This window comes from Kitasatospora sp. NPDC001683, assembly GCF_053596495.1.
This window is the reverse complement of sequence record NZ_JBSFGK010000030.1, coordinates 1-51,940: the sequence shown is the minus strand read 5'-3', so window position 1 is coordinate 51,940 and position 51,940 is coordinate 1. Positions and strand designations below refer to the sequence as shown.

Here is a 51,940-nt window from a genome sequence, read left to right as displayed (position 1 = left end):
ACTTCCAGCTCCGCGAGAAGCTCACCCACTTCGACCACGAGCGCATCCCCGAGCGGGTGGTGCACGCCCGCGGCGCCGGGGCCTACGGATTCTTCGAACCGTACGAGTCGCTGGCCGAGTTCACCTGCGCCGACTTCCTCCAGCAGGCCGGCCGGCGCACCCCCGTCTTCGTCCGCTTCTCGACCGTGCAGGGCCCGCGCGGCTCCGCCGACACCGTGCGCGACGTGCGCGGCTTTGCCACCAAGTTCTACACCCGGCACGGCAATTACGACCTGGTCGGGAACAACATGCCGGTGTTCTTCATCCAGGACGCGGTCAAGTTCCCCGACTTCGTGCACGCGGTGAAGCCCGAGCCGCAGAATGAGATCCCCACCGGCGCCTCCGCCCACGACACCTTCTGGGACTTCTGCTCGCTCCAGCCGGAGAGCACCCACATGCTGATGTGGCTGATGTCCGACCGGGCCATCCCGCGCAGCTTCCGGATGATGCAGGGCTTCGGCGTGCACACCTTCCGCCTGGTGGACCGGACCGGCCGCGGCACCTTCGTGAAGTTCCACTGGAAGCCGGTGCTCGGCGTCTGCTCCCAGGTGTGGGACGAGGCCCAGCTCACCGCCGGGCGCGATCCCGACTTCCACCGCCGGGACCTGTGGGAGGCGATCGCCGCGGGCGACTTCCCGGAGTACGAGCTGGGCGTCCAACTGATCCCCGAGGAGGACGAGTTCGCCTTCCCCTTCGACCTGCTCGACCCGACCAAGCTGGTCCCGGAGGAGCTCGTGCCGGTGCGCCCGGTCGGGCGGATGGTCCTGGACCGCAACCCGCAGAACTTCTTCGCCGAGACCGAGCAGGCGGCCTTCCACACCGCCAACGTCGTGCCCGGGATCGACTTCACCAACGACCCGCTGCTCCAGGGCCGCAACTTCTCCTACCTGGACACCCAGCTGATCCGCCTGGGCGGTCCCAACTTCGCCCAGCTGCCGGTCAACCGCCCGCTGGCCGAGGTCCGGGTCAACCACCGGGACGGCTACGGCCAGCAGGTGGTGAACCCCGGGACGAGCTACGCGCCGAACTCCCTCGGCGGCGGCTGCCCCGCCACGATGGGTGGCGGCCAGCTGGCCGAGGGGGTGTTCCAGCACTACCAGCAGCGGATCGACGGCGCGGCGATCCGCCGGCGCAGCCCCAGCTTCGACGACCACTACAGCCAGGCCGCGCTGTTCTGGCGCAGCATGGCGGACTGGGAGCAGCGGCACATCACCGCCGGCTTCGCCTTCGAACTCGGCAAGGTCGAGGACCAGGAGGTCCGACGGCGCATGGTGGGCAACCTGGTGCACGTCGACCCGGGCCTGGCCGCGGAGGTGGCCCGCCGGATCGGTGTGCCGGAGCCCGAGGCGGCTCCGGCGGACCGGGCGACGGCCTCGGCCGGCAACGACGTGGCCGGGCCGCGGGTCTCCCCGGCGCTGAGCCTGGAGAACCTGCGCGGGCCGGGCATCCGCACCCGCAAGGTGGCCGTGCTGGCCGCGCCGGGTGTGGACGGCGGCCAGGTGCGGGCCGTCCGCGAGCGGCTCGGCCAGGCCGGCGCCGGCGCCGAGACGCTCGCCGCGCACGGCGGTCACGTGCTGGCGCAGGACGGCGGGCACCTGCCGGTGGACCGCCCGCTGTCCACCACCGCCTCGGTGCTGTACGACGCCCTGGTGGTGCCGGACGGCAGCGATCGCACGCTGCCCGCCGATCCGGACGCCGTCGCCTTCTTCGCCGAGGCGCTGCGGCACGGCAAGCCGGTCGCGGTGCTGGGCTCGGGCGTCGAGCTGTCCCGGGCGGCCGGGTTCGGCGCGCCGGACGGGCTGGCCGGGGTCGCGGTCTGCGCGGACGGTCAGCGGCCCGGTCCGGCGTTCTGGGACGAGTTCACCCGGTTGGTGGAGCACCACCGCTTCCCCTCGCGGTGACCAGCGCGGCGAAGGCCCGTACGACGCGGCGGTGTCCGTACGGGCCTTCGTCGTCACCTGCACCGCTCAGGCGGCGGCCCCGGCGCGGGCGCTCAGGGCGGAGTCGATGCCCCGCAGGAAGTGGTCGAGGTCGCCCGGGTTGCGGGAGGTGACCAGCCGCCAGTCGTTGGCGTCATCGGTGACCAGCGGCTCGTCGGCCCAGGTCGCGCCGGCGTTGGCGAGGTCGGTGCGCAGGGACGGGTAGGAGGTGAGTCGTTTGCCGTAGGCGACGCCCGCCTCGGCCAGCAGCCACGGGCCGTGGCAGATCGCGGCGACGGGACGGCCGGAGGTGGTGAAGGCGAGCACCAGGGCCACCGCCTCCTGGCGCAGCCGCAGGCGGTCCGCGTTGACCGTGCCGCCGGGGATGAGCAGCAGGTCGTAGCCGGAGGGTTCGATCTCGTCGAGGGTGTGGGTCGGCCGCACGGTCTCGCCCGGCTCCTTGTCGTGGACCAGGGTGCGGATGTCGTCCCGGTGCGGGGCCGCGATGTCGGCCTGGACGCCGTTCTCGCGCAGGTGCCGGACGGGGACGAGGAGTTCGTCCTGTTCGACGCCGTAGTTCGTCACGATCGCCAGGACCTTGGTGGGGTGGGTCATCGCTCCTCCTCGGCAGCGTTGGCGGACGTCGGGCGCGGCGGGCCGCGCCCCCGGATGTCGGCGGGTACCCGGCATCCGCGCGGCCATGCCGGATTGGTGGTGCCCGATCCGGGTAGCCGCGCGGCAGCGGCGGGCCGAAGGCACCCGCACCGAACCGGGGGAGGCAGTGGTGAGCATCAGACGACGCTCCTGGGCGGTGGCGATGCGCGGTCGCGCCCGCCACCGCCGGAACGGGCCCGAGGAACCCGACCGGTCCCCGATGGACGGCGGCCTTCCCCCGCGCCTGCGCCCCGCGGGCCCCGACGCACCGGCGGCGGGCCTGGAGGAGCCCGACGAACAGCCCGACCATCCGGAGCCCCCGACGGCCGACCTGGTCGACCCGGCGGCGCCGTGACGCGCGGTACCCAGCCGTGACGCGCGGTACCCAGCCGTCACCGGCTGGTCCCGGGCGCGACCTCGGGATCAGCCGGCGGCTCATCGCAGCGGCGGTCAGTCCAGCGGCTCCGCGCGGACCGGACGACCCAGCGGGAGCGCGGTGGTGATGGACCGCACCTCGCCGTCGGCGTCGATCTCGGCGCGGACGGCTCCGGAGGGGTCCACGTACACCTCGGTGTCCGTGCTGCCGGTCGCGCCGGTGGCGGTGAGCACGAACTCCTGGTAGGGGTCGGCGGCGACCAGGCGGTAGCGCTTCGCGGTCCTCATGGTTCGTCATCCTCCGTGGCTGGTCGGGTCGTTGTGGCTGGTCGGGTCGTTGCGCGGGCGGGCGGGGGTCATGGCTCCTCGTCGTCTCGGTCGGCGCCCGCCAGGTCGCCGTAGCGGGCCTGCCACTCGCGGGCCCGGGCGTTGTGCCACTCCACGCCCCGCGCCGCCTGTTGCAGCGACAGGCCGCTCAGTTGGGCGACCAGGCTGAGCGGGACGGGCTCGTCCTGGCCGGCGAGCGTCCGGCAGACCTTGCCGGCCCACTGCTCCTCGGGGACGAACGGGCGGTCGCGGTAGTGCTCGACCAGTTCGGCCAGGTGCTCCACCGTGCAGGCGGTGAGCACCCGTCTGCCGTCCAGCCCCGGATCGCTCGGGTGCAGCGCGGAGGAGTCCGGCACCAGCGCGCTGAGCAGCTCCGGGCCGGCGACGACCTGGCCGCACTGGTCGCACAGGTCGAACGCTTCCGTGTCGTCGGCGGCCCAGTCGTCCGCCGGGTGTCCGAAGTCCTCCATGCCGCGCGCCTACCCCGCACCGGCCCGGCAAACCCGCCGGTACGGGCGGTGGCGGCCGGGTAGGCGCGTCAGCGGTCCCGGTCGACCGGGCCGCACAGGGCACAGGGAGGAATCTCAATGAACGGATCATCACCCGAACGGCCGCTGCACGACATGGGCGGCGCGATCGGCCCGGCGGACACCGCCGGGACGCAGCCCGCCGAGGAGCGGGGCGACGGCCCGGAGCGCCGTCCGTCGCCGATCGGCAAGAGCGGGACGCCGAACGTGGCCGGGAGCGACGAGCAGCAGCCCGAGGTCGCCGAGGGCCCGGTGCCGGGCGTCCAGCCCGGTGAGGACCACGCGGGACCGGCGCGCCGGCCGCCGACCTCGGTCGATCCGCCGCCCTCGGCGGGTCCGCCCACCGGAACGAGCCGGGCCGACCCGGGGGACGCCGGGGAGCCGGTGCCCGAGACGGAGGAACCGCTCCCGGAGCCCGAGCGGGGCCACCACGATCCGGGCGCCGAGCCGGAGGACGAGGGCATCCCCGACCTCCAGGACGGCTCCCCCGCCCGCGAGTGGTCGCAGGACCCGCAGATCCAGGCCGTCCCCGGGGACACCCCGGTGGCCGCCGAGTCCCACGGCACCACCGGGGCCGAGCAGGCCGAGGGGGAATCGCTGGAGGACCGGCTCGCCCAGGAGGAGCCGGAGACCGACGAGCGGACGGCCGTGGCCGGCCCGCCGGAGGACGCCGCCGGCCGGCTCGACCTCCCGGACCGGCACACCGACCTGCAGGGCGAGGCCCCCGGTGACACGGCGGGCCTGTCGGCCGAGGAGGAGGCGGTGCGGATCCGCTCCGACCGGGGCTGACGGCGCGGCACGGGTGCGGCCCCGCTCGCGAGGAGCGGGGCCGCACCGGTGTGTGGGGATCAGCCCGGGCTGATCCGGCCGCGCCAGCCGCCCTCCGCCCGGCCGCGTTCCTCGATGAACTCCTTGAAGCGCTTCAGGTCACCCTTCACCCGCCGGTCGACCACGCCCAGCACGTCGGCGGTCTTCTCGGCCATGCCCTCCGGCCGGAAGTCGATGGCCATGTTGATTCGGGTGTGCAGGTCGTCCAGCCGCTGGAAGGTCACCACGCCCTTCTGCTCCACGTCGCCGTCCGTGGTCCGCCAGGCGATCCGCTCGTCGGGCTGCTGGTCGACGATCTCGGTGTCGAACTCCCGACTGACCCCACCGATGCTGGTGCGCCAGTGGTTGTGGCGGTCGTCGATCTGGGTCACCGCGTCGACGCCCTCCATGAAGCGGGGGAACTCCTCGAACAGCGTCCACTGGTTGTAGGCGGCGTGCAGCGGGACCTCGACGTCAACGGACTCCTTCACCATGCTCATCTGGGGCCTCCTCGGGTCTCCCGGCCGGGTCCGTCCCGGCCGACCGCGCGTGTGCCCGTCTCCCAACGGCGTAACCATCCCACCGGACTCGGCCCGGTGGCCGAGCGGGGTGTCCCGGGGTTGCATGGGGGGACCGAGCCCCGAGACCCCGGAGGTCGCCGTGTACGAGATGTGGGCCGAGCACGACCCGGCGGTGTCGCCGCCCGCCGTGGTGTGGCACGTGGTGGCGAAGGACGACGCGACGGCGTCGCTGTGCGGGCGGTTCCTCGAACCGTCCCAACGGGTGGTACCGGCCGCCGACGGCACCGGCGCGGCGGTACCGGACCGGTACTGCGACCCCTGCCTGGTGACCGTCCGCGAGGCCCTCGCGGCCAGCGGTCGCTGACCCCCCGGCCGACGGGCCGCAGGGCGCGTCAGGCCAGTACGACGATCATGCCGACCAGCATGGCGGAGACCGCCAGCGCCAGTAGCACGATCACGACGGCGGGCCAGGGCCCCCAGGCCCGCCGTACTTCCACGGGCTCCGGGTGCGAGATGCCGGAGATTCCACCCTCGGCCGGTGGGGTGTCCCCGCCGGGCAGTGCGCCGTGTTCGTCCAGCGCCGGGGTGCGGTCGGGATCGGGATCGGGTGTGGTCATGATGTCGTCCCAAGTCGAAGTGGCTCCGACACCCGGCGGCTGCCCCGGGCCGCCGCTCGGAAACACCACCGTTCCCGCGAACCCGGTCCCCGGTCCGTCGACCGCTACCGGCCGTCCGCCGCGAGCCGGTGGACCACGGTGTCGAGGTCCGTGCCCAGCCGCTGGGCTGCCCGGGCGAGCAGGATCAGCGCGGTGTGCGGGGGCACCCCGAGCCGCTCCATGGTGACGCCGATGGCCGGACCGATGGCGTGCCGGCGGTCGAGCAGGTCGGCGACCGTCCGGGCCAGGGCCGCGCGGTCCAGCGCGACCGAGGCCTGCAGGGCGAGGACGGAGACCAGCGCGCTCGCCGGGGTGCCGGGTTCCACCGGCGTCCGCAGGTAGACGCTGAAGGCGGTGCACCCGTGCGGCAGGGTACGCAGGTGCTCGGTGGCCACGGCGCGCACCCCGCAGCGACGGGCCCGGTCCGCGAACCGCCCGGGGCGGCCCGGGTCGAGCCGGACCAGCAGCTGCCCCTCGCCCTGGCGGCGGATCCGGGCGAGCGGCCCGGCGCCCGCCTCGCCCTGGGCCCGTTCCAGCGCCAGCAACTGCGGGGAGCCGGCGGCCAGCGTCTCGACGGTGCCGTCGTCGTGCCAGGTGCTCACCGCGGCGCCGACGCTGCCGGGCACGGCGACCCTGGTCAGCTGGAGGACGTCCGGCAGGGTCGACAACGTCCGGTGCCGTTCCCGCTCCCGCTCGGCGAGTTCGCCGAGTTCGGCCAGCAGCGCCCCGTGGTCCCGGTCGGCGACCGGCCCGGTCGCCACGGCGGCGCCGTCGACGGGCCCCCGACGGCCCGGGGCCAGCAGGGCGCGGGCCACCGCGACGGCGCGGGCGGCGTCCGTCTCGCCGGTGTAGACGGCGATGGTGTAGCAGACGTCGCGCAGGCGCTGCTGGGCTTCGGGCGAGCGCAGCTCCGACAGGGCGTCGTACTCCGCGACCAGTCGGCCGAGCGCCGTGACATCCACCATGGGCATGAGAACCTCCGGACGTGTCCGGACAGTATGCAACCGATCACGCCGGGGAACCGCACCCCGGCCGGGGGCCGTTCGGGTCAGCCGGCCAGGGCTTGTCCGGCGATTCGCACCCGGCGGGAATCGTTACTCTCGGCCACTGCAGCCGAATCGGGGTGAGGAATCCCCGCAAGCCCGCACGAATCGGAATTCGCGACGAACCCGCAGGTCGGAGCCATGTTCCGGGGGCAAGAACTCCGGTGCGCGGGACGTCCCGTGGCCGCTACGATCCTCACTCGTCGTACACCCGTTCACCATGCACAGACCGCGCGCCGCCCTGTCGTCGCGCCCAGGGGGAGGACCATCGCATGGGCGCGCCCCAGCGTTCCACCGCCATGAGCACATCCGGCCGCGCCGTCACGGCCGTGGCCCTGCTCGCCGGCTTCTACCTGCTCGCCCTCGGCATCCTCGCGGGCCTGCTGGCCCTCGACGTCGCCCTGTACCAGGAGCTGGGCCACTTCGGCCCGGGGCTGCTCAAGATCTGGGCCCTGAGCGTCGCGATCGGCTACCCGGTGGTCCGGGTGGTGTTCCTGACCCGCCGCCGCGAGCACGACGGCGAGCTGCCCGGCGTGGTGCTCACCCGCGAGCGGCAGCCCGCCGTGTGGGCCATGGTCGACCGGATCGCCGAGCGGACCGGCGTCCGCGGACCGGCCGAGATCCGGCTGGTGCCCCAGGTCAACGCAGGCGTGTTCGAGGAGACCAGGCTGCTCGGCCTGATTCCCGGCAAGCGTCACCTGGTCATCGGTGCCCCGCTGCTGCTCGGCCTCACCGAGGGCGAGCTGGAGTCCGTACTGGCCCACGAGTTCGGCCACTACAGCAACCGGGACGTCAAGCTGGCCGCCGTCACCGTCGCCGGCCGCCGCGCCCTCCTGCACACCATCGGCGGGCTGCACCAGCGCGCCGACCAGCACCAGGCCGAGGAGGCCGCCAAGCTCGCCGCCAAGGCCGAGAAGCGGCTCGCCAAGGGCCGCAAGCCGTCCCGGGAGCAGGCGACCGGCGGCGTCGACCGGGTCCTCGCCAAGCTCTTCGCGCTCTACGCCAAGCTGTACTTCCGGATCTCCGAGGCGGTCGGCCGCCGCCAGGAGTACGCGGCCGACCAGGTCGCCGCCCGGCTCGCCGGCCGCGACGCCACCGCCTCGGCGCTGCGCAAGATGCCGACGCTGGTCGCCGCCCAGGACTTCTACCTCAGCCGCTACGCCACCATCGGCTGGGACGCCGGCCTGCTCCCGCCGCCCGGCCAGGTCTACGGCGGCCTGCTCCACCTGCTGAGCGACCCCAAGCGCCGGGCGGAGCTCGCCGAGCACGCGCTGGACCTGCCCGAGGAGGCTCCCGACCCCTACGACTCGCACCCTCCGATCCGGCTGCGGGTCGCCGCGATCGAGGAGCTGCCCGACGACGGGCGCGGCCCCGGCGCCGCCGGCCCCGCCCTCGCGCTGCTGCACGACGCGGAGCGGGTGCTCACCGAGCTGGAGGTCGTCACGCTGGTCCCCGAGGCGGCCGGCAAGCAGCGGGTCGAATGGGCCGAACTGGTCCGCACGGCGATGCTGACCCACGCCCGCGAGGCCTCCGCCCCGGCCCACCGGGCCCTGACCGGGCTGGGCCTGCCCGCCACCGTCCACGGACTGCTCGACGCCGTCGACGCCGGCCGGGCCTGGGAGTTCACCGACCGGCTGCCCAAGAGCGAGCAGGCCGCCGCCGCGACCGGCCGGGCCGCCCGCGAGTTCGCCCGCCCGATGCTGCGCGAGGAGCTGGCGCACGCCGTCGTCACCGCGCTGGCCGAGGCCGGCCTGGCCGGCTGGGAGCTGTCCTGGGCCGGGCCCGCCGAGCTCCGGCTGCCGGACGGGATCGAGGAGGGCTTCGACGCGGCCCTGGACGCCGCCTGCGCCGACACCCCGGACACCGCGCCGCTGCGCGCGCTGCTCACCGGGGCCGGCCTCCCCGCGCCCGTCGCCCGCGCCGTCTGACCGGCCCGGCGGACCGACCACCACGCCACGGAAGGAACACCCTTGATCGGCATCATCGTGCTGGCCGTCGTCGGCCTCGTCCTGCTGTTCCCGGTCGTCATGACCCGGCTGGCCAAGCGGAAGCTGGCCCAGCTGGAGCGGGCCAAGGCCACCATCGCGAAGCACGAGGCGCGGCTCGCCGAGGAGGACCGGGCGAAGCACACCATCGTCCCGTCCGAGCACGGACTGCTGCCCGCCAGCGAGATGGTCCTGGACGGCGAGCCCGGCCCCGAGGAGGCCGCCGCGCTCGCCGCCGCCAAGGCCGGCGACTGGCAGCCGGCCGCCGCCCACCTCGGCGCGGACGTCTCGGCCGACGTGCGCTGGAAGCGGCAGCGCGAGCTGGCCCAGCTGGCGGCCGAGGACGACACCTGGCTGCGCGCCTGGCGCGCGGAGCGGCCGCAGGATCCGGTCGCCGCCCTGGTCCACGCGGACGCCCTGGTCTACCTGGCCTGGAACATCCGCACCGGCGCCCGGGCCAGCCAGGTCACCCGCGAGCAGTTCGAGAGCTTCCGCCGGGTCCTGCTGGAGGCCGAGCAGGCCGCCGTGGCGGCCGCCGCCCTCGCCCCCGACGACGACCCCAACCCGTGGGTCGCCCAGATCCCCGTCGCGATGGGCCTCAACTGGTCCAACGACCGCTTCCGGGAGCTCTGGGGCGAGCTCACCAAGCGCGAGCCGCACCACTGGGCGGCGCACAACCGGGCGCTGCAGTACTGGTGCGACAAGTGGCACGGCAGCCACGAGCTGATGCACGGCTTCATCGACGAGGCGATCGCCGCCGCACCGGCCGGCAGCCTGCTCACCCCGATCAAGCTGGAGGCCTACTTCGAGCAGTTCGCCCAGGACCGGGAGAAGCCCACCGCCTGGAAGCGGCCGGAGGTCGGCGCCGCCCTGGACGCCGCCCTCGCCGACCTCGCGGCCGCCGACCCGGACCACCCCCGGATGGAGTACACCCGCGGCTGGCTCGCCTACGCCCTGACCAAGGCCGGGCGCCCGACCGAGGCGCTGGAGCAGTACCGTGCGCTCGGCCGGGTCATCCCCCAGCCGTTCACCAACTTCAACGACCCCCGGCAGGCCTTCATCGGTCTGCGGGTCGACGCCGTCCAGGGCGCCGTCGCGCAGGCCGGGAAGAAGGCCTGACCCGGCGCCCGGCGGAAACCCGTGGCCCCCACTCCCGATCGAGCGGAGTGGGGGCCACGGGGCGTTTCCGGTCAGCCCGCCACCGGGCCGACACCGGGGCCGGCAGCGGGTTTGGCCGCGCCGACTCGGGCTAGCCGCCCGGTATGAACGCCTCAGCTCTGCACACCCACCGCTGGTCCCGTCGGCTGCGCCGCGCCCTGGAGGCGCCCGCGCACTGGGAGGTGCTGGACGCCCCGGCCGGGCCGCTCGCCGACGCGGTCGAGGCCCTTCCGCTGGGCCTGTCCCGGGACGCCCTGCGCGGGGTGTGGCTGGGCCACCCGCTGCACCCCGCGCTGGTCCAGCTGCCGATCGGCTGCTGGACGTCGGCGGGACTGCTGGACCTCGCACCGGGCCGGAGCCGTTCGGCCGACGCCCTGGTGGCGGCGGGCCTGCTGTCCGCCGGGCCGGCCGCGCTGGCGGGCTGGGTGGACTGGGCCCGGCTCGACCCGCCGCGGCGGCGCACCGGCCTGGTGCACGCGCTCGCCAACACCGGCGGCGTGCTGCTGTACGCCGGATCCCTACTGGCCCGGTGCCGGGGGCGCCGCAGCCGCGGCCGGCTGCTCGGCCTGGCCGGGATGGCCGCCGTGACCACCGGCGGGGTGCTCGGCGGACACCTGGCCTACCGGCAGGCCGCCGGGCCCGACCGGGCCGCCGCGGTCCCCCGGCTGGCGCCGGCGGACTGGGCCGCGCTCGGCGCGGTCGAGGACTTCCCCGTCGGACAGCCGGTCCGCCGCAGGGCCGGCGAACTCGCCGTGGTCGTCGTGCGCGAGGGGGACCGCTGCCACGTGCTCGCGGAGCGCTGCGCCCACCTCTCCGGCCCGCTCTCGGAGGGCACCGTCGTCGACGGCTGCCTGCGCTGCCCCTGGCACGGCAGCGAGTTCCGGCTGAGGGACGGCGAGGTGGTCAGCGGCCCCGCCACCGCACCGCAGCCGGTACTGGAGACCCGGGTGCTCTCGGGGCACCTGGAGGTACGGCTGCCAGGGGCCGGTTGACCGGCCGTCACCGGTCGCGTTTCGCCCGGGCCTGACGGACACCCACCCATTGGAGGTGCCGACACCATGACGGTCGACACGATCACCTCCCGGCTGCTCGCCGAGCACGGCCGGACGTACGCCGAAGAGGCCGGCATCACCCTGCGGGACAAGCCCTCGCCGCTGTACCGGCTGCTGGTCCTGACCGTCCTGTGCTCGATCCGGATCAGCGCCGAGACCGCCACCAAGGCCGCCCGGGAGCTGTCCGCCGCCGGGTACCGCACGCCCCGCGCGATGGCCGACTCCAGCTGGCAGGACCGGGTGGACGCGCTCGGCCGGGCCCACTACGTCCGGTACGACGAGAGCACCGCGACCGCGCTCGGCGAAGGGGCGGAGCTCCTGCTCGACCGCTGGCACGGCGACCTGCGCAGGCTGCGCGACGAGGCCGACGGCGACCCGGGCTCGCTGCGGGAGCTGCTGCAGGAGGTCCCGCGGATCGGGCCGGTCGGCGCGGACATCTTCTGCCGGGAGGTCCAGACGGTGTGGCCGTGGCTGCGCCCGTACTTCGACGAGCGGGCGTGCGGGGCGGCCGAGGAGCTCGGGCTGCCGCACACCCCGCGCGGCCTGGGCGGCCTCGTCCCGCCGAAGGACCACGCCCGGTTGGCCGCCGCCCTGGTCCGGGTCAGCCTGTCCAAGGGGGCGCTGGAGGAACTGCAAGCCGCTTGAGCGCGAGCCCGTCCGTTCCCTGACCTCCCCGCGGCTCCTTCAGCCGCCGGGCGCTGCTCCCCTCGCATGAAGCCGCCGCCGCGTCGCCACCCGGATGCACCACGAACTGACGATGTGTCACCACCATGGGCCCTTCGGGCCGGACCACAGCGTCCACGGCAAACCGGAGACCAGGCGGAGCACATGACGCGACTCAGTTCACCGACGCACCGGACAGACGGAGGAGTGAGAGGAGGGCGGACGCTGCTCCGGCTGAAGGCGGGGCCGGCGGCCGCGGCGGGCCTGCTGCTGCTCGGCTTCGCGACACCGGCGCGGGCCGTCGAGACCACCGTGTCGGTCAACAACAAGCGCACCGGGTGGGACGCGAACGAGCCGAACCTCTCCCCCGCCCAGGTGTCCTCGTCGAACTTCGGGCAGCGCTGGTCCACCGCGGTGAACGGCGCGGTGCTGGCCCAGCCGCTGGCCACCGGCACGAACGTGATCGCGGCGACCGAGAACAACGACGCCTTCGGCCTCGACCCCGCCACCGGGAGGACCAACTGGAGCCAGCACCTCGGCGCGGCGTGGCCCACCTCGACCGTCAGCTGCAACGACCCCGCCGCCCACACCGGGATCACCGGCACACCGGTGTACGACCCGTCGTCCAACACCGTCTACCTCACCAGCAAGGTCAACGACGGCCCCGACGTCGACCACCCGCACTGGTACATGCACGCGCTGGACGCCTCCACCGGCGCCGAGCGAACGGGCTGGCCGGTGACCATCCAGGGCACGCCGACCAACAGCCCGAGCCACCCGTTCAACGCCAAGACCGCCGCGCAGCGCCCCGGTCTGCTGCTGATGAACGGCTCCGTGTACGCGGCCTTCGCCTCCTACTGCGACACCGGCCCGTACGTCGGCCAGGTCGTCGGCGTGAACGCCTCCACCCGCAAGGTCACCCTGTGGTCCACCGAGGCCGGCTCCGACTCCATGGAGGCCGGCATCTGGCAGAGCGGCGGCGGGCTGGTCTCGGACGGCTCCGGCCGGATCTTCCTCGCCACCGGCAACGGAGCCGGCACGGGCGCCTCGCCGAGCCCCGGCCCCGGCAACCGGCCTCCCGGGCACCTCGGTGAGTCGGTGGTCCGGCTGGGTGTGAACAGCGACGGCAGCCTCAGCGCCAGGGACTTCTTCAGCCCCACCGACAACCGGACCTTGGACAAGAACGACACCGATCTCGGCTCCGGCGGCCCGATGGCGCTGCCGTCCGGTTTCGGCACCGCCGCGCATCCGCACCTGCTGGTCCAGGTCGGCAAGGACGGCCGGGTCTTCCTGCTGGACCGGGACAACCTCGGCGGCATGGGCCAGGGCCCGAACGGCACCGACAACCCGGTCAGCATGGCCGGCCCCTTCGAGGGCGTCTGGGGCCACCCCTCCGTCTTCGGCGGTGGCGGCGGCTACGTCTACACGGTGGCCACCGACACCGGCAACGGCCGCTCCCCGCTGCGCGCGCTCAAGTACAGCGTGAACGGCGCCGGTGTCCCGGTCCTGAGCAGCATCGGCACCAGCAACGAGGGCTTCGGCTACGGCTCCGGGTCCCCGGCGGTCACCTCCTACGGGCCGAACCCCAAGTCCGCGCTGGTCTGGGCGGTGTGGTCCGGCTCCGGTGCGGGCGGCGTCGGCGGCGAGCTGCGGGTCTACGACGCGGTGCCCGTCAACGGCGTCATGCACCTGCGCCGCTCCTTCCCGATCGGCACGGCGGCCAAGTTCGTGGTCCCCGCGACCGACGACGGCCGGGTCTTCGTCGGGACCAGGGACGGCCACCTGGTGGCCTTCGGCAGCCAGTAGAGCGCCCACGCGAACCGGGGTGTGCCCGACCGCTCGGCGGTCGGGCACATCCGTGTCCGGTCGGGTCAGAGTTCGATCAGCATGCCGTCCTCGGCGACCGCGGCGCCCGCCGCCGCCAGATCCGCCGCCCGGGGCGGGTCGCGACGGGCGAGCGGGTTGGTGTTGTTGAGGTGGGTGTAGAGGTAGCGGGGGCCGGGTCGGCGGGCGAGGTGCGGGAGCGAGTCCCGCACCGCGAGGTGGCCCATGCCGGGCGAGCGGCGGGCGCCGCCGGTCCGCTCGGCGAGTTCGTCGGCCGTGGAGAAGGTGCCGTCGAGCAGGACCAGGTCCGCCCCGGCCACCGCGCGGTCCATGGCCGGCGTCCACTCGGCCAGCCCCGGGGCGTACACGGCGCACGCGGCGCCGTCCGCCGCGGTGAACCGGTAGCCGGTCACCCAGTCCGTACGGTCCGGCCGGCCCTCGCCGGGTAGGTCGGCCGCGTACCGGGGGCGCTTGCCGCCGAGCGCGAAGGCTTCCGCGCGCAGCCCGCCGGCGAGCTCCACGGGCTCGCCCGGGGTGACGGTGTGCCAGTGGGCTCCGGTGTAGGACGCGAGCAACGGGCCCACGGGGAAGGCCTGGTGGAGCGCGCGGCGCACCGGCTCGGTGGCGTGCACGGTCAGCCGGTCGGCCTCGCGCAGGGTCAGCAGGCCCAGGGTGTGGTCGAGTTCGCCGCTGGTCAGCAGGACGCCGCGCAGCGGGGTGTCCCGGGTGCCCGGGGCGGGGGCGAGTTCGGGTGCCGCGAGCAGCTGGGTCCGCAGGTCCGGGGAGGCGTTGACCAGGTACCAGGCCCGGCCGTCGCCGCTGACCGCCAGGCAGTCCTGGCTGCGTTCGGCACCGCTGCGGCGGGCGGCGGCGCACTCGGCGCAGCCGCAGTTCCACTGCGGCAGGCCGCCGCCCGCGGCGGTCCCGAGGACCCTGATCTTCACCTGATTCCTCCCGTACTCGGGCTTCGGCGGGAGGGGCCTTCAGCGGTAGCGCCGGGGCACCGGGGTCGGCGTCTCGGCCGGGACCGGCTCGGTGACCAGGTGGCGGTGCGGCGAGAGCCGGCAGGCCGGGTCGGTCACCGCCGGATCGCCGGTGAACTGGTAGGCCTGGCAGCGGCAGCCGCCGTGGTCCAACTCGCGCAGGGCGCAGCTGCGGCACGGCTCCGGCATCCAGTCGGTGCCCCGGAACCGGTTGAACGCGGGCGAGTCGTGCCAGCTCGCCGCGAGTCCGTCGGTGACCGCGTTGGGGACCGTCAGGCCGGGCAGCTGCGCGGCGGCGAGGCAGGGCAGGACGTCGCCGTTGGGGGCGACCGCCAGCTGCTCGCGTCCCCAGCCGTTCATGCAGGGCTTGACGGTGCCGCCGTGCAGGTCGGCGGGGACGTACCCGATCTCGACCCGCTCACCGTGGCGCTCCCGGGCGGCGGCGACGTCCCGTTCGGCCTGCCGGACCTGCTCCTCGTCGGGGACGAGGTGGGCGCGGTTGCGCCAGGCCCAGCCGTAGTACTGGACGTGGGCGAGCTCGACCCGGTCGGCGCCCAGTTCGACCGCCTGGTCGGCGAGGGCGCCGAGCCGGGCCAGGTTGCCGCGGTGCAGCACGGCGTTGACGGTCAGCGGCAGGCCGGCGGAGGTGAACTGCCGGGCCGCGGCGAGCTTGCGGTCGTGGGCGGCGATCCCCGCGATGGCGTCGGCGCTGCGCGGCTCGGCGTCCTGGAGCGAGAGCTGCACGTGGTCGAGGCCCGCCGCGGCGAGTTCCTCGGCGCGCCCGGGGGCGAGCGGGACGCCGCTGGTGATCAGGTTGGTGTAGAGGCCCAACTCCGCAGCGTGAGCGATGAGTTGCGTCAGGTCGCGGCGCAGCAGCGGTTCGCCGCCGGTCAGGTGCAGCTGGAGCACGCCGAGCCCGCGGGCCTGCTCGAGGACCCGCAGCCACTGCCCGGTGTCCAACTCCGCGCGGTAGCGGGAGAGTTCGACCGGGTTGGCGCAGTAGGCGCACTGGAGCGGGCAGCGGTAGGTGAGTTCGGCGATCAGTCCGAGCGGGGCGGGTGCGCGGACCGCGCCGCGGGGAGGTGCGGCGGCCGTCGCGGGCCGGACGGGGGCGCCGGTGCCGTCCAGGGTGAGCAGCCGGCGCTCGACGAGTTCGGCGAGCAGGGCGTCGACCTGGGCGCCGTCCACCCCGTCGTACTCCTCGGCGAGCCGGGCGGCGAGCGATCGCGCGTCGCGGCGCCCGTCGCAGTGCCGCAGGACGGCGGCGGCGGTGTCGTTGAGCAGCAGCACGCCCTCGGGGTGGAGCAGCGCGGACCGGCCGCGCGCCGGGTCGTGCACCAGCCGGACGCCCGCGCGCAGTCCGGGGACGGGATCGGCCGGGGCGGTGGGGACGGCCGGGGCGGTGCTCATCGGTCGGCTCCGTAGTCGACGGCGTCCAGCATGGCCCGTAGCACCTCGCACTTGAAGGCCAGCGCGTCCACGGCGGCCTGCTGCTGGGCCTCGGTGACGCAGTGGTCCAGGACGAGTTCCAGGGTGCGGGCGCTGTCCTGGCGGGCGACCGGGATGCGGTGCTCGAAGTAGGCGTAGCCGGCCGGGTCGATCCAGCGGTAGTGCTCGCGCCAGGCGGTGACGCGGTCGGCCATGTGGTCGGGCGAGAACATCTCGGTGAGCGCCGCCGCCGCTCCCTCGGTCCAGGGCCGGGTCTGGCAGAAGTGCAGGTAGCCGTCGACGGCGAAACGCACCCCGCGGGCGACGTGCCGCTCGTCGAGGACCTCTGTGCGGTCCAGGCCGACCGCCTCGGCGAGCACCAGCCAGTCGGCGAGGCCGCCCTCGGCTCCGGGCCCGTCCTGGGCGGGGCCGTCGTGATGGAGCCCGTCCTGGTAGGCAAGCCGGCCGGCCCAGGCCCGACGGACCTCCGGGAGCGGGCAGTTGGCGATGATCGCGGCGTTCTTGCGGGTCAGGCAGAGCTGGTAGTACCAGCGGTTGGCGACCCAGCGCCGCAGCTCCGGTGGTGTGCAGCCACCGGAGTGCAGGCGCAGGTGGAACGGGTGGGTGTCCCAGTACCGTCCGTGCAGGTCGTACAGCCTGGCCGCGAACTGCTCGCGGCTCAGCGGTCGCGCCACTGCGGGGCCCGGCCGGCGTAGGCGGTGACCTCGGCGCCGGTGCGGTGGCACTCCACCGCGGGTGCGGACCAGGCGGGCCTGGTGCCCACCGGCCGGGCCGTGGGTGCGGCGGTGGCTCTCGGCGGCGGTGTCGGGGTACGAGCGGCATCCATGGCTGCCTCCTCGGTTCGGGGATCCGGTTCGGGGATCCGGTTCCGGGTCCGATTCGGGGTCCGAATCGGGGTCCGAATCGGGGTCCGAATCGGGGCCGGAGAGGGCACACGCCCTCTGCGGGGACGCTACGAGCCCGCACGGGTGGGCGCCGGTCGAGAACCGCGCGGAGGCGGTGTCGGACGCCCACGAACGGGGGTCCGCGGTGCGCTGCCGGGCCCGCTCCCGCCCGGTCGGAGCCGGGCTTCGGGGGGACCGGCACGCGGTTCACCCGGTCGAGTGACGCCAGAGCGCGCCACGGGCGGAAGGCGCCGACCGTGGCCGGGCCGGAATCGCCCTCGGCGGACCGCGCGGGCCGTCCCGGCGGAGCCACACCTGCACGTGGCGGAGGTGGAGCGGGGTCACGGGTTCACCCGGGCGCAGGGCCCGCGGGGCCCATCGGCGGGCTGACGGCGGTCATGGTGCCGGGGGTGACAGCTGTCATGCCCGATCGGTGACGGAGCGACCTGCCGCCCGGGGGCCGGGATTGGCGAAGCTGACGGTGCATCAATCGAACGCACACCCAGGAGAGAGAGCACCATGACGAAGCGGATCCTGGCCCTGGCCATCGGCGTGGCGGTCCTCGCCGGACCGGCTGTGGCCCCGGTGGCGGAGGCCGCGGCACCCGGCCCGGCGATGGCGACGGTCACCGTCGACGGGCGGGTCACCAACACCGTCCCGGCCGACGCGATCGGGGTCAACACCCCGTTCTGGAGCGCCCAGTTCACCCGTAGCGACACCCCGAGGCGGATCCGCGAGGCGGGCATCGGCACTCTGTCGTTCAACGCCGGCGGAGCGGGCGACCTCTACCACTTCGACCACGGCGGCTGGCTCAGCCCGGACCCGTACGGCCCGTACAACGGCCCGGGCGGCTACGGCTACCAGAACCTGACCCCGCGGTTCTCCTTCGACCGCTTCGCCCGGACGGCGCGGGCCGCGGGCGCCGGGATGCTGGTGCACGTCAACTACGGGACCGGGCCGGGCGACACCGCCGACCACCCGAGCACCGACGCCGACCCCAAGCCCGGGGATCCGCAGGAGGCCGCCGACTGGGTGCGCTACGCGAACGTGACCCGGGGCTACGGCGTCCGGGACTGGGTGATCGGCGAGGAGGTCTACCTCAACGGCTGGAACAAGCCCGCCGGGCCGACCCCGCCCGGGCCGGGCCACGACCTCGAGGTCCGCGAGCCGGACGCGCACGCGGACCGGAGCCCGGCGGCGTACGCGCGCAACAGCATCGAGTACGCGAAGGCCATGAAGGCCGTCGACCCGGGCATCCGCGTCGGCATCGAACTGTTCCCGTACGACCCGCAGCGGCTCGGTGCGCCCGGGCCCGACGCCCGCGCCAAGGAGTGGGACGAGGCGGTGCTCGGCACCCCCGGACTGGCCGCGGCGGTCGACTTCGTCGACGTGCACTGGTACCACGCGCACTTCGCCGGGGTCACCACGGAGGCAGAGCTGCTCGCCGACACCTCGGCCACCGCCCGCGCCATGGCCACCGTGCGCACGGCCCTCGACCGCGCCTCGGGACCGGACCACCGGATCGACGTCATCGCGGGCGAGACCAACCTCGACAACGTGGGCAACCCGCACCAGCGCACCACCGCGGGCGCGCTCTACCTGCTGGACAGCAACCTGTCGCTGCTGGAGAACGGCGTCTCCCAGGTCGACTGGTGGGCCCTCTACAACGGCCCGGGGCTGTTCGGGAAGGACGGCAAGGACTGGGGGGACCTCGGGCTGCTGTCCTCCGGCGAGTGCCCGGCCGACTGGTCCGGCGCCGATCCGTGCGAGCCCCCGGCCGGGACGCCGTTCGCGCCGTTCCACACCATGAAGCTGCTGACCACCGCGCTCCGGGGCGGCGGGGACACCCTGGCCGCCACCACGGACAACCAAGCGCTCGGCGTGCACGCCGTCCGGCGGGCCGACGGGACGCTGGCCGTGGTCCTGGTCAACAAGGACCCGGAGCACGCCCAGCCGTTCCGCCTCGACCTGCCCGGCGACTACCGGGTGCGGCGCACCCTCGCCTGGCACGACGGCGACGACGCGCCGACGGTCCGGCACGGCTCGGCGCCGAGCACGCTCGCGCCGTGCTCGGCCGCGGTCATCCTGCTCGACCCGCGCGACTGACGATCACGAGAGGAAACAGCACATGAAGGTGTTGGTCGCCGGGGCCGGGATCGGTGGGCTCTGCCTGGCCCAGGGGCTGGTCCGGGCGGGGATCGACGTCCGGGTCTTCGAGCGGGAGCCCGGTCCGGACAGCCGCTATCAGGGCTTCCGGATCGGGCTGGACGAACCGGGGTTGGCTGCTCTGCGGGAGTGCCTGCCGCACCGGCTGCACGGCCTGCTGGAGGCCGTGACCGGCCCGCTCGCGGGCGAGCGGCGGGTGGTGGACCAGCAACTGAACGAGGTCCGCCGGCTCGGCGCGGCGTCCGGGGGCACGGCCGCCGACCGGCACGTGCTGCGGCAGCTGCTGCTCGCCGGGCTGGGCGACCGGGTGGAGTTCGGCCGGGCCGTGGCCGGGTACCAACAGCGGGCGGACGGCCGGGTCGAGGCCCGGCTCACGGACGGTGGCAGCGCGGTCGGTGACCTCCTGGTGGGGGCGGACGGCGTGGGCTCGGCGGTGCGGCGGCAGCTGCTGCCCGGGGCCGAGGTCACCGCTCTCCCCGGCAACGCGCTGCTCGGGCGCACCCCGCTGACCGAGCGTCTCTCGGGCCTGGTACCGGGCGCGGGCACGCTGGTGCGCGGCGCGGACCTGAGCCTGCTGATCGGCCGGATGGAGTTCCGGCGGCCACCGCGGCTCGCGGCGGCCGAGCTGGCGCCGGAGGTGGAACTGCCGGACGCGCACAGCTACTTGCGCTGGGTGGCGATGCTCCCCGAGCCGCTCTCGCCCGAGCCCGGCGCCTGGGCGGAGGTGCGCGACCGGCTGCTCGAGCTGTTCGACGGCTGGCACCCCGATCTGGTCGAGCTCGTCCGGCGGTCCGACGTCGGCAACAGCTCGCCGTTGACGATCCGCTACGCCGAGCCCGTACCCCACTGGGGCACCGGGCCGGTCACCCTGCTCGGCGACGCGATCCACGCCATGCCGCCGAGCGCCGGCCAGGGCGCCAACACGGCGTTCCGCGACGCCGCGCTGCTCTGCCGCTCGCTCACGGCCGTCCACCGCGGCGAGGCCGAACTGGCCGCCGCCGTCGAGGAGTACGAGCTGCGGATGCTCGAGCGCGGCTTCGCGGCGGTCGCCGAGGGCCTGGCCCGGCTCGCGGAGTTCACACCGGCGCGCTGAAACGCCTCAGCCCGCGGCGCAGCCCCGGCGCGCGCTGAAGCGCCTCAGCACGCGCTCCAGCACACGGCACAGCCTCCGGCCTGGGCAGGGCAGCGGGCAGCCCGGGCGCCGCGACCGACACCGGGCCAGCGGCGGCCGGGCGGTGGTGGACCGGCCGCCGGACGGCGCGCGAAGGACGGCGGCAGCTGCCGAGCCCGACGGCCTCCGCCCAGCCGGTCCTCGCCCGGTCAGTCCTCGCCGAGGACGGCGTAGGTCTCCGCATCGCCCTGCTCCCTGCTCTCGTCGTCCGGTGCGCCCGACGGGCGGGAGCATGCCGGTCCGCCGACATCGGACCAGGCCGGCGGGCGGACGGCCTCGGCCGGACCGCCTTCGCACGCGTCCATGGTGGTCACCTCCGGTGATCGGGCGCCCTGCCGGGCGCCGGGGGACCCCACCGACTGCCCGGCGCCGCAAGCCGCGAACGGCGGACGTCCACCGGACGGATGGCGTCGAGGTTTCGCCGCGCCCGGCCCGGTTAGCCGCTCGACGGAGGAACCCGAGGAGCCCATCGAGGAACCGAGGCTGCCATGACCACCGCGTTCGGCTACTTCCTGTCCTGCGAGGAGTTCACCCCCACCCAGCTGGTCGAGCAGGCCGAGCTCGCCGAGCGGGCCGGCTTCACCCGGCTGGCGATCTCCGACCACTACCACCCGTGGAACGACGCCCAGGGCAGCAGCCCGTTCGTCTGGGGCGTGATCGGCGCGCTCTCCCGGGTCACCCGGCTGCCGGTGACCACCCTCGTCACCTGCCCGACCGTGCGGCTCCACCCCGCGGTGACGGCCCAGGCGGCGGCCACCGCGGACGTGCAGCTGCCCGGCGGCCTGCGGCTGGGCGTGGGCACCGGCGAGGCGCTCAACGAGCACGTCCTGGGCGACCGCTGGCCGCCGTTCGACGTCCGGGCGGAGATGCTCGAGGAGGCCGTCGCGGTGATGCGCGAGCTGTTCACCGGCAGCCTCGTCTCGCACCGCGGCACCCACTACACCGTCGAGAACGCCCGGCTCTACACCCCGCCGAAGGACGGCCGGCTGCCCGTCTACGTCTCGGCGTTCGGCCCCAAGGCGGCCGAATCGGCGGCGGAGTACGCGGACGGGCTGGTCACCATGAGCCCCGACACCGAGCTGATCGGGCGCTACCGCGCGGCGGGCGGCACCGGGCCGGTGATCGGCGGGCTGAAGGTGTGCTGGTCACCGGACCGCGAGCGCGCGGTCAAGACCGTCCACCGGCTCTGGCCGAGCGAGCTGCTGCCCGGCGAACTCGCCCAGGTCCTGCCCACCCCACGGCACTTCGAGCAGGCCACCGAACTGGTCACGGAGGAGATGACCGCCCGGTCGGTCACCTGCGGCGACAACCCGCAGGAGCACGCCGACCGGCTGCGCGGCTACGTCGGCGCGGGCTTCGACGAGGTGTACGTCGGCCAGATCGGCCCGGAGCAGGCCGGGTTCTTCGACTTCTACCGCGAGCAGATCCTGCCCCGGGTGGCTTAGGACTCGGGAGCACACCCCATGACGGCCTTCCCGCCCCGCAGCCTGCGCGAGTACGCCCTGCTCGCCGACGGCGAACGCGGCGCGCTGGTCGGCCCGTCCGGCGAGATCGCCTGGCTCTGCGCGCCCCGGTGGGACTCCGACCCGGTGTTCGCCGCACTGATCGGCGGCACCGGCGAGTACGCGGTGACCCCGGTCGGCCGGTTCGTCCCCGGCGGCTACTACGAGGGCCGCGGGCTGGTCCGGAACGGCCGGTGGATCACCGAGCAGGGCGTGATCGTGTGCCGGGAGGCCCTCGCGCTGCCCGCCGATCCGCACCGGCTGGTGCTGCTGCGCCGCGTCCACGCCGACTACGGCCCGGCCCGCCTGCGGCTGCGACTGGCGGCCGGCAGCGGCTTCGACGCGGCCCGCACCCGCGCTCCGCGCCGGACGACGGACGGCTGGTCGATCCGCGCCGGGCGGCTGCGGCTGCGCTGGACGGGCGCCCAGGCGGCCCGGCCCCACCCGGACGGGAGCCTCGTGGCGGACGTCGCCCTCGACCCGGGCGAACGGCTGGACCTCGTCCTGGAGGTGTCCGACCGGGGCCTGGACGCGCCGCCGCCGGACCCCGACCGGTGCTGGCGGGCCACCGAACGCGCCTGGCGAGCCGCCGTACCGGACCTCCGGCACACCTACGACGGACGCGACGCCGCCTTCTCCTACGCCGTGCTGCGCGGCCTCACCTCCCCCGCCACCGGCGGGATGGTGGCCGCGGCGACCACCAGCCTGCCCGAACGGGCCGAGGAGGGCCGCAACTACGACTACCGCTACGTGTGGATCCGTGACCAGTGCCTGGCCGGGCAGGCCGTCGCCGCCTGCGGGCCCGACCCGCTCCTGGACGACGCCGTACGGTTCACCACCGCGCGGCTCGCGGAGGACGGGCCGCGGATCGCCCCCGCCTACACCGCGGCCGGCGGGCGAGTACCCGACCAGCACACCGTCGACCTGCCCGGGTACCCGGGCGGCCACGACCAGGTCGGCAACCGGATCACCCGGCAGTTCCAACTGGACGCGTTCGGCGAGGCCCTGCTGCTGTTCGCGGCCGCCGCCCGGCACGACCGCCTGGGCCCGGAGGCCCACGGCGCGGCCCGGACCGCGGCCGCCGCGATCGCCGCCCGGTGGCGTGAACCGGACGCCGGCATCTGGGAGTTGGGCCCCCGGCAGTGGACCCACAGCCGGCTGATCTGCGCCGCCGGGCTGCACGCGATCACCCGGCCCCGGGTCGCCGGAGCGGCCGGCCTCACGGACGGGCTCGCGGCCGAGTGGAGCGCGCTGGCCGACCGGCTGTCCGCCCGCGCCGCCCGTCTCGCGCTGCACCCCTCGGGCCGCTGGCAGCGCTCCCCCGACGACCCGGCACCCGACCTGGCCCTGCTGCTGCCGCCGGTGCGCGGCTGGCCGCCCGCCGACGACCCGCGCACCGTCGCCACCCTGCGGGCCTGCCGCGAACAGCTCACCGACGGGCACTACGCCTACCGCTTCCGGCACGACGAGCGCCCGCTGGCCGAGGCCGAGGGCGCGTTCGTGCTGTGCGGCTTCCTGATGGCCCTCGCCGAGCGCCAGCAGGGCGACGCCGTCGAGGCGGCCCGCTGGTTCGAGACCACCCGCGGGCTCTGCGGCTCGGCCGGACTGTTCTCCGAGGAGTACGACATCGCCCAGCGCCAGCAGCGCGGCAACCTGCCGCAGGCCTTCGTGCACGCCATGCTGCTGGAGTGCGCGGCCCGGCTGGCCGAGCCGCCGGTCAGCTGACCTGCGGGTGCAGCCGGTAGACGGCGAAGGCGCGGCCGATGACGGGCTGGGCGACGTTGCGCACCCGCACCCCGCAGGCGGTCAGGCCGCGCTCGGTGCCCAGGTGCGCGTGGCCGTGCACGGCCAGGTCGGCGCCGGCTCCGTCGATCGCCTCGGCGAGCAGGTAGCTGCCCAGGAACGGGTGGATCTCCGGCGGCTCCCCGGCCAGGGTGTCCGGGACGGGGGCGAAGTGGGTCAGGGCGATCCGCAGGTCGCAGCCCTCGGCGGCCAGCTGGTCGAGGGCGGTGCGCAGGCCGTCGGCGCACTCGCGGCTGTGCCGGACGAAGGCCTTCATCTCGGGCTCGCCGAACTCGCCGGCACTGCGGCCGGCGAAGCCACCGCCGAAGCCCTTGGTGCCGGCCACCCCGACCAGCAGGCCGTCCACCCGGACGGCGGTCGAGCTGCGTTCCAGCACCTGGACGCCGTACGCGGCCAGGATCCGGGTGACCTCCCCCGGTCGGTCGGCGTCGTAGTCGTGGTTGCCGAGGACCGCGATCACCGGCACGGGCAGCCCGCCGACCTCCTCCCCCACCACCGCGGCCTCCTCGACGGTGCCGTGCCGGGTGAGGTCCCCGGCCAGCAGCAGCACGTCCGCCAGCTCCCCCAGGGTGGCGAAGGCGGGCCGCAGCAGACCCCGGCTGTCGGGGCCGAGATGGATGTCCCCGACCGCGGCCACCCGGATCACGGCAGGTCCTCCGCTCCGCTCGGCGGCCGGCCGTCGGCCAGCGCGATGTCGGTGTGCACCGTCAGTCCGTCCAGCACCTCGGCCACGATGCGCTCGACTGCGGCGCGGCGCTGCTCGTTCGGTACGGTGCCGCGCACCGTGACGTGGGTGCCGTGCAGTTCGATCCGCAGGCCGAGCTCGCCGACCTCGTCGTCGGCGAGGCGGTCGCGCAGGTGGGCCAGCCGGTACTCGGTGTCGTCGGCGTCGGTCATCGGGCGGCCTCCTCGGGTTCGATCACCTGGAGCCGCTCCAGGAGGTACAGGAACGCGGCCGCCATCGGCTGCTGCCCGCGCTCCGCCCGCACCCGCCGCCAGTCGATCTTCTCCCGCAGCGGCCGCACCACCGAGAGCGCCGCCCCGAAGTCGCAGTGGTGCTCGGAGAAGGCGGCCAGCAGGCCGCTGACCAGGTCGGTGGCGGACAGCACCGGCATCTGCACGGAGTCCACCGGCAGCACCTCGGCGCGGTCCAGCAGGTCCGAGGTGACCGGCCGTTTGGCCAGCTCCAGGATCAGGTCGATGTCCTGGCCCAGGCAGCGGGCCTTGATCAGCCAGTCCTCGGGCGGCAGGAACACCTGGAGCCCGGCCTCGCGCAGGGTGTGGGTGATGGCCTCGGCGTCCTCGCGGCGGATGCAGAAGTCGGCGTCGTGCTGGAGCCGCACATCGGCGCCGTGGGCGTAGGCGGCGACCCCGCCGGCCAGCGCGAACGGGTGGTCCTTGGCCTTGAGCAGCGAGCCGATCCGCTTCGTCGCCTCCAGGATCGCCTGCGCCCGGTCGGGCGGCAGGCTGCCTCCGGCGTCGTCGGGCGGCCAGCCGCCCGGCTCGGGCCGCGCCGAGCGGGACGCATCGGGGTGTTCGGCGCGTCGGTCCATCGCGGCCTCCTCCGCGGGGTCCGTTCGGACGCCCCCACGGGTACCCCGCCCACGCGAGTTCACTCCGGCGGATGGGGGTCCGGACGCGCTGGAGCAGACCCGGCGGAGGCTGGAACGGACGGGCAGAGGGGTCCGGCCGGGCTCGACGCCGCAGGCCCCGGCCAGGCCGGCGGACGGACGGTGCCGTGGACCTCGATCAGCCGCAGTTCGGTGGTCATGGCCCCGAAGCCTCCGCCCGGTGTGCCTCCACCGCCCGGCGGACCTCGGAGACGGCACGCGGCACCGCGTCGGTGACGGCCGGGCTCAGGCCCTCGCCGATCGAGAAGTCCGCACCCTCGACCGCGACGATCAGCAGCTCGCGCGGCAGTCTGCCCAACGCGGCGGCCAGCGCGACACCGTGGCCGAGGCCCAGGCCGTGCGTGCCCGCCGGCGACTCCTCGTCCACGAGCGGGTCGGCGAGCAGGTGGTCGGCATCGACGGTGACCGAGTGGATCCGGCCCGGTTCGCCCGGGTGGCCGTGCACCGCGTCGACCACGATGGCGAGGCCGGCGTCCTCCCAGAGTTCCATCAGCCGGGTGGGCTCGCCGTCGCAGAGCGTGAGCCGGTCGACGGCGAGGTCCTCGGCGGCGAGCTGCGCCAGGACGGACACGGCGGCGCCGTCGTCGTGGCGGTACTCGTTGCCGACTCCGATGACGACGATGCGCTCGTTGCCCATGCCCGTCACCTCCGGTCCATGGTGAGCGTGAGGAAGTGCGCCGCGCAGGAGATGCACGGGTCGTAGTTGCGGATCGCCTGCTCGCACCGGCGGGTCAACTCGGCGTCGTCGAGGTGCAGTCGGGGCTGGATGAAGGCCCGCAGGTCGACCTCGATCGCGTTCTGGTTCTGCGCGGTCGGCGGGACGATCACGGCCTTCCGGACGATTCCGGCCTCGTCCAGGTCGTACCGGTGGTAGAGCAGCCCGCGCGGGGCCTCGGTGACGCCGAAGCCAGTGGCCGCCCGGGGCGGGACGGGGACGGCCGGGGCGGGCGGCGGCTGGTACCGCTCGATGATCCGCTGCGCCTCGGTGACGGCCCACAGCACCTCGGCCGCGCGGACCACGATGCTGCGGAAGGGGTTGTCGCAGCGCGGGCCGAGCCCGGCCTGGGCGGCCAGGGCACGGATCTCGGCGGGCAGGCGTTCGCTGCCTAGGTTCCAGCGGGCGAGCGGCCCGGCGAGGTGGGGGCGGCCGTCGAGCGTCGCGTGCAGGGCGGTGGAGTGCGGCACCTGGTGCTCCCGGACGTGCTGCTCGAAGTCCCGTACGGGGAAGGGACCGGCGAGGGCGCCGGTCGGGACGCCGGAGTCGATGGCGTAGCCGTCGGGTTCGGTGAGGGCGAGCAGTTCGTGACTGATCGCCAGGTCGGGGAACTCGAACCCGGCGACCCAGCCGAGCGTGTCCTCGGCGTCCGTCCGCGCCTGGCGCAATACCATGGCCAGGTGGTCGAGTTCGGCGCGCGTGGGCAGTCGGTGGAAGCCGCCGAGGCGGACGTTCACCGGGTGGATGGCCCGCCCGCCGAGGACCTCGACGATCTCGTTGCCGGCCTTCTTCAGCCGCAGCCCGCGCTGGAGGATGGTGGCGTCGGTGCGGGCCAGCGCCAGCGCGTCCGGCAGCCGCAGGAAGTCGGGCGCGTGCAGCAGGTAGATGTGCAGGGTATGGCTCTCGATCCACTCCCCGCAGTACAACAGGCGTCGTAGCTGGGCGAGTTGGCCGTCCACCACCACCCCGCAGGCATCCTCCACCGCATGGCAGGCGCTCATCTGGTACGCCACCGGGCAGATCCCGCAGATGCGGGAGGTGAGGTCGGGCGGCTCGGTGTACCGGCGGCCGCGCAGCAGCGCCTCGAAGTAGCGCGGGGGCTCGTAGATCCGCAACCTGACGTCCTCGACCTCGCCGTCGCGGACGGAGACGTGCAGTGCGCCCTCGCCTTCGACGCGGGCCAACGCGCCGACGGTGAGCAGCCGTTGAGTGCGGTGGGTCATTCGTCGTCCTCCGTGGGCTGTCGGGCCGCGTCCGCGAAGGCGGGGGCCTCGGCGTTGAAGGTGCGGTAGAGGCGGGCGGCGTCCGCGTCCGCCACCCCGTCGCGGCGCAGCAACGGCAACAGGGCACGGGTGTTGGGCCCTCCCTGACCGTTGAAACTGCCCATCGGTCCGAAGCAGCCGTAGCAGCCACGCCCGTACGCCGGGCAGATGGCGCCGCAGCCGGCCTGGGTGACCGGGCCCAGGCACGGGGTGCCGTGGGCGACGGTGACGCAGGTGGTGCCGCGCAGCTTGCACTCGAAGCAGACGCTGTGGGCGGGGATGTCGGGTTTGCGGTCGGCGAGGTAGGCGGTGATGACCTCCAGGAGCTGCCGCTTGTCGATCGGGCGGCCGCGCAGTTCCAGGTCGACCTCCACGTGGGCGGAGACCGGGGTGGAGTGGTCGAGGCTGTCGATGTACTCGGGCCGGGCGTAGACGTAGCGCGGACCGTCGGACCGGACGGTCTCGGTGAGCGCCAAGTCGTAGACCGAGCCGTCCGGCAGCCCGGGGCCGGTGCCCATGGACACGCAGAAGCAGACACCGCCGGGCTCGGTGCACTCGACCACGACCAGGAACGCGCCGGCCCGCCTCGGACCGTACACGGGATCGGCGTACGCGCCGCCGGCCAGCACCCTGTCCTGGACGGCGATCGCGCGCGGATCGCAGGGCCGCACACCGAGGAAGGCGAAGCGGGGCGGCTCGTCGTCGTCCTCACGGACGGTGACGGTGCCGTCCTCGGCCCGGTCGGCCTGCCAGAGCCGGGCGCGGGGCGGATGCAGGAAGGTCTTCCAGGACTGCGGCCCGGCGGAGTGCGCGAAGGCCGCCCGGTCCTCACGGCGGCGCAGCCGGTAGGTACCGGCCGCTGTCTCGACGCCCCAGCCGTACGGCAGGTCCGCCGCCGAGGCCAGCTCGGCGAGGACGATCGCACCGTCCCGGACCGTCGGCCCGATCACGGTGAATCCGCGCTGCCGCAAGGCTTCGACGAGCGCGGTGAGGCCTTCCTCATCCAGTTCCGCGGGCGCTTCGGTCGTGTCCATCGGTCCGTCCTCGGTCTCCCCGCCGGTTCCGCCGCGGGTGTCTCTCCCCCCGGCCGGCGGTTCCGTACTCCCACTGTCCGCCGGTCCCGGCGATCGCGCATGGGGCCGGACGGCCCGAAGCCGGTGGGCGACCGGACCATGGGCCGGACGGGTGGGCCGGGGCCTTGGGGTCCATCGGCGGGGCGGTAGGGTCCATCGGCGGGCCGAACGTCCCTGCCGCCGGTCCCCCCGTTGGACGTCTGCTGGACAGCAGGGGCCCGGTTCACCGCGCCGGCCCCTGGAACGCCACAACCTGCCCCCCCAGGAGGCCGTCATGGCCAGTGACCTGCTCAGAGGATTCCCCTTCGGCTACCGGTGGCCGTCCCTTCCGGACCTCTTCGAGGACTTCCCCGTCGACCTCCGTACGTCGGCCACCGAGCACATGATCCGCATCGAGGAGTCCGAGGCCGATGGCATCTACCAGCTCAAGGCCGAACTCCCCGGTGTCGACCCCGACAAGGACATCACGATCAGCGTCGACGACGGCGTCCTGACGGTCCAGGCCCAGCGCTCCGAGGAGAAGAAGGAGAAGCAGCGCTCCGAGTTCCGCTACGGCTCGTTCACCCGCAGCGTCCGGCTGCCCGCCGGCGTCCGCGAGGAGGACGTCACCGCCGCGTACGACCAGGGCGTCCTGACCGTCCGCGCGCCGATCGGCGAGGCCAAGAAGCCCGCCCGCACGATCGAGATCACCCGAGGCGGTTGATTGCCTGCCTTCCGGCCCGGGCACCCCCCGGGCCCGACGAACCCTGGAGGTTCCGAGACATGACCACGAAGACCGCGGAACCGATGCGCACCAAGCGGTGGACCCTCCGCCTCGACCTCTTCGAGGAAGGGGACACCACGAAGGTCCACGCCGTCCTCGACACCGGCACCACCACCCTGGACACGCGAACCACCTCCCGCCGCAACCCGCACGACCCACCGGTTCCGGAGATCGGCGACGAGTTCGCCGTCGCGCGCGCCCTGATCGACCTCGGCCACCGACTCCTCCGCGCCGGCCTCTCGGACTCCGCCGCGAACGACCGCGCCGAAGCCGGCTGAGCGCGCCGCTGCAGCCCGCCGTGAACTGACGCCCGATCACACCCCGTCTCGCCTCGGGTCACGGGCCGTCAGCGCCGGGCCAGCAGGCCCCGCACGTAGGCCGCCTGGCCGACGTGCTGGAGGTCGTCGGCGATCACACTGATCAGACGCACCCCCAGGGTGACCGGGGGCTGCCACGACTCGTCGACGATCCGGCCGAGGGAGCGGTTGTTCAGGCCGCGCACGTAGTCGACGGTCCCTGCGTGGACGGCCTCGTGGTAGCCCACCAGGAGGTCGGCGGTGGCGGTGACCTTGGCGACCTGCGCGGGTCGGTGCCCGTAGCCGGTGGACGACACGGCGAACGGCAGGGCGAACCGGCCCGCCCAGCCGTCGGCGGTCCACACCTGTTCACGGCCGGCCGCGTCGGCGAGGTGGTCGTCCTGCACCCGGGTGAGGTGCCAGACCAGCCAGGCGATCGAGTTGGCCGAATCCTGCACCCGGAAGGCCAGCTGCTCGGGGGTCAGACCGTCGACCACCTCGGCGACCGTGTCACGGATCCGGTCGAACGCGTCCACGAGAAGATCGGTGCTGGTCACACCGGCCACTGTCGCCTCCCGGTCAGAGCACGCCCGATGGCGTGCGGTGGAACCTCTGGCGCGCGCCGCCGGGCCGCAGCACCCGGGCGACCTCCGACCCCCTGAAACCCCGGCCGCCGCTTCACAGCTGGACGGGCAGGTGGCGGGGGCCGCGGAGCATGGCGTTCTGCCGGTAGGGGGGTGGGTCCTGAACCAGGCTCGCCGTCCCGAGGTGGGGAAGCAGCGCTCGGAGCGCGGCGTAGGCCTCGACGCGGGCCAGGGCTCCGCCGAAGCAGAGGTGGATGCCACTGCCGAAGCCGAGGTGCTGGTTGTCCGGGCGGGCGGGATCGAACCGGTCGGGATCGCGGAACCGCTGCGGGTCGCGGTTGCCTGAGGCCAGGGCCAGCACGACGGAGGCGCCCCGGGGGACGGGGGTACCGGCGACGTCCAGGTCGGCGTGCGGGATGCGCTCGCGCATCTGGACCGGGGGCTCGTAGCGCAGCAGTTCCTCCACCGCCTGCGGCAACAGGTCCGGTTCGCGGCGCAGCCGGTCGAGCTGTTCGGGCTGGCGCAGCAGGGTGAGCGCTCCGTTGGTGATGAGGTTGACCGTGGTCTCGTGTCCGGCGATGAGGAGGAGTACGGCGGTTGCCGCGAGTTCCTCCTGGGTGAGCCGCAGGGCCGGGTCCGGCTCGTTGACGAAGTGGGAGAGCAGGTCGTCGCCCGGCTTGCCGCGCCGCTGCTCGGCCAGGTTCAACAGGTACCCGGCCATCTCCATCCGCGCCTGCTCGCCGGCCTCCTTCCTCTCGGTGGGGTCGTCTTCGGGCCTGACGTCGGCGGCTGCGACCAGGGAATCGGACCAGGCCCGGAACAGCGGCTCGTCCTCGCGCGGCACACCGAGCAGGCTGCAGATCACCGCGACGGGCAGCGGGTAGGCGAAGTCGTCGACGACGTCGATCTGCCGGCCGGCTTCGAAGGGTTCCAGCAGTTCCTTGGTAATCCGGTCGATCTCGCCGCGCATGCCGTCGACCCGGCCAGGGCTGTGCGGGGGCCCGAAGGGCCGCATGGCCAGGGTGCGCAGCCTGTGGTGCTCGGGGTCGTCGAGCCGCAGGAACGGCTGATTCCCGGTGTCGTCGCCACGGGTGCGGGGGTCGGCACTCAGCCGTGGGTCGTGGAGCAGCGCGGCGATCTGGTGGTAACCGCCGATCAGGTAGCTGCCGTCGGCCTGCTGCACCACGGGACCGGTCTCGCGGAGTTCCTCGTACAGCGGGTAGGGGTTGGGACGGCTGGCGTAGTCGGTGATCCGTGCGAGCAGGGTCGTGGAGTCCACGGTGGCTCCTTGTGGTGGGGCGGACGGGGGCTACACCACCGTCAGCCGGCGGTCGGGAAGGTAACCGGTGAGCGCGACGGTCGGGCCGTGGGACAGCACGGAAGGGTCCGGTACGGCGGAGGGGATCGTGACGTCGGCCGCGATCGCCCGGTCCTGCGCGCCGGGCGGGGGCGGGAACGGGGCGGCGGTCTCGATCAGGTGCCGGTAGTAGTCGAGCGACTTGGCCATGTCCACGGTGACGGCGGCGGTGACCCGGCCCTGGTAGCCGTAGACCATGGCGAGCCGGCGCGCCTCCAGGGAGCCCTGGGCGATGACCACGTGGTCGGAGTAGGTGGGTACGCCGACCGACTTGATGTTGAGTCCGAACTGGGTGGACCAGAACGTCGGGATGGACAGGTGCGGGCGCTGCAGCGGTCCGGGGTTGACCATGTTGTGGGCTGCCACCTCGGCCTGTTCGACCGCGTTGCCCCAGTGCTCCAGGGAGAGCATCTGGTAGCCGAAGAGCGGGTGGGGGAAACGGGAGACATCGCCGGCCACGAAGACGTCGTCGGTGACGATCCCGTACATGTTGAAGGCGCGGCATCCGGCGTCGCAGGCGATCCCGCGGGGGCCCGCCGCCAGCCCGGAATCCGCCAGCCATTCGACGTTGCGGATCGCCCCCAGGGCCACGACGCACACGTCGGCGTCGACGCGGCTGCCGTCGGACAGCTGCGCGCCGGTGAAGCTGCCGTCGCCGTTCAGGGCGGTGACCGTCACCCCGGTGCGCAGGTCCACACCGTGGTTGCGTTGCATGACGGCCGCGAGTTTCGCCAGGGTGCCGCCGAGGGCGCCCACCAGAGGGGCGGGGCCGCGTTCGGCGACGGTCACCTCGATCCCCAGCTCCCGGCAGGCCGAGGCGATCTCCGAGCCGGTGAAACCGGCGCCGATCACCAGCACCCGCTCCGGCCTCGCGGCCAGTCGCTCGGCCAGCCCCGCGCCGTCCTCGCGCGTGCGCAGGGTGAACACTCCGTCCAGGGCGCCTTCCCTCTGGTCGGGCCAGGGCCGCGCGCGGGTTCCGGTGGCGATCAGCACCCGGTCGTACGGCAGTGACTCGCCGTCGTCCAGCCGCACCCGTTTCTCCAGCAGGTCCACACCCGTGGCGCGTACGCCCAGCCGCCACTCGGCGTCCGGGTCCCGGCGCATCGGCAGCCCGGTGGTGTCCGCCGTCGCCTGGCCCAGCAGCACCTGCTTCGACAGCGGCGGCCGGTCGTAGGGCGCGTGGGGCTCGTCCCCCACCACGGTCACCGAGCCCGTGAAGCCCTCCTCGCGCAATGCCTCCGCGGCCCGTAGCCCGGCCAGCGACGCGCCGACGATGACGATACGGCCGCTCTTGAGGTCACCGGGCACCAGTGCTCACCTCCTCCCCGAGGAGGATCGCTTTCACCGGGCACGCCGCCGCGGCCTGGCGCACGCGCTCGGTTTGGTCCTCGGGGACGGCCGTGGCGTAGAGCAGTCCCTCCTCCCCGTGCAGCACGAACACCTCAGGGGCGAGGAACACGCACTGTGCATAGCCCTGACAGCGTGTGAGGTCGACAACGGTCCGCATCTCCACCACGTCCTCCGCTCTCGCACCCCCTCATCTCCAGCATGGGGGCAGATCCGGGCGCCTGCATGCCGCCGGTCCACCGCGGGAAGACGGGCGGAAGGCGGTGCGTGCCGTCCTTGGGCGAGCCGGAGCGCAGGCGCTTGAGCAGCGTCGCCGAGGAGATGACGCCTTCACAGACGGAGACGGCCACCCGCATCAGCTGCCGGAACCGGGGCCGGGGCGGGCCGCACGCGGGCGGACGGGGCTCAGGCCGGTGGGCCGGCCAGGAGGCTGCGGTCGAGGTCGGCCAGCAGCTCGGCGGTGTCGCGGTGGACCTCGGCGGCGCCCGCGCCGAGGAGTTCCCGGGTGTCGAAGCCGCCGGTCTCCACCGCGACGCAGGGCACCCGGGCTCGGCCGGCCGCGGTGACGTCCCAGACGGTGTCGCCGACGAAGACGGCGTGCTCGGGCTCGGCGCCCGCGCGGTCGAGGGCGGCGCGGACCAGGTCGGGGGCGGGTTTGGTGGCGGCCACGTCGTCGGCGGAGGTGGCCGCGGTGATCACCTCGTCGGCGTCGAGGGCGCGGCGCAGCACCGCGAGTTCGCGTTCGGAGGCGGAGCTGGCGAGGACGACCGGCCAGCCGCGGTCGGCGCAGGCGCGCAGCAGGTCGGCGGCGTGCGGCAACGGCTGGATCTGCGGCCAGAACCGGGCGTACAGGGCGGCGTGGGCCGCGGTGATGCCCTCGTCGTCACCGTGGTCGCGGTCGGTGCCGAGCAGGTGGTCGAGGAGTTGGTCGGCGCCCATGCCGATGGCCCGGTGGACCCGGGCGACGGGCAGGGTGTGCTCGTGCTGCCGCAGGGCCTCCCACCAGGCGAGGGCGTGGAAGTACGCGGTGTCGAGCAGGGTGCCGTCGACGTCGAAGAGCGCTGCCGGGGTGGTCGTCATGGTCGTCTTCCTTTCGCCGGAGCCGGTCCGGTCCGGTCCGGTCAACCGGTGCGGTACTCGGCGGCCCGGGCGGGGGCCAGTCGCAGCCCGTGGCCGGGGGCGCCGTCGGCGCCGGGGGTGACGGTGCCGCCGGTGGGGTCGAGGGTGCCGTCGAAGAACAGTCGCTCGATCCGGACGTGGTCGTGGAACCACTCCAGGTGGCGGCAGTTGGGGACGGCGGCGGCGGCGTGGGCGTGCAGGTGGGGGGCGCAGTGGGCGGAGACGTCGAGGCCGTGGGCCTGGGCGAGGGCCGCGGTGCGCAGCCAGCCGGTGAGGCCGCCGCAGCGGGTGGCGTCGGCCTGGAGGCAGTCGACGGCGGGGATCATCCGGCCGAAGTAGGCGAGGTCGTAGCCGTACTCGCCGGCGGTGACGTCGGGGCTGACGGCGTCGCGGACGGACCGCAGGCCGGTGAGGTCGTCGGAGGAGACCGGTTCCTCGTACCAGCTGACGCCCTGGTCGGCGAGGGCGGCACCGATCCGGACGGCCTGTTTGCGCCGGTAGCCGCCGTTGGCGTCGGTGTAGAGCTCGACCCGGTCGCCGACGGTGGCGCGGGCGGCGCGGACCCGTTCGAGGTCGCGGTGTTCGCGGGTGCCCCAGGACTCGCCGATCTTGATCTTGACCCGGGGGATGCCCTGCTCCGCGGCCCAGTCGCGCAGTTGGCGTTCCTGCCGCTCGGCCGAGTAGGTGGTGAAGCCGCCGCTGCCGTACACCGGGACGGGCCGGGCGGCGCCGCCGAGCAGCCGGGCGAGGGGCAGGCCGAGCAGGTGGCCGCGCAGGTCCCACAGGGCGAGGTCGACGGCGGAGATGGCGCCGGCGACGAGTCCGGGGCGGCCGGTGTTGCGGACGGCCCGGTTCATGGCCTCATGGGCGCCGCTGGTGTCGTGCGGGTCGCGGCCGGTGACCAGCGGGGTGAGTTCGCCGGTGATGACGGCCGCGGTGGCGGGCGCGCCGTAGGTCCAGCCGAGGCCGGTGTGGGGGCCGCTGACGGCCTGGGCGAGGACCAGGGTGGTGTGGTCCCAGGCGAGGGTGCCGTCGGCCTCGGGGGCGTCGGTGGGGACGGTGTAGACGCTCACGGCGATGCGTTCGATCTCGTTCATGGCGGCACTCGGTTCATGACGGCGCCCGGTTCATGGCGGTGCCCGCAGTCCGGAGCGTTCGCCGGCCGCCAGCAGGCCGGCGGCCCGGTCGACCAGGGCCATGATGGTCAGCGCCGGGTTGGCGCTGCCCTGAGTGGGCAGCACGCTGCCGTCGGTGATCAGCAGGTTGGGTACGGCGAAGGTGCGCAGCCGGTGGTCGACGACGCCGGCGAAGGGGTGGTCGGCCATCCGGCAGCCGCCGACCAGGTGGGCGTATCGGTCGATGGTGATGACCTCGCTCGCCCCGGCGGCGCGCAGGATGGACTCCATCACCTCGCGGGCTGCCCGGATCAGCATCCGGTCGTTGTCGCACTGGGAGTAGGCGAACTCGGCGACCGGCAGCCCGTGCCGGTCGGTCTGCTCGGCGATGGTCACCCGGTTGTCCGGCTGGGGCAGCAGTTCGGCCATCGCGCCGAGGGTGGCCCAGTGGACGTAGTCGCTGAGGTAGGCGCGCAGGTCGGCGCCCCAGTGGCCCTGGGCGACGACGTGCTCGGCCCAGGTGATGGGCAGCGGGGAGATGTTCTGGATGGTGAAGCCGCGCCGGTAGGGCTTGGCGGGGTCGGTCTCGTAGTACTGCTCGGTGGAGACCTCGGGCGGCGGGGCCTTGTAGGCGCGGACCTCCTCCTCGAAGCGGCCGGAGGTCTGCGGGGCGCCCTGCACCATGACGTAGCGGCCGACCAGGTCGTGGTCGTTGCATAGGCCCTCGGGGAAGCGCGGGCAGGCGGAGTTGAGCAGCAGCCGCGGGGTCTCGATGGCGTAGCCGGCGACGGCGACGGTGCGGGCGAGCTGGAGGTGTTCGCGGCCGTGGTGGAAGTAGCGGACGCCGCGGGCGAGTCCGTCGGCGTCGAGTTCGACCGCGGCGGCCATGCAGTCGGCGCGGATCTCGGCGCCGTGGGCGAGGGCGTCGGGGACGTGGGTGATCAGTGGGGAGGCCTTGGCGTTGACCTTGCAGCCCTGGAGGCAGAAGCCGCGGTAGACGCAGTGCGGCCGGCGGCCGAAGCGGCCGTTGGTGATGGCGACCGGGCCGACCCGGGCCTGGATGCCGAGGGCGGCGGCGCCGCGCAGGAAGACCTCGCCGTTGCCGCCGACGGGGTGCGGCGGGTGCGGGTAGGGGTGGGGCTCGCCCCAGGGCCAGTACTGGCCGGCGACGGGGAGTTCGTACTCGAGGCGGCGGTAGGACTCGCGCAGGTCGCCGTAGTCGATCGGCCAGTCGGCGCCGACGCCGTCGAGGCTGTGGGTGCGGAAGTCGGAGGGGTGGAAGCGGGGTGCGTAGCCGGCGAAGTGGATCATCGAACCGCCCACGCCCCGGCCGGAGTTGTTGGAGCCGAGCGGTACCGGGTCGGAACCGGAGATGAGCCGCGGCTCGGTCCAGTACAGGTGGTGGGAGGAGGCCTCGTCGCTCACCCAGTCGGTGAGCGGGTCCCAGAACGGGCCGGCCTCCAGCACCACGACGCTCCAGCCCCGGCGGGCCATCCGCTGGGCGAGGGTGGCGCCGCCGGCGCCGCAGCCCACGATCAGCAGGTCGACCTCGTCGGTGTCCGCGTGGCGCCGCATGTCGCGCCGCAGGGTGTGGTCGAAGCCGTGGCCGTCGCGGGGCAGCAGCCAGGCGGAGGCGTTGGTGCGCCGGACCTCCCGCTCGGCTGCGGCGTTGGCCCGTACCGTCTCGGCGGCGGCGCGCAGCCGGGAGTGCCGGCCGGGGTCGGTGGCGCGGGGCACCGGGCTGGGCGGCTGGTGGTCGGGGGGCCGGGGCGGGTGGGGGTGGGCGTCGGCGACCTCCCAGGGTTCGCGCAGGCCGACGCCCAGGCGCAGGTAGCCGCGCGGGTGGGCGGGGCCGCCGAAGCCGATCTCGTTCCAGGCGGTGGGGTGGGAGTAGTAGGCGGTGCAGGCGTACCTGGTCCACAGGCTCCAGACGTGCCGGGCGGGCAGGCCGTGCCAGCGTTCGCCGTCCAGTTCCTGGACCCGGCCGATCAGCGCTCGTTGTTGGACCTCGCTGAGCGCGGCGAACGGGCCGTCGGCGTCCTCGTCCAGGGCGTGCAGGGAGCGGCGCCAGGCCTCGTCGTCCATCGGCATGTCGGCGTAGTGCCAGCCGTCGGTCTCCAGTTCGGCGAGCCGGGCGTCGATCATCGGCAGCAGCGGGACGTCGGGGTGGTCCAGCAGTTGGTCGAGCAGGGCGCGGGCGGTGGCCTCCTCGGCGGGGGTGAAGAGGCGCAGCGGTGGCTGGGGGCCGGTGCGGGAGACCACCACGGCCGCCGTCTCGCGGTCCCAGTACCGGGCCTGGGAGAACACGTCGAAGCCGGGGAAGCGCGGTTCAGGCATAGCGGGACTCCCGGCGCAGTACGGCGGCGACGAGGCCCATCCCTCCGACCAGGCTCATCAACAGCGGCGCGAACAGCGGCGGGCCCATCTCGACGTTGTAGCGGGCCATCTCCCAGCCGCCCGGCTTCTCGGCGATGCCGCGCACGTGCAGCCAGGTGCCCTGGAGGCCGTTGGCGGTGATGGCGGCGGAGGCGACCGGCAGCAGGGTGCGGGCGGCCCGGGGGTTGAGTGCCCCGGCCACCCCGGCGACGGCGCCGACCGGGCCCAGCCAGACCGGCCACCACATGACGCGGTTGCCGAAGCCGGCCCGGTCGTGCTCCAGGTAGATCTCGGCGGCGGTGATCACCGAGCCGGCGCCGGTGGCCAGGGCGAGCGAGCGCTGGAAGCGCCCGGTTCGGACGTTGCGCAGCGCGAGCTCGGCGCCGCGCCGAAGAAGGGCGGTGCCGCGCCGGAGCGGGTCAGTGCCGGCCATGCCGGCCTCCGAAGGACGGCAGCAGCTCCTGGAGCTTCGCCTTGAAGCCCTGGCGCACCATCGCCGCCCGGTCCTGGTCGCCGCGCAGCACGGACGCGGCGGCGGCCTGGATCTGGTCCCAGCTGGCGTGCGGCGGGATCGGCGGGACGGCCGGGTCGGTGCGCAGCTCCAGCACGTAGGGGCGGTCGGAGTTCAGGGCGTGCTGCCAGCCGCCGGGCACGTCCTCCGGCGCGATCGCCCGTTCGGCGCCCAGGCCGAGGGTGCGGGCGAAGCCGGCGTAGTCGACGTCGGGGAGCTCCTGGGAGGGCAGGAAGCTCGGGGCGCCCTGCATGGCGCGCATCTCCCAGGTGACCTGGTTGAGGTCACGGTTGTTGAGCACCGCCACCACCAGGCGCGGATCCTCCCACTGCTGCCAGTACTTGGCGATGGTGATCAGCTCGGCCAGGCCGTTCATCTGCATCGCGCCGTCACCGACGAGGGCGATCGCGGGCCGCTCGGGGTGGGCGAACTTGGCGCCGATCGCGTACGGGACGCCCGGGCCCATGGTGGCCAGGGTGCCGGACAGCGAGCCGCGCATCCGGCCGCGGAAGCGCAGGTGGCGGGCGTACCAGTTGGCGGCGGAGCCGGAGTCGGCGGTGACCATGACGTCGTCGGGCAGCAGGTGGTCGAGGGCGTGGATGGCGTACTCGGGGTTGATCGGATCGGCCTCGACCTCGGCGCGCCGCTCCATCACCTCCCACCAGCGCTCGGTGTTGTCGCAGATGGTGCGCTGCCAGTCGCGGTCCTCCTTGCGGACCAGCAGCGGCAGCAGCCGGTCCAGCGTGCGGGCGGCGTCGCCGACCAGGTTGACCTCGTACGGGTAGCGAAGCCCGACCATGAACGGGTCGAGGTCGATCTGCACGGCCCTGGCCTGGCCGAACTCGGGCAGGAACTGGGTGTACGGGAAGGACGAGCCGACGGTCAGCAGGGTGTCGCAGTCGCGCATCAGCTCGTACGAGGGGCGGGTGCCGAGCAGGCCGATCGACCCCGTGACGTACGGCAGCACGTCGGGCAGCACGTCCTTGCCGAGCAGCGCCTTGGCGACGCCCGCGCCGAGCAGTTCGGCGGTCTGCTCGACCTGCTCGCGGGCGTTGCGGGCGCCCTGGCCGACCAGCATCGCGACCTTGCGGCCGGCGTTGAGCACGTCGGCGGCCCGGCGCAGCTCGTCGTCCTCGGGAACGACCGTCCAGTGCGGGCTGCCCAGGCTGGAGGGCACCATCTTGAAGGCGTGTTCGGGCGGGTTGTGGTCCAGCTCCTGGACGTCGGCGGGCACGATCACGGCGGTGACGGTGTGCCGGGCGGCGGCGGTGCGCATCGCCCGGTCGAGCACGTTGGGCAGCTGCTCCGGGACCGTCACCATCTGGCAGTACTCGGCGGCGACGTCCTTGAACAGGCTCAGCAGGTCGACCTCCTGCTGGTAGGAGCCGCCCATCGCGCTGCGGTCGGTCTGTCCGACCACGGCCACCACCGGGACGTGGTCCAGCTTGGCGTCGTACAGCCCGTTGAGCAGGTGGATGGCGCCCGGGCCCGAGGTCGCCGCGCACACGCCGGTGCGGCCGGCGAACTTGGCGTAGCCGACGGCCTCGAACGCGGCCATCTCCTCGTGCCGGGCCTGGACGAAGACGGGGTTGTTGTCGGCCCGGCCCCAGGCCGCGAGCAGCCCGTTGATGCCGTCGCCGGGGTAGCCGAAGACGTACTGGACGTCCCAGGCGCGCAGTCGTTCCAGGATGTGGTCGGAAACCTTCGGGGACACGGTGCTCCTCCTTGACGCCCTTCACACGACGGCCCCCCGCAGAGGGCGGCTAACCGGTGCGGGGGGCGGGAAACCTCGGCAAGGGGGAGAGTCAGTCCGGCTCGGGCGGTTCGTCGGACCAGCCGGGCGCGTCCCGGTCCTCCAGTTGTTCGCGCAGCCGGGTCAGGGTGGCGCTCAGCAGCCGGGAGACGTGCATCTGGGAGACGCCGATGCGCGCCGCGATCTCGGACTGGGTCCGGCCCTCCCAGAAGCGGAGTTTGAGCACGGTCTGTTCGCGCTCGGGCAGTTCGGCGAGCAGGGGGCGCACGGCGGTACGGAAGTCGACCAGTTCGATGCCCGGGTCGCAGCCGCCGAGCCGGTCCAGCATGGCGCTACCGCTCTCGTCGCTGTCCTGGTCCCGCAGGGCGTCCAGGGAGCTCGGGCGGTAGACCCGGCCCGCCACCACGCCCTCGGTGGCCTGCTCGACGCTGAGGTGGAGGTCATCGGCGATCTCCGCCGGCTGCGGGAGGCGGCCGAGCTGCTGCTCCAGCCGGTCCGAGCCGCGGGCCACCGTCAGGTACAGCTCCTGCATGCTGCGCGGAACCCGGACCGGCCAGGAGGTGTCCCGGAAGAAGCGCTTCATCTCGCCGGCGATGGTGGGGATCGCGTAGGTGACGAACTCGACGCCGCGGTGCGGGTCATAGCCGTCGACGGCCTTGATCAGGCCGATCGTGCCCACCTGGAGGATGTCGTCCATGTCCTCGGCCCGGTGCCGGAAGCGGGCGGCGATGAACCGCACCAGCGGCATGTTGAGCTCGATGACCGTGCCGCGCACGTAGCTGTAGGCGGCGCTCTCGCGGGCCAGCCCGGACAGCCGCTCGAACAGCGCGTCGCTGAGTTCACGTGCCTCGAGCTTGCCCATCGCGCGGAGTTCGGTCCTGGTGGGTTTCGGCGGCAGATCAAGCTGCGGCGGCAGATCGGGCGGGGTGCCCGAGGGCACGGCGGTGTCCTGCTCGCCGCGGGGGATTGTTTCGAGGGACGTTGTTCGCAGGGACGTTTGTTCCAGGGGAGCTGTTTCCAGGGGGGTGGACACGTGTCCTCCTCGGCATCGAGGCGAGCGCCCGGCGACGTCGGGCGGGCTCTCGCTCGCGCATCGGGGGCTCTTCCCCAGGACCTGGGCCGGTGTCGGCGGTGAGGCCCCGGTGGCACCCGGCCGGGTGCCGGCGGCCGTTCGTCCGGCGAACCGCCGCACGGTTGTTCTACCCGACACACGACAGGGAATTCACGTTTTCGACTGGTTTTTTTCGATTCGTCCGGGTACGCGCTCAGGTGACCACCCGGACCATGAGAGCCGGGCCACGAGAGGAGGGGCGGCCATGCCCCGAGGATCCAGCCCCAAGCGGGAACGCCAGTACGAGCACATCAAGGAGAGCGCGCTCGACCGGGGCGAGAGCGAGAAGCGGGCCAAGGAGATCGCCGCTCGGACGGTCAACAAGGAACGCGCCAGGCACGGCGAGTCCAAGTCCGCGAGCCGCACCTCGACCCACGACATGTCGTCCGGCCGGCGCGGCGGACAGCGCTCGCACAAGGGCTCCGGCGGCCCGACCTACGACCAGCTGTACAACGAGGCCAAACACCGCAACATCAAGGGCCGTTCGAAGATGAACAAGCGCGAACTGGCCCATGCGCTCGGCCGCTGAGCAGACTGGCCACCGAACCGACCTCCGAGTTCCGACTTCCGACGAAGGTGCGCGCCATGACCGTTCCGACGCCCCCTGATCCGGACACCCAGCCGATCCCCCACCCCAATCCCGCGCCCCGGCCGGGCGAGGGCCCCGACCCGGTGCCTCCGCCCATCCCGCCGTTCCCGGACCCCACGCCCTACCCGGACCCCGACCCGGCACCACCGCCGCAGCCGCACCCCGGGCAGCAGTAGGGCCGGGCCCGGGGGCGCCCCGGCACCCAAGTACCCCCCGCTTGCGAGTACCCCCTGCGCCCCGCTCAGCCACGCCGGATGGAGCCGTCCAGCCGGGCGTGCCGATTGAGCGGGGACGGCACCTCCAGCCAGACCAGCTTTCCCCCGTCGTCCGGCCCCGCGCCCCAGGCGCGGGCGAGCCGGTCGACCACTCGCAGGCCGTGCCCACCCGGCCGGCCCGGGTCATCGGCGGCCACCAGCCGCGGCAACACCGGGCTGGCGTCCGAGACCTCCACCCGCAGGCGGATGCCGTCCCAGTCCAGGCGCAGTTCGCGCGGGCCGCCCGGCGCGTGCAGACAGGCGTTGGTGACCAGCTCCGAGACCATCAGCAGGACGTCCTCCGCCCGGGCCCGTTGCTCGTCGTCGAGGGCGGGCAGCCAGTGCCAGGACCACAGCGCCGCACGGCTGAACTCACGGCTGCGCTGCACCGCGCCCTCGCTGCCCTCGAACGCGAGCCGCCTGGTCTCTCCGGCGCCCCCCGGTCGTCCTCGCCCGGTACGGTCCATGCCGGGCCTCCTCACACCGGGCGCCGCGGAGCGCCCGGGTGCGCCGACGACACTTCCTCCGGCGACTCTTCCTCCGACGACCGCCCGGGCTCCGACGAGTGGCTGCGCTTCGACTCCGGCTCCGGCAACGAATCGGGCTGGGCCCGCGCGGCCCCGAAATCGGGATGGATCCGCAGCACGGGGTCGACCCCGGTGACCGCGAACAGCCGCGCCACGACAGGGCGCAGGCCCGCGAGTTCCAGCTCCCCGGCGACATGGACGATCCGCACCGGTCCCTCGCGCTCCACCGCGATCCACAGACCCCCGCCGTCCCGCCGGCCCTCCACCGCGATCGGGTCCCCAGCCAGGAGCACCGGTCGGGACGGCGCCGCGCCGTCCCGACCACCGTGCCGCACGGGGCGGACGGTCGAGTTCTCGCCGACCGACCCGGGTGCGGCCGGGCAGGCCACGTGCTCCTCGTCCATGCCCCGCGTTTGCCCCGCCCGGTCGCGGCTACACGCGCCGACGGGAGGAGCGGAGGCGATCACATGGCGGCGCCGAACACCGGCCGCGACGGCCACGCTCCACGGCCCCGGGTCGGCCGTCAGGAGTCGCCCGAGGAACGGGCGGACCGGCGCTGGAGCGAGCTGCTCCAGGAGGTCCGGGTCGCCCAGACCGGCTCGCAGATCCTCTTCGGCTTCCTGTTGAGCGTGGTCTTCATGCCGCGCTTCGCCCAACTCGGCGGCTTCGACCGGGGGCTGTATGTGGCCACCGTCGTGCTCGGGGCGCTCGCCACCGGCGCGCTGACCTCCCCCGTCACCTACCACCGGATCTTCGCCGGGCGCCGCCTGAAGCCCCAACTGGTGGACGCCGCAGCCCGGTTGGTGGCCATCGGGCTGGTACTGCTGGCCCTGACCATCGGCTCGGCCCTGCTGCTCCTGCTGCGGGTGGCGACCGGCTCAGCGGTCTCCGGCTGGATCACCGCCGTCGTCATGCTGTGGTTCGCCTCCTGCTGGTTGCTGCTGCCGCTCGGGCACCTGCACTGGCGCAACGGCGGACCCCCGGACGGCCACGACGGCCACGACGGTCAGAACGGTCAGAACGGCCAGAACGGCGACGACGGCGACGACGGCCCGTGACGTTTCGCCACCGGAAGCCCGGCAAGACGCCCGCCATGAGGATCCGTACGCGTTCCAAGCCCCGAACCGTGGTCATCACCGGCGCCACCGCCGGAGTCGGCCGGGCCTGCGTCCGGGCGTTCGCCACCGACGGCGACCAGCTGGTGCTGATCGCCCGTGGCATCGCCGGACTGCGCGCGGCCTCCGCCGAGGCCCAGACAGCCGGCTCGCCGGTGCGCACCATCCTGGCGGACGTCTCCGACCCGGAGGCCTGCGAGGCGGCAGCGGCCCGCGCCGAGGCGGAGTTCGGCCCGATCGACGTCTGGGTCAACGACGCCTTCGTGTCGGTGTTCGCGCCCTTCACCGAGATCAGCGCCGAGGAGTTCCGTCGGGTCACCGAGGTCACCTACCTCGGCTACGTCAACGCCACCCGGGCCGCACTGCGCCGGATGCTGCCGCGCGACCGGGGCACCATCGTGCAGGTCGGCTCCGCGATCGCCTACCGCGGCATCCCGCTGCAGACCGCCTACAGCGGCGCCAAGCACGCCATCCAGGGCTGGCACGAGGCGCTGCGCTGCGAGCTGCTGGCCAGCGGGTCGGGCGTACGGGTGACCATGGTGCAGTTGCCCGCGGTCAACACCCCGCAGTTCGACTGGGTGCTCAACCGGCTGCGCGGCCGGGCCCGGCCCGTCCCGCCCGTCCACCAGCCCGAACTGGCCGCCCGCGCCGTCCGCTACGCCGCCGACCACCCCGGGCGGCGCGAGTACTGGGTCGGCGGCAGCACCGCGGCCACCCTGGTCGCCAACGCGCTCGCCCCCGGTCTGCTCGACCGCTACCTCGCCCGCACCGGCATCGACTCCCAGCAGGACGACGGGCCGCGCCCCCCGGAGGAGCGGGCCAACCTCTGGGCCCCGGGCGACGCCTCCCATGACCACGGCGCCCACGGCCGCTTCGACGGCGAGGCCCGCGAACACAGCGCCCAGCTCTGGGCCTCCCAGCACCACGGCCTGCTCGCCGCCGGCGGCGCCGTCCTCGCCGGCGCCGCCGCCCGCGCGCTCGCGCGGGGACGGTGACCGAGGCCGCCCGCCGGCCTCGTGGGCCGTCATGGACCCGGCAACGGCGCTGCGCCGGATCGCCTTCCTACTGGAGTGGAACGACGCCTCGCCCTACCGGGTGCGGGCCTTCCACACCGCCGCCGACGCGGTCCGCGCCCTGCCGCCCGGGCCGGTGGACGCCGCACGCGCCCGCCGCCTGCCGGGCGTCGGGCCGGTCACCGCCGAGGTGATCGCCCAGGCCGCCGCCGGCACGACCCCGTCCTACCTCGCCCGGCTGGAGACCGCGGCCGGGCCTGCCGCCCGGGCCGGCTGGGGCCTGCTCGCGGCCGCGCGGGGCGACTGCCACCTGCACTCCGACTGGTCCGACGGCGGCCACCCGATCGAGGAGATGGCCGAGGCCGCCCGCGCGCTCGGCCACCAATGGGCCGTCCTCACCGACCACTCGCCCCGGCTGACCATCGCCCACGGTCTCAGCCCCGAACGGCTCCGGCACCAGCTCGACGTGGTCGCGGCGTGCAACGCCCGCGACGGGTCCTTCCGGCTGCTGACCGGGATCGAGTGCGACATCCTCGAGGACGGCTCGCTCGACCAGGAACCCGGACTGCTCGGCCGGCTCGACGTGGTGGTGGCCTCGGTCCACTCCAAGCTGCGCGCGGACCCGGAACCGATGACGGCCAGGATGCTGGCGGCGGTCCGCAACCCGCGCACCAACATCCTCGGGCACTGCACCGGCCGGATCGTCACCGGCCGCGGCCGGCCGCCCTCCCGCTTCGACGCCGAGGCGGTGTTCGCCGCCTGCGCCGCCGCCGGGACGGCGGTGGAGATCAACTGCCGCCCCGAACGCCGCGACCCGCCCGACGACCTGCTGCGCCTGGCCGCCGACGCAGGCTGCCTGTTCGCCGTCGACACCGACGCCCACGCCCCCGAACAACTCCACTGGCTCACCTCCGGCTACGCCCGTGCGGCCCGCTTCGGCCTCCCGCCCGAACGGCTGGTCACCACCTGGCCGCGCGAACGGCTGCTCGCCTGGGCCCGTCCGGCCGCCGGCTGATCACCCCTCAGCGCCGATGCGCTGGCCACCCCGGGGTTTGCGCGCGGACCGGCCGGACACACGCGCCGACGTCGGACTTCCCGGAGCGAGGAGGGCGCGGGCGATGGGTGTGCTGGCCGGACGGACGGCGCTGGTGACCGGCTCCTCCCGGGGGCTGGGGCTGTTGATCGCGGGGGAACTGGCCGAGCGGGGCTGCGCCGTGATGCTGTGCGGCCGGGACGAACCGGCGCTGGAGCGGGCGCTGCGGCAGCTGCGCGGACGGCCGGGCGAGGTGGCCGCGACGGCCTGCGACCTGATGGATCCGGAGGCGCCCGGGCGACTGCTCGCGGCCGTGCGGGAGCGTTTCGGCGCCGAGGTGGACCTGTTGGTCAACAACGCCGGCCTGATCCAGGTCGGTCCGGCCTCGGCGATGCAGGAGCAGGACTTCCGGCGGGCGCACGAGCTGATGACGATGGCACCGCTGCGGCTGGTCCAGGCGGTACTGCCCTCGATGCGGGCCCGCGGCGCGGGCTCGATCGTCATGATCAGCTCGATCGGCGGCCGGATCCCGGCTCCGCATCTGCTGCCGTACGTGACCGCCAAGTTCGCGCTGACCGGTCTCTCGGAGGGGCTGGCGGCGGAGCTGGCGCAGTACGGCATCCGCGTCACCACCGTGCTGCCGGGGCTGATGCGTACGGGCTCGCACACGGCCGCCGAGTTCGCCGGGCAGGCGGCCAGCGAGTACGCCTGGTTCGCCACCGCCGCGTCCCTGCCGCTGGTGTCGATGGACGCCGGGCGGGCCGCGCGGCGGATCGTCCGGGCGGTCGAGAACGGGCGGCGCGAGCTGGTGCTGACGCCGCCGGCCAAGGCCGCCGTACTCGCCCACGGCGTGGCACCCGCCACCACCAACCGACTGCTCAGCCTGGCCGCGCGGCTGCTGCCGTCAGCCGGCGGTGCCCCGGAGCACGGCGTGCCGGGGCTACGGGCCGCCGCCCGGCATCCGCGCGGTGGCCCGGTCCACCGGCTCACCACCCTCGGACGCCGGGCGGGGCGGGCCCACAACGAGCCCACGGCGTCCTGAAGAGGTCACCAGCCAGGCCCGGGGCGGTACCACGGGCACCGGGACACCACCGCTCGCGCTCGACGGCGGACGGCCGTACCGGCTGGCCCATCCGGACGGCCCGGTGGTCCTCATCGGTCCGCACGGACGGGCTACCCCGGGTCTTCCCGCCCATGCCGACCCTGCCGAGGGCTGAGCCCGACCGAGGGCTGAGCCCGACGGAGGGTTGGTGGCCGCCGACTCGTGTGGAAGCCCGTGTCCCGGGCACACGCGGCGCTGGGACTATGACCCGGCCCCGCCATCGGACGGACGAGAGGAGCCCACCCCATGGGTACCGAGGAGAAGCTGCGCAACATCGCCGAGAAGGGCCAGGGAAAGGCCAAGGAAGCCGCCGGGAAGGCCCTGGACGACCCGGTCGTCACGGCCAAGGGCCGGGGCAAGCAGATGAAGAGCGACCTCAAGCAGGCCGGCGAGAAGATCAAGGACGTCGGGAAGGACTGAGTCCGGGGTACCGGGCGGCCCGTCGGCCCGGCCGGAGCGAGCACCAGCGTGGAGCCGCGACGTCCGCGTGGCCGACCGGCCGCCCAGCCGACCGGCCGTCCGGTACCGCTCCGAGGAGGCGAACGCGATGAGCACCATGCGCAACCCCGTGCCGAAGGACCCGCCGGAGCCGGTCGAGACACCGGAGTCCCGGATGACCGGTGAGGGCAGTCCGCCACCGGCACACGAAGAGGAGAAGGGGCCGCAGGACGGCCCGGAGTTCAAGGTGACGGAGCCGGCCCACGAGCCGAAGCCGAAGCGGCACCAGCAGTAGCAGTCGCACGGCCGCACGGGCCGGGCCGATCATCGGAGCTTTCCGGCCCGCCGTCCGGCGAACGGGTGGTCCGGCGCGGCGATCGCGCGTGCTGCGGCGTTGCGTGCGGGACGCGTGCGCCGACCGGACGGTACACCTGGGGGCCGCCCGCCGCGGTGGCGGGCGAGGTGACGACCCACTCGGGGGTGGTGCGATGCGGACGGCGCTCGAACTCCTGCTCTGGTGGGGGGTGTTGCTGTTGCTGAACATCGTGCTGATCAGCTCGGTGCCACCGCTGGAGGTCGCGGTGGGCGGCGGTGTGGCGCTCCTCGGGGCGATGGGTGCGGTGGCCGTCCGACGCGCCTCCGGAGCGACTGTCGGCGGAGCGGCCCGGTTGGCGCGGGCGCTGTGGGCGTTCCCGTGGGCCCTGCTGGCCGACACCGGCCGGCTGGCGCTCGCCGTGCTCTCACCCGGCCGCCGGCACGGCGGGTTCCGCACCGTGCGGCTCGCCCCCGGCACCGGGGCGGCCTGGGGCGCGGCGCTGCTGTCCGCGACGCCCGGAGCGTTCGCGGTGGAGAGCCGGGACGGCGAGCTGACCGTCCACACCCTGGGCGATGAACTCTCCGCGCTGGAGCGGGCGTTGACCGGAGCCGAGGAGTGAACGCCTGGCTGCTCGCGGCGGCCCTGCTGGCCACCGGCGGGGTCGGCCCCTGCCTGCTGCTCGGCCTGCGCGGCTCACCCCAGCAACGGCTGGCCGGGCTCAACCTCGCCGCGACGACCACCTCCGTCGTCCTGCTGCTGCTCGCCCAGGGGTTCAGCCGCACCTCGTACACCGACCTGGCGCTGGACCTCGCGGTGCTGGCGCCCGCCGGAACGCTGGTCTTCACCCGCTTCCTGGCCGGGAGGCAGCGGTGACGCCCCGGCACACCCTCGCGCTGGTCCTGCTGGTGGCCGGCACCACCGCGCTGCTGCTCGCCGCCCTCGCCCTCGCCGTGCTGCCCGGCCCCTACCTGCGGCTGCACGCCCTCTCCCCCGCCGCCACCCTCGGCGCGCCGCTGGTCGCGCTCGCCCTCGCGGTGGACACCGGGCCGGGACGGGCGGCCGTCAAGCTGCTGGTGATCGGCCTGCTGCTGGCCGTCGGCGGCACCGTCACCACGATGGCCGTCGCACGCGCCACCGTGCGCGGCCAGCGGGAGACGGCCCAGCGGGAGGCCCAGCGGTGACCAACGCCCTGACCCTGATCGCCCTGCTGCTCACCGCCGTCACCGCGACCGCCGCCGCGCTCACCCGCGACCCGGTCCGGCAGGCCGCCGTCCTCGCCCTGCTCGGGCTTTGCCTCGCCCTGCTGTTCACCGTGCTCCAGGCGCCCGACGTCGCGCTCTCCCAGCTCGGCGTCGGCAGCGCGATCACCCCGCTGCTGATCCTGCTGACCGTCCGCCGGGTGCGCCGCCAGGAGCACTCGGAAGAATCCTCGGACCGCACCGAGTGAGCCGCACCACCCGGCTGGGGCTGTTCCTGACCGCCGCCACCATCCTCGCCGCCGCCCTGATCACCGCCGCGACCGAGCTGCCCGGCTTCGGCGGCAGTCGACATCCGTACGGCGAACGGGCGGTGGCCGCCGGGCTGGCCCGGCGGACGGCCAACATCGTCACCTCCGTCAACTTCGACCAGCGCGCCTTCGACACCCTCGGCGAGGAGTCCATCCTGTTCGGCTCGGTGCTCGGCGCCGGCATGCTGCTGCGGCTGGCCCGGGACGAGCGCAAGCGCCGCGCCGCCGCCGAACCCGTGCTGCCCACCACCCGGCTGTTCGGCACCACCCTGCTGCCGGTCACCCTGCTGGTCGGCGGATACCTCGTCGCCCACGGCCAGTTGAGCCCCGGCGGCGGCTTCCAGGGCGGCGTCGCAGTGGCCACCGCCCTGCACCTGGCCTACGTCGCCGCCGACTACCTGGTGCTCAAGCGGGTCCGCCCGCTGGCCGTGCTGGACGTGGCGGACGCGATCGCGGCCGGCAGCTACGCCGCGCTCGGACTGATCGGCCTCGCCCAGGGCGCCGGTTACCTCGCCAACACCCTGCCGCTCGGCACCTTCAACCAGCTGTCCTCCAGCGGACTGGTGGCGGTGATCAACGCCGCCGTCGGGGTCGAGGTCGCCTCGGGCGTGGTGGTCCTGCTGGCGCACTTCCTGGACCAGGCGGTCGAGATCGTCCCTCGCGGGGAGCGTCAGTGAGCGAGCGGAGCGAGCGAACCATCAAGAGGTGCGCATTTCGCGAAGCGACCGCCGAGCGAAGCGACCGCCGAGCGAAGCGAGGCGGGCGCATGAACTACTTCCCCTACCTGGCCGCCGGCTGGATCCTGCTCGCCGGACTGTACGGCCTGGTGACCAGCCGCAACCTGGTGCAGGCGGTCGGCTGCCTGGCCGTCGCCCAGTCCTCCACCTACGTGCTGCTGCTCGCCATCGGCTACCGAGGCAACGGCGCCACCGCGCCGGTCTTCTCCGACCTGCCGACCGACGCGCCGGTGGTCGACCCGGTGGTCCAAGCGCTCGTTCTGACCGACATCGTGGTCGGGGCGACCGTCACCGCGCTGCTGCTGTCCCTGGTCATCCAACTGCGCAAGCGGCACGGCACGGTGGACCCGGAGGACCTGACCGGGCTGCGCGGGTGAGGCGCCGGTGAGCACCCCTGATCCGCTGGGCACCGCCGACCTGCTGCCGCTGGCCGTCGCCATTCCGCTGCTCGGCGCCGCCGTGCTGGCCGTCGCCGGCCGCCGGCTGCCCCGCCCGGGCCGCGACGCGCTGGCCGCCGTCTGGGCCGCCGCCGACGTGGCCTGCCTGGCCCTGTTGTGGGCGCGGACCGCACCGGACGGCCGGGCGGTGTCCTGGCTCGGCGGCTGGACCCCGCGCGGCGGCCACAGCGTCGGCATCGTGCTGGTCGCCGACCGCCTCGGCACCGGCCTCGCCCTGCTCGTGGCCGTGCTCGTCCTCGCAGTGGTCTGCTACGCCTGGCGCTACTTCGACGAGCCCTCCGGTGAACACGGCGGGGTCTTCCCCGCCCTGCTGCTGCTCTTCGAGGCCGGGATGTGCGGCTTCGCGCTCACCGGGGACCTCTTCGACGCCTTCGTCTTCTTCGAGCTGATGGGCGCCGTCGCCTACGCGCTGACCGGCTACCGGATCGAGGACCCGCGTCCGCTGCACGGCGCGCTCGCCTTCGGGCTGGTCAACTCGGCCGCCGCGTACCTCTCGCTGCTCGGCATCGGCCTGCTCTACGCCCGGACCGGCGAACTCGGCCTCGCCCAGATCGGCGCCGCGCTGGACCAGCGCGCCGCCGCGGGGCACGGCCGGGACGCCCTGGTCGTCGTCGCGTTCGTCCTGGTCCTGGCCGGTCCGCTGGTGAAGGCCGCGTCGGCGCCCTTCCACTTCTGGCTGCCGGACGCCCACGCGGTGGCGCCCAGCCCGGTGTGCATGCTGCTGTCCGGGGTGATGGTCGAACTGGGCGTCTACGGGGTGACGCGGATCCACCGCGTGGTCTTCGCCGGGGCGGGCGGCCTGCCCGACGCCGTGGTCCGCGACACCCTGCTCGCCGCGGGCGTGCTGACGGCGCTGGTCGGCGCCGTGATGTGCTGGCAGCAGCGCCACCTGAAGCGGATGCTCGCCTTCTCCACCGTCGGGCACGTCGGCCTGTTCCTGATCGGCGCCGCGCTGCTCGAACCGGCCGGGCTGACCGGCGCGGCCGTGTACGTGGCCGGCCACGCGGGCGCCAAGGCGGCGCTGTTCGGCCTCACCGGCGTGCTGCTCGACCGGTACGGCTCGGTCGACGAGCACGGGCTGCACGGCCGGGCCCGCGAACTCCGCCTCATCGGGCTGCTGTTCGTCCTCGGCGCGCTCGCCCTGGCCGGGCTACCGCCGTTCGGCACCGGGCTCGGCAAGGCCGTCACCGAGGAGGCCGCCGGGCACTGGGGCGGCTGGCTGCCGGTGGTCTTCGTCCTGGTCTCCGCACTCACCGGCGGCGCGGTGCTGCGCGCCGGACTGCGGGTCTTCGGCGGGCTCGGCGCCCCACCGTCCGAGCACCCCGAGGTGGCGGCGACCACCGGCGAGGGCGAGGAGCCGGAGATCCGCGAACCGGGCCGGCGACCGCCGGCACCGATGCTCCTCGTGCCGGCACTGCTGCTCGTCGGCTGCCTGGCCGTGGGCGTGGTGCCGGGCGTCGGACGGGCCCTGGCGGCCGCGGCGACGGCCTTCACCGACCGGGCCGGCTACCTCACCGAGACCCTCGGCGGGCCGGGCGGGCCGGCCCCGGCGGCTCCCGAGGCCTGGTGGACGGCCTCCGGCATCGGACTGGGCCTGCTCTCCACCCTGCTGGCCGTCGGTTTCGCCACCGCCGCCATCCGGCGCGACCCCAGGCGCGGCACCGGCGGGCTGTACCGGGCGACCGTCCTGCCGCTGCGCTGGCTGCACTCGGGACTGCTCGGCGACTACGTCGCCTGGCTGGCCGTGGGGCTGGCCGCGCTGCTGATCGCCCTCACGGCTCAGCTTTGAACGGCCCGTCGGAGTCCCGGAGTTGGCCACGCCTGCCGGTCGACGGTGGTCATGCGGCGCCTCCCTTGTGCTCGTCCTCGTCCACGATCTCGGCGTCCACGACCTCCTCTCCTTCCTCGCCCTGGGTGCCGGTTGCGCCGCCGCCTGGTGCGCCGGGGGCGGTCTGGGCGTAGATGGCCTGGCCCAGTTTCTGGCTGACCTGGGCGACCTTGTCGCTCGCCGCGCGGATCGCGGCGGTGTCCTCGCCCTTGAGCTTCTCCTTCAGCTCCGTCAGGGCCGTCTCCACCTCGTTCTTCACGTCGGCCGGGACCTTGTCCTGGTTTTCGGTGAGGAACTTCTCGGTGCTGTAGAGGAGTTGCTCGCCCTGGTTGCGGGTCTCGGCGGCCTCCTTGCGGCGGCGGTCCTCCTCCGCATGCTGCTCGGCTTCCCGGATCATGCGGTCGATGTCGTCCTTGGGCAGCGAGGAGCCGCCGGTGACGGTCATCTTCTGCTCCCGGCCGGTGCCGAGGTCCTTCGCGCCGACGTGCATGATGCCGTTGGC

60 protein-coding genes (1 of these 60 cut by a window edge) are annotated in these 51,940 nt (G+C 74.4%); 30 read left to right on the top strand and 30 right to left on the bottom strand.

Annotated features, from left to right (window positions below):
• Positions 1–1,940: the 3' portion of a catalase gene (locus tag ACWCYO_RS18365; RefSeq protein ID WP_449784785.1), read on the top strand. Its footprint begins 205 nt before the window's first position; only the last 1,940 of its 2,145 coding nucleotides appear in the window; its start codon lies beyond the left edge, outside the window; its stop codon occupies positions 1,938–1,940.
• A gap of 66 nt (positions 1,941–2,006) precedes the next feature.
• Here the strand turns inward: ACWCYO_RS18365 and ACWCYO_RS18360 are convergent, their stop codons facing one another.
• Positions 2,007–2,573 (bottom strand): DJ-1/PfpI/YhbO family deglycase/protease, encoded by a 567-nt coding sequence (locus ACWCYO_RS18360; RefSeq protein WP_270139742.1) that lies wholly within the window; start codon positions 2,571–2,573, stop codon positions 2,007–2,009.
• Between the two features lie 169 nt (positions 2,574–2,742).
• Between ACWCYO_RS18360 and ACWCYO_RS18355 the strand changes: the two genes are divergently transcribed.
• The gene (locus tag ACWCYO_RS18355) at positions 2,743–2,967 is read left to right on the top strand and encodes a hypothetical protein (protein WP_449784784.1); all 225 of its coding nucleotides are present in this window, start codon (positions 2,743–2,745) and stop codon (positions 2,965–2,967) included.
• A gap of 95 nt (positions 2,968–3,062) precedes the next feature.
• Here the strand turns inward: ACWCYO_RS18355 and ACWCYO_RS18350 are convergent, their stop codons facing one another.
• Both ACWCYO_RS18350 and ACWCYO_RS18345 read right to left on the bottom strand, forming a co-directional pair.
• Positions 3,063–3,275 carry a DUF6296 family protein gene (locus ACWCYO_RS18350; protein WP_270139745.1) on the bottom strand — a complete coding sequence of 71 codons (213 nt, stop codon included), beginning with the start codon at positions 3,273–3,275 and terminating at the stop codon, positions 3,063–3,065.
• A gap of 68 nt (positions 3,276–3,343) precedes the next feature.
• A complete protein-coding gene (locus tag ACWCYO_RS18345) occupies positions 3,344–3,784 on the bottom strand; it encodes a hypothetical protein (protein WP_270139747.1) in 441 nt (146 codons plus the stop codon).
• Between the two features lie 117 nt (positions 3,785–3,901).
• Here ACWCYO_RS18345 and ACWCYO_RS18340 point away from each other — a divergent pair, with 117 nt between their 5' ends.
• Entirely contained in the window at positions 3,902–4,630 is a 729-nt protein-coding gene (locus ACWCYO_RS18340; RefSeq protein ID WP_449784783.1) for a DUF5709 domain-containing protein, read from the top strand.
• A 59-nt stretch (positions 4,631–4,689) separates the two neighbouring features.
• Here the strand turns inward: ACWCYO_RS18340 and ACWCYO_RS18335 are convergent, their stop codons facing one another.
• On the bottom strand, positions 4,690–5,148 hold the full coding sequence (locus ACWCYO_RS18335) for an SRPBCC family protein (RefSeq protein WP_270139750.1): 459 nt from the start codon (positions 5,146–5,148) through the stop codon (positions 4,690–4,692).
• A 124-nt stretch (positions 5,149–5,272) separates the two neighbouring features.
• Between ACWCYO_RS18335 and ACWCYO_RS18330 the strand changes: the two genes are divergently transcribed.
• The gene (locus ACWCYO_RS18330; RefSeq protein ID WP_270139751.1) at positions 5,273–5,533 is read left to right on the top strand and encodes a hypothetical protein; all 261 of its coding nucleotides are present in this window, start codon (positions 5,273–5,275) and stop codon (positions 5,531–5,533) included.
• A gap of 28 nt (positions 5,534–5,561) precedes the next feature.
• Here the strand turns inward: ACWCYO_RS18330 and ACWCYO_RS18325 are convergent, their stop codons facing one another.
• Together ACWCYO_RS18325 and ACWCYO_RS18320 are read right to left on the bottom strand one after the other, a co-directional pair.
• Positions 5,562–5,786, bottom strand: a complete 225-nt coding sequence (locus ACWCYO_RS18325) for a DUF6480 family protein (protein WP_270139753.1) — start codon at positions 5,784–5,786, stop codon at positions 5,562–5,564.
• A 104-nt stretch (positions 5,787–5,890) separates the two neighbouring features.
• On the bottom strand, positions 5,891–6,790 hold the full coding sequence (locus ACWCYO_RS18320) for a DUF5133 domain-containing protein (protein WP_449784782.1): 900 nt from the start codon (positions 6,788–6,790) through the stop codon (positions 5,891–5,893).
• A gap of 377 nt (positions 6,791–7,167) precedes the next feature.
• Here ACWCYO_RS18320 and ACWCYO_RS18315 point away from each other — a divergent pair, with 377 nt between their 5' ends.
• The 5 genes from ACWCYO_RS18315 to ACWCYO_RS18295 all read left to right on the top strand — a co-directional run bounded on the left by ACWCYO_RS18315 (position 7,168) and on the right by ACWCYO_RS18295 (position 13,532).
• The gene (locus ACWCYO_RS18315; protein ID WP_449784781.1) at positions 7,168–8,796 is read left to right on the top strand and encodes a M48 family metalloprotease; all 1,629 of its coding nucleotides are present in this window, start codon (positions 7,168–7,170) and stop codon (positions 8,794–8,796) included.
• A 42-nt stretch (positions 8,797–8,838) separates the two neighbouring features.
• On the top strand, positions 8,839–9,972 hold the full coding sequence (locus ACWCYO_RS18310; protein WP_449784780.1) for a hypothetical protein: 1,134 nt from the start codon (positions 8,839–8,841) through the stop codon (positions 9,970–9,972).
• A gap of 143 nt (positions 9,973–10,115) precedes the next feature.
• Complete coding sequence (locus tag ACWCYO_RS18305) at positions 10,116–11,003, top strand: Rieske 2Fe-2S domain-containing protein (RefSeq protein WP_449784779.1); 888 nt, start codon at positions 10,116–10,118, stop codon at positions 11,001–11,003.
• Positions 11,004–11,069: 66 nt separating this feature from the next.
• On the top strand, positions 11,070–11,708 hold the full coding sequence (locus ACWCYO_RS18300; RefSeq protein WP_270139761.1) for an endonuclease: 639 nt from the start codon (positions 11,070–11,072) through the stop codon (positions 11,706–11,708).
• 225 nt (positions 11,709–11,933) lie between these two features.
• Positions 11,934–13,532: an outer membrane protein assembly factor BamB family protein gene (locus ACWCYO_RS18295; RefSeq protein WP_449784778.1), complete on the top strand. Its 1,599-nt coding sequence runs from the start codon at positions 11,934–11,936 to the stop codon at positions 13,530–13,532.
• A 65-nt stretch (positions 13,533–13,597) separates the two neighbouring features.
• Here the strand turns inward: ACWCYO_RS18295 and pqqB are convergent, their stop codons facing one another.
• The 4 genes from pqqB to pqqA are packed head-to-tail and all read right to left on the bottom strand — an operon-like array spanning position 13,598 to position 16,808.
• On the bottom strand, positions 13,598–14,494 hold the full coding sequence (gene pqqB / locus ACWCYO_RS18290) for a pyrroloquinoline quinone biosynthesis protein PqqB (RefSeq protein ID WP_449784777.1): 897 nt from the start codon (positions 14,492–14,494) through the stop codon (positions 13,598–13,600).
• Between the two features lie 39 nt (positions 14,495–14,533).
• Positions 14,534–15,943 carry a pyrroloquinoline quinone biosynthesis protein PqqE gene (gene pqqE, locus ACWCYO_RS18285; protein WP_449784776.1) on the bottom strand — a complete coding sequence of 470 codons (1,410 nt, stop codon included), beginning with the start codon at positions 15,941–15,943 and terminating at the stop codon, positions 14,534–14,536.
• Positions 15,940–16,656 (bottom strand): pyrroloquinoline-quinone synthase PqqC, encoded by a 717-nt coding sequence (pqqC, locus tag ACWCYO_RS18280; RefSeq protein ID WP_449784775.1) that lies wholly within the window; start codon positions 16,654–16,656, stop codon positions 15,940–15,942. Before pqqC ends, pqqE begins: the two co-directional genes overlap by 4 nt.
• Positions 16,641–16,808, bottom strand: a complete 168-nt coding sequence (gene pqqA, locus ACWCYO_RS18275; RefSeq protein WP_270139769.1) for a pyrroloquinoline quinone precursor peptide PqqA — start codon at positions 16,806–16,808, stop codon at positions 16,641–16,643. The genes pqqC and pqqA overlap by 16 nt, the downstream gene beginning before the upstream one ends.
• A 577-nt stretch (positions 16,809–17,385) precedes the next feature.
• Here pqqA and ACWCYO_RS18270 point away from each other — a divergent pair.
• Positions 17,386–18,972 carry a hypothetical protein gene (locus tag ACWCYO_RS18270; RefSeq protein WP_449784774.1) on the top strand — a complete coding sequence of 529 codons (1,587 nt, stop codon included), beginning with the start codon at positions 17,386–17,388 and terminating at the stop codon, positions 18,970–18,972.
• 22 nt (positions 18,973–18,994) lie between these two features.
• Positions 18,995–20,125 carry an FAD-dependent oxidoreductase gene (locus ACWCYO_RS18265; protein WP_449784773.1) on the top strand — a complete coding sequence of 377 codons (1,131 nt, stop codon included), beginning with the start codon at positions 18,995–18,997 and terminating at the stop codon, positions 20,123–20,125.
• 227 nt (positions 20,126–20,352) lie between these two features.
• On the opposite strand, the gene ACWCYO_RS18260 is transcribed toward ACWCYO_RS18265, so the two are convergent.
• Complete coding sequence (locus ACWCYO_RS18260; RefSeq protein WP_449784772.1) at positions 20,353–20,508, bottom strand: hypothetical protein; 156 nt, start codon at positions 20,506–20,508, stop codon at positions 20,353–20,355.
• A gap of 183 nt (positions 20,509–20,691) precedes the next feature.
• Between ACWCYO_RS18260 and ACWCYO_RS18255 the strand changes: the two genes are divergently transcribed.
• Both ACWCYO_RS18255 and ACWCYO_RS18250 read left to right on the top strand, forming a co-directional pair.
• A complete protein-coding gene (locus ACWCYO_RS18255) occupies positions 20,692–21,648 on the top strand; it encodes a TIGR03557 family F420-dependent LLM class oxidoreductase (protein WP_270139775.1) in 957 nt (318 codons plus the stop codon).
• Between the two features lie 18 nt (positions 21,649–21,666).
• Entirely contained in the window at positions 21,667–23,430 is a 1,764-nt protein-coding gene (locus ACWCYO_RS18250) for a glycoside hydrolase family 15 protein (RefSeq protein ID WP_449784771.1), read from the top strand.
• Here ACWCYO_RS18250 and ACWCYO_RS18245 read toward each other — a convergent pair.
• The 6 genes from ACWCYO_RS18245 to ACWCYO_RS18220 all read right to left on the bottom strand — a co-directional run bounded on the left by ACWCYO_RS18245 (position 23,423) and on the right by ACWCYO_RS18220 (position 28,150).
• Entirely contained in the window at positions 23,423–24,154 is a 732-nt protein-coding gene (locus ACWCYO_RS18245) for a metallophosphoesterase family protein (RefSeq protein ID WP_270139779.1), read from the bottom strand. The two genes, ACWCYO_RS18250 and ACWCYO_RS18245, sit on opposite strands and share 8 nt — an antisense overlap.
• Entirely contained in the window at positions 24,151–24,405 is a 255-nt protein-coding gene (locus tag ACWCYO_RS18240; RefSeq protein WP_270139781.1) for a BON domain-containing protein, read from the bottom strand. The genes ACWCYO_RS18245 and ACWCYO_RS18240 overlap by 4 nt, the downstream gene beginning before the upstream one ends.
• Positions 24,402–25,061, bottom strand: a complete 660-nt coding sequence (locus ACWCYO_RS18235) for a nucleotidyltransferase family protein (RefSeq protein ID WP_270139783.1) — start codon at positions 25,059–25,061, stop codon at positions 24,402–24,404. The genes ACWCYO_RS18240 and ACWCYO_RS18235 overlap by 4 nt, the downstream gene beginning before the upstream one ends.
• A gap of 214 nt (positions 25,062–25,275) precedes the next feature.
• Positions 25,276–25,776: a hydrogenase maturation protease gene (locus ACWCYO_RS18230; RefSeq protein WP_270139784.1), complete on the bottom strand. Its 501-nt coding sequence runs from the start codon at positions 25,774–25,776 to the stop codon at positions 25,276–25,278.
• Positions 25,777–25,781: 5 nt separating this feature from the next.
• Positions 25,782–27,077 (bottom strand): Ni/Fe hydrogenase subunit alpha, encoded by a 1,296-nt coding sequence (locus ACWCYO_RS18225; protein ID WP_449784770.1) that lies wholly within the window; start codon positions 27,075–27,077, stop codon positions 25,782–25,784.
• The gene (locus ACWCYO_RS18220) at positions 27,074–28,150 is read right to left on the bottom strand and encodes a 4Fe-4S dicluster domain-containing protein (protein WP_449784769.1); all 1,077 of its coding nucleotides are present in this window, start codon (positions 28,148–28,150) and stop codon (positions 27,074–27,076) included. The genes ACWCYO_RS18225 and ACWCYO_RS18220 overlap by 4 nt, the downstream gene beginning before the upstream one ends.
• A gap of 313 nt (positions 28,151–28,463) precedes the next feature.
• Here ACWCYO_RS18220 and ACWCYO_RS18215 point away from each other — a divergent pair, with 313 nt between their 5' ends.
• Positions 28,464–28,892, top strand: coding sequence for an Hsp20/alpha crystallin family protein (locus tag ACWCYO_RS18215; RefSeq protein WP_449784768.1), 429 nt, complete (start codon positions 28,464–28,466; stop codon positions 28,890–28,892).
• A gap of 59 nt (positions 28,893–28,951) precedes the next feature.
• On the top strand, positions 28,952–29,230 hold the full coding sequence (locus tag ACWCYO_RS18210) for a dsRBD fold-containing protein (protein ID WP_270139789.1): 279 nt from the start codon (positions 28,952–28,954) through the stop codon (positions 29,228–29,230).
• Between the two features lie 68 nt (positions 29,231–29,298).
• Here the strand turns inward: ACWCYO_RS18210 and ACWCYO_RS18205 are convergent, their stop codons facing one another.
• From ACWCYO_RS18205 to ACWCYO_RS18160, 10 genes are all read right to left on the bottom strand, one after another.
• Positions 29,299–29,805, bottom strand: a complete 507-nt coding sequence (locus tag ACWCYO_RS18205; RefSeq protein WP_449784767.1) for a mycothiol transferase — start codon at positions 29,803–29,805, stop codon at positions 29,299–29,301.
• 121 nt (positions 29,806–29,926) lie between these two features.
• Entirely contained in the window at positions 29,927–31,111 is a 1,185-nt protein-coding gene (locus ACWCYO_RS18200; protein ID WP_270139793.1) for a cytochrome P450, read from the bottom strand.
• A 30-nt stretch (positions 31,112–31,141) separates the two neighbouring features.
• Positions 31,142–32,497 (bottom strand): NAD(P)/FAD-dependent oxidoreductase, encoded by a 1,356-nt coding sequence (locus tag ACWCYO_RS18195; RefSeq protein WP_449784766.1) that lies wholly within the window; start codon positions 32,495–32,497, stop codon positions 31,142–31,144.
• Positions 32,487–32,696, bottom strand: a complete 210-nt coding sequence (locus tag ACWCYO_RS18190) for a ferredoxin (protein ID WP_270150732.1) — start codon at positions 32,694–32,696, stop codon at positions 32,487–32,489. The genes ACWCYO_RS18195 and ACWCYO_RS18190 overlap by 11 nt, the downstream gene beginning before the upstream one ends.
• Before the next feature lie 245 nt (positions 32,697–32,941).
• Entirely contained in the window at positions 32,942–33,616 is a 675-nt protein-coding gene (locus tag ACWCYO_RS18185; protein ID WP_449784765.1) for an HAD family hydrolase, read from the bottom strand.
• 41 nt (positions 33,617–33,657) lie between these two features.
• A complete protein-coding gene (locus ACWCYO_RS18180; protein ID WP_449784764.1) occupies positions 33,658–34,752 on the bottom strand; it encodes an enolase C-terminal domain-like protein in 1,095 nt (364 codons plus the stop codon).
• Positions 34,753–34,782: 30 nt separating this feature from the next.
• The gene (locus tag ACWCYO_RS18175; protein ID WP_270139799.1) at positions 34,783–37,107 is read right to left on the bottom strand and encodes a GMC family oxidoreductase; all 2,325 of its coding nucleotides are present in this window, start codon (positions 37,105–37,107) and stop codon (positions 34,783–34,785) included.
• A complete protein-coding gene (locus tag ACWCYO_RS18170; RefSeq protein ID WP_270139801.1) occupies positions 37,100–37,579 on the bottom strand; it encodes a hypothetical protein in 480 nt (159 codons plus the stop codon). Before ACWCYO_RS18170 ends, ACWCYO_RS18175 begins: the two co-directional genes overlap by 8 nt.
• Positions 37,566–39,371 carry a thiamine pyrophosphate-requiring protein gene (locus ACWCYO_RS18165; RefSeq protein WP_270139803.1) on the bottom strand — a complete coding sequence of 602 codons (1,806 nt, stop codon included), beginning with the start codon at positions 39,369–39,371 and terminating at the stop codon, positions 37,566–37,568. The genes ACWCYO_RS18170 and ACWCYO_RS18165 overlap by 14 nt, the downstream gene beginning before the upstream one ends.
• Before the next feature lie 91 nt (positions 39,372–39,462).
• Positions 39,463–40,272, bottom strand: coding sequence for a SigB/SigF/SigG family RNA polymerase sigma factor (locus ACWCYO_RS18160; protein WP_449784763.1), 810 nt, complete (start codon positions 40,270–40,272; stop codon positions 39,463–39,465).
• 454 nt (positions 40,273–40,726) lie between these two features.
• Between ACWCYO_RS18160 and ACWCYO_RS18155 the strand changes: the two genes are divergently transcribed.
• Positions 40,727–41,050 (top strand): plasmid stabilization protein, encoded by a 324-nt coding sequence (locus ACWCYO_RS18155; RefSeq protein ID WP_270139807.1) that lies wholly within the window; start codon positions 40,727–40,729, stop codon positions 41,048–41,050.
• A 56-nt stretch (positions 41,051–41,106) separates the two neighbouring features.
• On the top strand, positions 41,107–41,286 hold the full coding sequence (locus ACWCYO_RS18150) for a hypothetical protein (RefSeq protein WP_449784762.1): 180 nt from the start codon (positions 41,107–41,109) through the stop codon (positions 41,284–41,286).
• Positions 41,287–41,351: 65 nt separating this feature from the next.
• Here the strand turns inward: ACWCYO_RS18150 and ACWCYO_RS18145 are convergent, their stop codons facing one another.
• Together ACWCYO_RS18145 and ACWCYO_RS18140 are read right to left on the bottom strand one after the other, a co-directional pair.
• Positions 41,352–41,831, bottom strand: coding sequence for an ATP-binding protein (locus ACWCYO_RS18145; protein WP_270139809.1), 480 nt, complete (start codon positions 41,829–41,831; stop codon positions 41,352–41,354).
• 11 nt (positions 41,832–41,842) lie between these two features.
• Positions 41,843–42,295 (bottom strand): hypothetical protein, encoded by a 453-nt coding sequence (locus ACWCYO_RS18140; RefSeq protein WP_449784761.1) that lies wholly within the window; start codon positions 42,293–42,295, stop codon positions 41,843–41,845.
• Positions 42,296–42,358: 63 nt separating this feature from the next.
• Between ACWCYO_RS18140 and ACWCYO_RS18135 the strand changes: the two genes are divergently transcribed.
• The 13 genes from ACWCYO_RS18135 (at position 42,359) to ACWCYO_RS18075 (ending at position 51,399) form a co-directional block, all read left to right on the top strand.
• A complete protein-coding gene (locus ACWCYO_RS18135; RefSeq protein ID WP_449784760.1) occupies positions 42,359–42,949 on the top strand; it encodes a DUF6328 family protein in 591 nt (196 codons plus the stop codon).
• 35 nt (positions 42,950–42,984) lie between these two features.
• A complete protein-coding gene (locus tag ACWCYO_RS18130) occupies positions 42,985–44,001 on the top strand; it encodes an SDR family oxidoreductase (RefSeq protein WP_270139815.1) in 1,017 nt (338 codons plus the stop codon).
• A gap of 31 nt (positions 44,002–44,032) precedes the next feature.
• Positions 44,033–45,034, top strand: a complete 1,002-nt coding sequence (locus tag ACWCYO_RS18125; protein WP_449784759.1) for a PHP domain-containing protein — start codon at positions 44,033–44,035, stop codon at positions 45,032–45,034.
• 103 nt (positions 45,035–45,137) lie between these two features.
• Positions 45,138–46,094 carry an SDR family NAD(P)-dependent oxidoreductase gene (locus ACWCYO_RS18120; protein ID WP_270139818.1) on the top strand — a complete coding sequence of 319 codons (957 nt, stop codon included), beginning with the start codon at positions 45,138–45,140 and terminating at the stop codon, positions 46,092–46,094.
• Positions 46,095–46,400: 306 nt separating this feature from the next.
• The gene (locus ACWCYO_RS18115; protein WP_270139820.1) at positions 46,401–46,574 is read left to right on the top strand and encodes a CsbD family protein; all 174 of its coding nucleotides are present in this window, start codon (positions 46,401–46,403) and stop codon (positions 46,572–46,574) included.
• A gap of 127 nt (positions 46,575–46,701) precedes the next feature.
• Entirely contained in the window at positions 46,702–46,887 is a 186-nt protein-coding gene (locus tag ACWCYO_RS18110) for a hypothetical protein (protein ID WP_449784758.1), read from the top strand.
• A 193-nt stretch (positions 46,888–47,080) separates the two neighbouring features.
• Positions 47,081–47,527, top strand: a complete 447-nt coding sequence (locus ACWCYO_RS18105; protein WP_449784757.1) for a hypothetical protein — start codon at positions 47,081–47,083, stop codon at positions 47,525–47,527.
• Positions 47,524–47,781 carry a monovalent cation/H+ antiporter complex subunit F gene (locus ACWCYO_RS18100; RefSeq protein ID WP_270139824.1) on the top strand — a complete coding sequence of 86 codons (258 nt, stop codon included), beginning with the start codon at positions 47,524–47,526 and terminating at the stop codon, positions 47,779–47,781. The genes ACWCYO_RS18105 and ACWCYO_RS18100 overlap by 4 nt, the downstream gene beginning before the upstream one ends.
• Positions 47,778–48,089: a cation:proton antiporter gene (locus ACWCYO_RS18095; RefSeq protein WP_270139826.1), complete on the top strand. Its 312-nt coding sequence runs from the start codon at positions 47,778–47,780 to the stop codon at positions 48,087–48,089. Before ACWCYO_RS18100 ends, ACWCYO_RS18095 begins: the two co-directional genes overlap by 4 nt.
• Positions 48,086–48,355 carry a Na(+)/H(+) antiporter subunit B gene (locus ACWCYO_RS18090; protein WP_270139828.1) on the top strand — a complete coding sequence of 90 codons (270 nt, stop codon included), beginning with the start codon at positions 48,086–48,088 and terminating at the stop codon, positions 48,353–48,355. Before ACWCYO_RS18095 ends, ACWCYO_RS18090 begins: the two co-directional genes overlap by 4 nt.
• On the top strand, positions 48,352–49,092 hold the full coding sequence (locus tag ACWCYO_RS18085) for an MnhB domain-containing protein (protein ID WP_449784756.1): 741 nt from the start codon (positions 48,352–48,354) through the stop codon (positions 49,090–49,092). Before ACWCYO_RS18090 ends, ACWCYO_RS18085 begins: the two co-directional genes overlap by 4 nt.
• An 89-nt stretch (positions 49,093–49,181) precedes the next feature.
• Positions 49,182–49,529: a sodium:proton antiporter gene (locus tag ACWCYO_RS18080; protein WP_449784755.1), complete on the top strand. Its 348-nt coding sequence runs from the start codon at positions 49,182–49,184 to the stop codon at positions 49,527–49,529.
• Between the two features lie 7 nt (positions 49,530–49,536).
• Positions 49,537–51,399: a complex I subunit 5 family protein gene (locus ACWCYO_RS18075; RefSeq protein WP_449784754.1), complete on the top strand. Its 1,863-nt coding sequence runs from the start codon at positions 49,537–49,539 to the stop codon at positions 51,397–51,399.
• A 49-nt stretch (positions 51,400–51,448) separates the two neighbouring features.
• Here the strand turns inward: ACWCYO_RS18075 and ACWCYO_RS18070 are convergent.
• On the bottom strand, positions 51,449–51,940 hold a 492-nt coding region (locus ACWCYO_RS18070; RefSeq protein WP_449784753.1), incomplete at its 5' end, for an Hsp70 family protein.

What these genes read in the sequence shown, in the direction of transcription:
- ACWCYO_RS18190 (WP_270150732.1), bottom strand. Translation starts at nt 32,696, where the DNA reads ATGCGGACCGTTGTCGACCTCACACGCTGTCAGGGCTATGCACAGTGC.
- ACWCYO_RS18270 (WP_449784774.1), top strand. Translation starts at nt 17,386, where the DNA reads ATGACGAAGCGGATCCTGGCCCTGGCCATCGGCGTGGCGGTCCTCGCC.
- ACWCYO_RS18255 (WP_270139775.1), top strand. Translation starts at nt 20,692, where the DNA reads ATGACCACCGCGTTCGGCTACTTCCTGTCCTGCGAGGAGTTCACCCCC.
- ACWCYO_RS18360 (WP_270139742.1), bottom strand. Translation starts at nt 2,573, where the DNA reads ATGACCCACCCCACCAAGGTCCTGGCGATCGTGACGAACTACGGCGTC.
- ACWCYO_RS18250 (WP_449784771.1), top strand. Translation starts at nt 21,667, where the DNA reads ATGACGGCCTTCCCGCCCCGCAGCCTGCGCGAGTACGCCCTGCTCGCC.
- ACWCYO_RS18180 (WP_449784764.1), bottom strand. Translation starts at nt 34,752, where the DNA reads ATGAACGAGATCGAACGCATCGCCGTGAGCGTCTACACCGTCCCCACC.
- ACWCYO_RS18080 (WP_449784755.1), top strand. Translation starts at nt 49,182, where the DNA reads ATGAACTACTTCCCCTACCTGGCCGCCGGCTGGATCCTGCTCGCCGGA.
- ACWCYO_RS18220 (WP_449784769.1), bottom strand. Translation starts at nt 28,150, where the DNA reads ATGGACACGACCGAAGCGCCCGCGGAACTGGATGAGGAAGGCCTCACC.
- ACWCYO_RS18150 (WP_449784762.1), top strand. Translation starts at nt 41,107, where the DNA reads ATGACCGTTCCGACGCCCCCTGATCCGGACACCCAGCCGATCCCCCAC.
- pqqA (WP_270139769.1), bottom strand. Translation starts at nt 16,808, where the DNA reads ATGGATGCCGCTCGTACCCCGACACCGCCGCCGAGAGCCACCGCCGCA.
- ACWCYO_RS18335 (WP_270139750.1), bottom strand. Translation starts at nt 5,148, where the DNA reads ATGAGCATGGTGAAGGAGTCCGTTGACGTCGAGGTCCCGCTGCACGCC.
- ACWCYO_RS18185 (WP_449784765.1), bottom strand. Translation starts at nt 33,616, where the DNA reads ATGACGACCACCCCGGCAGCGCTCTTCGACGTCGACGGCACCCTGCTC.
- ACWCYO_RS18215 (WP_449784768.1), top strand. Translation starts at nt 28,464, where the DNA reads ATGGCCAGTGACCTGCTCAGAGGATTCCCCTTCGGCTACCGGTGGCCG.
- ACWCYO_RS18110 (WP_449784758.1), top strand. Translation starts at nt 46,702, where the DNA reads ATGAGCACCATGCGCAACCCCGTGCCGAAGGACCCGCCGGAGCCGGTC.
- ACWCYO_RS18265 (WP_449784773.1), top strand. Translation starts at nt 18,995, where the DNA reads ATGAAGGTGTTGGTCGCCGGGGCCGGGATCGGTGGGCTCTGCCTGGCC.
- ACWCYO_RS18105 (WP_449784757.1), top strand. Translation starts at nt 47,081, where the DNA reads ATGCGGACGGCGCTCGAACTCCTGCTCTGGTGGGGGGTGTTGCTGTTG.
- ACWCYO_RS18350 (WP_270139745.1), bottom strand. Translation starts at nt 3,275, where the DNA reads ATGAGGACCGCGAAGCGCTACCGCCTGGTCGCCGCCGACCCCTACCAG.
- ACWCYO_RS18160 (WP_449784763.1), bottom strand. Translation starts at nt 40,272, where the DNA reads ATGGGCAAGCTCGAGGCACGTGAACTCAGCGACGCGCTGTTCGAGCGG.
- ACWCYO_RS18175 (WP_270139799.1), bottom strand. Translation starts at nt 37,107, where the DNA reads ATGCCTGAACCGCGCTTCCCCGGCTTCGACGTGTTCTCCCAGGCCCGG.
- ACWCYO_RS18225 (WP_449784770.1), bottom strand. Translation starts at nt 27,077, where the DNA reads ATGACCCACCGCACTCAACGGCTGCTCACCGTCGGCGCGTTGGCCCGC.
- ACWCYO_RS18115 (WP_270139820.1), top strand. Translation starts at nt 46,401, where the DNA reads ATGGGTACCGAGGAGAAGCTGCGCAACATCGCCGAGAAGGGCCAGGGA.
- ACWCYO_RS18340 (WP_449784783.1), top strand. Translation starts at nt 3,902, where the DNA reads ATGAACGGATCATCACCCGAACGGCCGCTGCACGACATGGGCGGCGCG.
- ACWCYO_RS18315 (WP_449784781.1), top strand. Translation starts at nt 7,168, where the DNA reads ATGAGCACATCCGGCCGCGCCGTCACGGCCGTGGCCCTGCTCGCCGGC.
- ACWCYO_RS18330 (WP_270139751.1), top strand. Translation starts at nt 5,273, where the DNA reads ATGGGGGGACCGAGCCCCGAGACCCCGGAGGTCGCCGTGTACGAGATG.
- ACWCYO_RS18325 (WP_270139753.1), bottom strand. Translation starts at nt 5,786, where the DNA reads ATGACCACACCCGATCCCGATCCCGACCGCACCCCGGCGCTGGACGAA.
- ACWCYO_RS18240 (WP_270139781.1), bottom strand. Translation starts at nt 24,405, where the DNA reads ATGACCGACGCCGACGACACCGAGTACCGGCTGGCCCACCTGCGCGAC.
- ACWCYO_RS18140 (WP_449784761.1), bottom strand. Translation starts at nt 42,295, where the DNA reads ATGGACGAGGAGCACGTGGCCTGCCCGGCCGCACCCGGGTCGGTCGGC.
- ACWCYO_RS18155 (WP_270139807.1), top strand. Translation starts at nt 40,727, where the DNA reads ATGCCCCGAGGATCCAGCCCCAAGCGGGAACGCCAGTACGAGCACATC.
- ACWCYO_RS18300 (WP_270139761.1), top strand. Translation starts at nt 11,070, where the DNA reads ATGACGGTCGACACGATCACCTCCCGGCTGCTCGCCGAGCACGGCCGG.
- ACWCYO_RS18145 (WP_270139809.1), bottom strand. Translation starts at nt 41,831, where the DNA reads ATGGACCGTACCGGGCGAGGACGACCGGGGGGCGCCGGAGAGACCAGG.
- ACWCYO_RS18170 (WP_270139801.1), bottom strand. Translation starts at nt 37,579, where the DNA reads ATGGCCGGCACTGACCCGCTCCGGCGCGGCACCGCCCTTCTTCGGCGC.
- ACWCYO_RS18230 (WP_270139784.1), bottom strand. Translation starts at nt 25,776, where the DNA reads ATGGGCAACGAGCGCATCGTCGTCATCGGAGTCGGCAACGAGTACCGC.
- ACWCYO_RS18260 (WP_449784772.1), bottom strand. Translation starts at nt 20,508, where the DNA reads ATGGACGCGTGCGAAGGCGGTCCGGCCGAGGCCGTCCGCCCGCCGGCC.
- ACWCYO_RS18320 (WP_449784782.1), bottom strand. Translation starts at nt 6,790, where the DNA reads ATGGTGGATGTCACGGCGCTCGGCCGACTGGTCGCGGAGTACGACGCC.
- ACWCYO_RS18135 (WP_449784760.1), top strand. Translation starts at nt 42,359, where the DNA reads ATGGCGGCGCCGAACACCGGCCGCGACGGCCACGCTCCACGGCCCCGG.
- ACWCYO_RS18125 (WP_449784759.1), top strand. Translation starts at nt 44,033, where the DNA reads ATGGACCCGGCAACGGCGCTGCGCCGGATCGCCTTCCTACTGGAGTGG.
- pqqE (WP_449784776.1), bottom strand. Translation starts at nt 15,943, where the DNA reads ATGAGCACCGCCCCGGCCGTCCCCACCGCCCCGGCCGATCCCGTCCCC.
- ACWCYO_RS18305 (WP_449784779.1), top strand. Translation starts at nt 10,116, where the DNA reads ATGAACGCCTCAGCTCTGCACACCCACCGCTGGTCCCGTCGGCTGCGC.
- ACWCYO_RS18345 (WP_270139747.1), bottom strand. Translation starts at nt 3,784, where the DNA reads ATGGAGGACTTCGGACACCCGGCGGACGACTGGGCCGCCGACGACACG.
- ACWCYO_RS18130 (WP_270139815.1), top strand. Translation starts at nt 42,985, where the DNA reads ATGAGGATCCGTACGCGTTCCAAGCCCCGAACCGTGGTCATCACCGGC.
- ACWCYO_RS18120 (WP_270139818.1), top strand. Translation starts at nt 45,138, where the DNA reads ATGGGTGTGCTGGCCGGACGGACGGCGCTGGTGACCGGCTCCTCCCGG.
- ACWCYO_RS18210 (WP_270139789.1), top strand. Translation starts at nt 28,952, where the DNA reads ATGACCACGAAGACCGCGGAACCGATGCGCACCAAGCGGTGGACCCTC.
- ACWCYO_RS18235 (WP_270139783.1), bottom strand. Translation starts at nt 25,061, where the DNA reads ATGGACCGACGCGCCGAACACCCCGATGCGTCCCGCTCGGCGCGGCCC.